The organism is Sagittula salina (assembly GCF_017813235.1).
Taxonomy (GTDB): domain Bacteria; phylum Pseudomonadota; class Alphaproteobacteria; order Rhodobacterales; family Rhodobacteraceae; genus Sagittula; species Sagittula salina.
Window position 1 is genome coordinate 225,052 of sequence record NZ_JAGISH010000006.1, and the last position, 55,792, is coordinate 280,843.

Annotated in this window: 55 protein-coding genes (2 of these 55 running past the window's edge); 32 read left to right on the forward strand and 23 right to left on the reverse strand. The window is 62.7% G+C overall.

All coding sequences use genetic code 11. The annotated features are described in order from the left end of the window. From J5474_RS12390 to hslO, 5 genes are all read right to left on the reverse strand, one after another. Nucleotides 1-383, reverse strand: partial view of an ABC transporter ATP-binding protein gene (locus J5474_RS12390; RefSeq protein ID WP_209361224.1) — the start only. 1,465 nt of this gene lie to the left of the window's left edge; 383 of the gene's 1,848 nt are visible here — the first part of the coding sequence; it begins with the start codon at nt 381-383; its stop codon lies beyond the left edge, outside the window. Further along, the gene (locus tag J5474_RS12395; protein ID WP_209361225.1) at nt 380-2,272 is read right to left on the reverse strand and encodes an ABC transporter ATP-binding protein; all 1,893 of its coding nucleotides are present in this window, start codon (nt 2,270-2,272) and stop codon (nt 380-382) included. Before J5474_RS12395 ends, J5474_RS12390 begins: the two co-directional genes overlap by 4 nt. Before the next feature lie 212 nt (nt 2,273-2,484). Beyond that, nucleotides 2,485-3,651: a CCA tRNA nucleotidyltransferase gene (locus J5474_RS12400; protein ID WP_209361226.1), complete on the reverse strand. Its 1,167-nt coding sequence runs from the start codon at nt 3,649-3,651 to the stop codon at nt 2,485-2,487. Next, nucleotides 3,648-4,277 (reverse strand): CoA pyrophosphatase, encoded by a 630-nt coding sequence (locus J5474_RS12405; protein ID WP_209361227.1) that lies wholly within the window; start codon nt 4,275-4,277, stop codon nt 3,648-3,650. Before J5474_RS12405 ends, J5474_RS12400 begins: the two co-directional genes overlap by 4 nt. Then, nucleotides 4,264-5,259 carry an Hsp33 family molecular chaperone HslO gene (gene hslO, locus J5474_RS12410; RefSeq protein WP_209361228.1) on the reverse strand — a complete coding sequence of 332 codons (996 nt, stop codon included), beginning with the start codon at nt 5,257-5,259 and terminating at the stop codon, nt 4,264-4,266. The genes J5474_RS12405 and hslO overlap by 14 nt, the downstream gene beginning before the upstream one ends. Nucleotides 5,260-5,371: 112 nt before the next feature. Between hslO and J5474_RS12415 the strand changes: the two genes are divergently transcribed. Then, nucleotides 5,372-5,806 carry an NUDIX domain-containing protein gene (locus J5474_RS12415; RefSeq protein ID WP_209361229.1) on the forward strand — a complete coding sequence of 145 codons (435 nt, stop codon included), beginning with the start codon at nt 5,372-5,374 and terminating at the stop codon, nt 5,804-5,806. Here the strand turns inward: J5474_RS12415 and J5474_RS12420 are convergent. Then, nucleotides 5,803-7,083 (reverse strand): PP2C family protein-serine/threonine phosphatase, encoded by a 1,281-nt coding sequence (locus J5474_RS12420; RefSeq protein WP_209361230.1) that lies wholly within the window; start codon nt 7,081-7,083, stop codon nt 5,803-5,805. The two genes, J5474_RS12415 and J5474_RS12420, sit on opposite strands and share 4 nt — an antisense overlap. 163 nt (nt 7,084-7,246) lie before the next feature. Here J5474_RS12420 and J5474_RS12425 point away from each other — a divergent pair, with 163 nt between their 5' ends. After that, nucleotides 7,247-7,582 (forward strand): Hpt domain-containing protein, encoded by a 336-nt coding sequence (locus J5474_RS12425; protein WP_209361231.1) that lies wholly within the window; start codon nt 7,247-7,249, stop codon nt 7,580-7,582. Nucleotides 7,583-7,619: 37 nt separating this feature from the next. Here the strand turns inward: J5474_RS12425 and ilvA are convergent, their stop codons facing one another. After that, nucleotides 7,620-8,861 (reverse strand): threonine ammonia-lyase IlvA, encoded by a 1,242-nt coding sequence (gene ilvA, locus J5474_RS12430; RefSeq protein ID WP_209361232.1) that lies wholly within the window; start codon nt 8,859-8,861, stop codon nt 7,620-7,622. Nucleotides 8,862-8,900: 39 nt separating this feature from the next. Next, nucleotides 8,901-9,635, reverse strand: coding sequence for a hypothetical protein (locus tag J5474_RS12435; RefSeq protein WP_209361233.1), 735 nt, complete (start codon nt 9,633-9,635; stop codon nt 8,901-8,903). A gap of 126 nt (nt 9,636-9,761) precedes the next feature. Between J5474_RS12435 and J5474_RS12440 the strand changes: the two genes are divergently transcribed. The 4 genes from J5474_RS12440 (at nt 9,762) to msrA (ending at nt 12,593) form a co-directional block, all read left to right on the forward strand. Next, on the forward strand, nt 9,762-10,988 hold the full coding sequence (locus J5474_RS12440) for an argininosuccinate synthase (protein WP_209361234.1): 1,227 nt from the start codon (nt 9,762-9,764) through the stop codon (nt 10,986-10,988). Between the two features lie 97 nt (nt 10,989-11,085). Further along, nucleotides 11,086-11,367: an SCP2 sterol-binding domain-containing protein gene (locus J5474_RS12445; protein ID WP_209361235.1), complete on the forward strand. Its 282-nt coding sequence runs from the start codon at nt 11,086-11,088 to the stop codon at nt 11,365-11,367. 95 nt (nt 11,368-11,462) lie between these two features. Continuing rightward, nucleotides 11,463-11,879, forward strand: a complete 417-nt coding sequence (locus tag J5474_RS12450) for a DUF1810 domain-containing protein (RefSeq protein ID WP_209361236.1) — start codon at nt 11,463-11,465, stop codon at nt 11,877-11,879. 90 nt (nt 11,880-11,969) lie between these two features. Beyond that, the gene (msrA, locus tag J5474_RS12455) at nt 11,970-12,593 is read left to right on the forward strand and encodes a peptide-methionine (S)-S-oxide reductase MsrA (RefSeq protein ID WP_245216416.1); all 624 of its coding nucleotides are present in this window, start codon (nt 11,970-11,972) and stop codon (nt 12,591-12,593) included. On the opposite strand, the gene J5474_RS12460 is transcribed toward msrA, so the two are convergent. Then, complete coding sequence (locus J5474_RS12460; RefSeq protein WP_209361237.1) at nt 12,590-13,459, reverse strand: ribokinase; 870 nt, start codon at nt 13,457-13,459, stop codon at nt 12,590-12,592. The genes msrA and J5474_RS12460 overlap by 4 nt on opposite strands. A gap of 78 nt (nt 13,460-13,537) precedes the next feature. Between J5474_RS12460 and J5474_RS12465 the strand changes: the two genes are divergently transcribed. Further along, a complete protein-coding gene (locus tag J5474_RS12465; protein ID WP_209361238.1) occupies nt 13,538-14,425 on the forward strand; it encodes a hypothetical protein in 888 nt (295 codons plus the stop codon). Between the two features lie 122 nt (nt 14,426-14,547). Further along, on the forward strand, nt 14,548-14,778 hold the full coding sequence (locus J5474_RS12470) for a hypothetical protein (RefSeq protein ID WP_209361239.1): 231 nt from the start codon (nt 14,548-14,550) through the stop codon (nt 14,776-14,778). A gap of 73 nt (nt 14,779-14,851) precedes the next feature. Here J5474_RS12470 and J5474_RS12475 read toward each other — a convergent pair whose 3' ends face one another. Beyond that, nucleotides 14,852-17,107, reverse strand: coding sequence for an NADP-dependent malic enzyme (locus J5474_RS12475; RefSeq protein ID WP_209361240.1), 2,256 nt, complete (start codon nt 17,105-17,107; stop codon nt 14,852-14,854). Nucleotides 17,108-17,229: 122 nt separating this feature from the next. Between J5474_RS12475 and mutS the strand changes: the two genes are divergently transcribed. Next, nucleotides 17,230-19,851, forward strand: a complete 2,622-nt coding sequence (gene mutS / locus J5474_RS12480; protein ID WP_209361324.1) for a DNA mismatch repair protein MutS — start codon at nt 17,230-17,232, stop codon at nt 19,849-19,851. A 123-nt stretch (nt 19,852-19,974) separates the two neighbouring features. Here the strand turns inward: mutS and J5474_RS12485 are convergent, their stop codons facing one another. Both J5474_RS12485 and hrcA read right to left on the reverse strand, forming a co-directional pair. After that, nucleotides 19,975-20,532 (reverse strand): nucleotide exchange factor GrpE, encoded by a 558-nt coding sequence (locus J5474_RS12485; protein ID WP_209361241.1) that lies wholly within the window; start codon nt 20,530-20,532, stop codon nt 19,975-19,977. A gap of 3 nt (nt 20,533-20,535) precedes the next feature. After that, a complete protein-coding gene (gene hrcA, locus J5474_RS12490) occupies nt 20,536-21,603 on the reverse strand; it encodes a heat-inducible transcriptional repressor HrcA (RefSeq protein WP_209361242.1) in 1,068 nt (355 codons plus the stop codon). Between the two features lie 109 nt (nt 21,604-21,712). On the opposite strand from hrcA, the gene rph reads away from it, so the two are divergent. The 3 genes from rph to hemW are packed head-to-tail and all read left to right on the forward strand — an operon-like array spanning nt 21,713 to nt 24,199. Continuing rightward, entirely contained in the window at nt 21,713-22,429 is a 717-nt protein-coding gene (rph, locus tag J5474_RS12495) for a ribonuclease PH (RefSeq protein ID WP_209361243.1), read from the forward strand. Nucleotides 22,430-22,431: 2 nt separating this feature from the next. Further along, nucleotides 22,432-23,052 (forward strand): RdgB/HAM1 family non-canonical purine NTP pyrophosphatase, encoded by a 621-nt coding sequence (gene rdgB / locus J5474_RS12500; RefSeq protein ID WP_209361326.1) that lies wholly within the window; start codon nt 22,432-22,434, stop codon nt 23,050-23,052. Continuing rightward, nucleotides 23,039-24,199, forward strand: a complete 1,161-nt coding sequence (hemW, locus tag J5474_RS12505; protein WP_209361325.1) for a radical SAM family heme chaperone HemW — start codon at nt 23,039-23,041, stop codon at nt 24,197-24,199. The genes rdgB and hemW overlap by 14 nt, the downstream gene beginning before the upstream one ends. Nucleotides 24,200-24,202: 3 nt before the next feature. Here the strand turns inward: hemW and J5474_RS12510 are convergent, their stop codons facing one another. Genes J5474_RS12510 through rho form a run of 6 tightly spaced genes read right to left on the reverse strand, consistent with a single transcriptional unit; the run spans nt 24,203 to nt 31,024 of the window. Further along, a complete protein-coding gene (locus tag J5474_RS12510) occupies nt 24,203-25,114 on the reverse strand; it encodes a ParB/RepB/Spo0J family partition protein (RefSeq protein WP_209361244.1) in 912 nt (303 codons plus the stop codon). Between the two features lie 41 nt (nt 25,115-25,155). Further along, entirely contained in the window at nt 25,156-25,965 is an 810-nt protein-coding gene (locus J5474_RS12515; protein ID WP_209361245.1) for a ParA family protein, read from the reverse strand. Then, nucleotides 25,958-26,578: a 16S rRNA (guanine(527)-N(7))-methyltransferase RsmG gene (gene rsmG, locus J5474_RS12520; RefSeq protein WP_209361246.1), complete on the reverse strand. Its 621-nt coding sequence runs from the start codon at nt 26,576-26,578 to the stop codon at nt 25,958-25,960. The genes J5474_RS12515 and rsmG overlap by 8 nt, the downstream gene beginning before the upstream one ends. After that, on the reverse strand, nt 26,575-28,461 hold the full coding sequence (mnmG, locus tag J5474_RS12525; protein ID WP_209361247.1) for a tRNA uridine-5-carboxymethylaminomethyl(34) synthesis enzyme MnmG: 1,887 nt from the start codon (nt 28,459-28,461) through the stop codon (nt 26,575-26,577). Before mnmG ends, rsmG begins: the two co-directional genes overlap by 4 nt. 3 nt (nt 28,462-28,464) lie before the next feature. After that, a complete protein-coding gene (gene mnmE / locus J5474_RS12530; protein ID WP_209361248.1) occupies nt 28,465-29,745 on the reverse strand; it encodes a tRNA uridine-5-carboxymethylaminomethyl(34) synthesis GTPase MnmE in 1,281 nt (426 codons plus the stop codon). A 7-nt stretch (nt 29,746-29,752) separates the two neighbouring features. Further along, the gene (gene rho / locus J5474_RS12535; protein WP_209361249.1) at nt 29,753-31,024 is read right to left on the reverse strand and encodes a transcription termination factor Rho; all 1,272 of its coding nucleotides are present in this window, start codon (nt 31,022-31,024) and stop codon (nt 29,753-29,755) included. 541 nt (nt 31,025-31,565) lie between these two features. On the opposite strand from rho, the gene J5474_RS12540 reads away from it, so the two are divergent. Genes J5474_RS12540 through dnaQ form a run of 4 tightly spaced genes read left to right on the forward strand, consistent with a single transcriptional unit; the run spans nt 31,566 to nt 34,306 of the window. Further along, the gene (locus tag J5474_RS12540; RefSeq protein WP_209361250.1) at nt 31,566-32,165 is read left to right on the forward strand and encodes a Maf family protein; all 600 of its coding nucleotides are present in this window, start codon (nt 31,566-31,568) and stop codon (nt 32,163-32,165) included. Continuing rightward, nucleotides 32,162-32,992 carry a shikimate dehydrogenase gene (locus J5474_RS12545; RefSeq protein ID WP_209361251.1) on the forward strand — a complete coding sequence of 277 codons (831 nt, stop codon included), beginning with the start codon at nt 32,162-32,164 and terminating at the stop codon, nt 32,990-32,992. The genes J5474_RS12540 and J5474_RS12545 overlap by 4 nt, the downstream gene beginning before the upstream one ends. Beyond that, nucleotides 32,989-33,582 carry a dephospho-CoA kinase gene (gene coaE / locus J5474_RS12550; protein WP_209361252.1) on the forward strand — a complete coding sequence of 198 codons (594 nt, stop codon included), beginning with the start codon at nt 32,989-32,991 and terminating at the stop codon, nt 33,580-33,582. The genes J5474_RS12545 and coaE overlap by 4 nt, the downstream gene beginning before the upstream one ends. Beyond that, nucleotides 33,575-34,306: a DNA polymerase III subunit epsilon gene (gene dnaQ / locus J5474_RS12555; RefSeq protein WP_209361253.1), complete on the forward strand. Its 732-nt coding sequence runs from the start codon at nt 33,575-33,577 to the stop codon at nt 34,304-34,306. Before coaE ends, dnaQ begins: the two co-directional genes overlap by 8 nt. Before the next feature lie 10 nt (nt 34,307-34,316). Here the strand turns inward: dnaQ and secB are convergent, their stop codons facing one another. After that, nucleotides 34,317-34,805 (reverse strand): protein-export chaperone SecB, encoded by a 489-nt coding sequence (secB, locus tag J5474_RS12560; RefSeq protein WP_209361254.1) that lies wholly within the window; start codon nt 34,803-34,805, stop codon nt 34,317-34,319. A gap of 58 nt (nt 34,806-34,863) precedes the next feature. Beyond that, entirely contained in the window at nt 34,864-35,391 is a 528-nt protein-coding gene (locus tag J5474_RS12565) for an FxsA family protein (protein WP_209361255.1), read from the reverse strand. Between the two features lie 133 nt (nt 35,392-35,524). Here J5474_RS12565 and J5474_RS12570 point away from each other — a divergent pair, with 133 nt between their 5' ends. The 3 genes from J5474_RS12570 to J5474_RS12580 are packed head-to-tail and all read left to right on the forward strand — an operon-like array spanning nt 35,525 to nt 37,814. Then, nucleotides 35,525-36,184 (forward strand): Tim44/TimA family putative adaptor protein, encoded by a 660-nt coding sequence (locus J5474_RS12570; RefSeq protein WP_209361256.1) that lies wholly within the window; start codon nt 35,525-35,527, stop codon nt 36,182-36,184. Beyond that, a complete protein-coding gene (gene mltA, locus J5474_RS12575; RefSeq protein ID WP_209361257.1) occupies nt 36,181-37,224 on the forward strand; it encodes a murein transglycosylase A in 1,044 nt (347 codons plus the stop codon). The genes J5474_RS12570 and mltA overlap by 4 nt, the downstream gene beginning before the upstream one ends. Further along, nucleotides 37,221-37,814, forward strand: coding sequence for a Smr/MutS family protein (locus J5474_RS12580; RefSeq protein WP_209361258.1), 594 nt, complete (start codon nt 37,221-37,223; stop codon nt 37,812-37,814). Before mltA ends, J5474_RS12580 begins: the two co-directional genes overlap by 4 nt. Here the strand turns inward: J5474_RS12580 and J5474_RS12585 are convergent. Next, nucleotides 37,811-39,022, reverse strand: a complete 1,212-nt coding sequence (locus J5474_RS12585) for an MFS transporter (RefSeq protein ID WP_209361259.1) — start codon at nt 39,020-39,022, stop codon at nt 37,811-37,813. The genes J5474_RS12580 and J5474_RS12585 overlap by 4 nt on opposite strands. 290 nt (nt 39,023-39,312) lie before the next feature. Between J5474_RS12585 and J5474_RS12590 the strand changes: the two genes are divergently transcribed. The 13 genes from J5474_RS12590 (at nt 39,313) to J5474_RS12650 (ending at nt 54,481) form a co-directional block, all read left to right on the forward strand. Further along, on the forward strand, nt 39,313-40,014 hold the full coding sequence (locus J5474_RS12590; RefSeq protein WP_209361260.1) for an NAD-dependent epimerase/dehydratase family protein: 702 nt from the start codon (nt 39,313-39,315) through the stop codon (nt 40,012-40,014). Beyond that, entirely contained in the window at nt 40,011-40,646 is a 636-nt protein-coding gene (locus J5474_RS12595; protein WP_209361261.1) for a sugar transferase, read from the forward strand. The genes J5474_RS12590 and J5474_RS12595 overlap by 4 nt, the downstream gene beginning before the upstream one ends. Nucleotides 40,647-40,756: 110 nt before the next feature. Next, on the forward strand, nt 40,757-41,596 hold the full coding sequence (locus J5474_RS12600; protein WP_209361262.1) for a flagellar motor protein MotB: 840 nt from the start codon (nt 40,757-40,759) through the stop codon (nt 41,594-41,596). A gap of 114 nt (nt 41,597-41,710) precedes the next feature. Beyond that, nucleotides 41,711-43,018, forward strand: coding sequence for a flagellar hook protein FlgE (locus tag J5474_RS12605; protein WP_209361263.1), 1,308 nt, complete (start codon nt 41,711-41,713; stop codon nt 43,016-43,018). A gap of 34 nt (nt 43,019-43,052) precedes the next feature. Further along, a complete protein-coding gene (gene flgK, locus J5474_RS12610) occupies nt 43,053-44,504 on the forward strand; it encodes a flagellar hook-associated protein FlgK (protein WP_209361264.1) in 1,452 nt (483 codons plus the stop codon). 12 nt (nt 44,505-44,516) lie between these two features. Then, complete coding sequence (locus J5474_RS12615) at nt 44,517-45,515, forward strand: flagellin (protein ID WP_209361265.1); 999 nt, start codon at nt 44,517-44,519, stop codon at nt 45,513-45,515. After that, nucleotides 45,515-46,618, forward strand: a complete 1,104-nt coding sequence (locus J5474_RS12620; RefSeq protein WP_209361266.1) for a flagellar basal body P-ring protein FlgI — start codon at nt 45,515-45,517, stop codon at nt 46,616-46,618. Before J5474_RS12615 ends, J5474_RS12620 begins: the two co-directional genes overlap by 1 nt. Nucleotides 46,619-46,687: 69 nt before the next feature. Then, entirely contained in the window at nt 46,688-47,557 is an 870-nt protein-coding gene (gene motA / locus J5474_RS12625) for a flagellar motor stator protein MotA (RefSeq protein WP_209361267.1), read from the forward strand. Continuing rightward, the gene (locus J5474_RS12630) at nt 47,554-49,866 is read left to right on the forward strand and encodes a hypothetical protein (protein WP_209361268.1); all 2,313 of its coding nucleotides are present in this window, start codon (nt 47,554-47,556) and stop codon (nt 49,864-49,866) included. The genes motA and J5474_RS12630 overlap by 4 nt, the downstream gene beginning before the upstream one ends. Before the next feature lie 248 nt (nt 49,867-50,114). Further along, a complete protein-coding gene (gene flhA, locus J5474_RS12635; RefSeq protein ID WP_209361269.1) occupies nt 50,115-52,196 on the forward strand; it encodes a flagellar biosynthesis protein FlhA in 2,082 nt (693 codons plus the stop codon). Then, nucleotides 52,193-52,960 (forward strand): flagellar biosynthetic protein FliR, encoded by a 768-nt coding sequence (locus J5474_RS12640; RefSeq protein ID WP_209361270.1) that lies wholly within the window; start codon nt 52,193-52,195, stop codon nt 52,958-52,960. The genes flhA and J5474_RS12640 overlap by 4 nt, the downstream gene beginning before the upstream one ends. Nucleotides 52,961-52,964: 4 nt before the next feature. Next, a complete protein-coding gene (gene flhB, locus J5474_RS12645; protein ID WP_209361271.1) occupies nt 52,965-54,056 on the forward strand; it encodes a flagellar type III secretion system protein FlhB in 1,092 nt (363 codons plus the stop codon). Next, on the forward strand, nt 54,053-54,481 hold the full coding sequence (locus tag J5474_RS12650; RefSeq protein WP_209361272.1) for a hypothetical protein: 429 nt from the start codon (nt 54,053-54,055) through the stop codon (nt 54,479-54,481). The genes flhB and J5474_RS12650 overlap by 4 nt, the downstream gene beginning before the upstream one ends. A 63-nt stretch (nt 54,482-54,544) precedes the next feature. On the opposite strand, the gene J5474_RS12655 is transcribed toward J5474_RS12650, so the two are convergent. Together J5474_RS12655 and flgH are read right to left on the reverse strand one after the other, a co-directional pair. Then, the gene (locus J5474_RS12655; RefSeq protein ID WP_209361273.1) at nt 54,545-55,063 is read right to left on the reverse strand and encodes a flagellar basal body-associated FliL family protein; all 519 of its coding nucleotides are present in this window, start codon (nt 55,061-55,063) and stop codon (nt 54,545-54,547) included. 9 nt (nt 55,064-55,072) lie between these two features. Continuing rightward, a protein-coding gene (gene flgH / locus J5474_RS12660; RefSeq protein ID WP_245216417.1) for a flagellar basal body L-ring protein FlgH crosses the window boundary here: on the reverse strand, nt 55,073-55,792 show its 3' portion. It continues 9 nt past the right edge of the window; 720 of the gene's 729 nt are visible here — the last part of the coding sequence; its start codon lies beyond the right edge, outside the window — the gene reads right to left on this strand; its stop codon occupies nt 55,073-55,075.

A 55,792-nucleotide genomic window follows, 5' to 3' on the forward strand; every position in this document is an offset into this window, starting at 1 on the left:
TGGTTGATGGTCCAGCGGTAGAGCCGCGTCATCACGAGGTTGAAGACGTTCGGCCCGATCATCACCGTCTGTGTCAGAGCCAGCCCGCCGAAAAGCGCAGGGCGGATCACCAGCAACAGAATGGCCGCCCCGAGGAACAGCGGCCAATGCGCGAGCAGCGGCCCGGGTTCCCCAGCCGCGTCGACAATCAGCCCGAGCAGGTACATGGCGGCGACCTCCGTCAGGCCCGCAGAGACCGAGACCACCGCGCCCAGCGCGATCACCGGCCCGGCGCCGCGTAACGCCCAGCGGATGAAACGCGCCAGTGTGCGGGGCGGCGGCCCACCGGCCTCGGCCCTGGTGTCGATCAGGCGACCCGCCTTGCTTATGGTCGATGCGATCATTCCGCCGCCTCTCCGCTGTCCGTGTCCGTTGCCGTGTCCGTGTCCGTGTCATCCTCCGGGTGGTCCAGAGCGAGGAACCCGCCCGACTGCCGCGCCCAAAAGGAGGCATATAGCCCGCCCCGCGCCAGAAGCACCTCGTGGGGGCCGTCCTCTGCAATGCGCCCACCGTCCAGCACCAGGATGCGGTCCATGTGCGCGATGGTGGACAGGCGGTGAGCGATGGCGATGACCGTCTTGCCCTCCATCATGCCGTAGAGCGTGTCCTGTATCGCGGCCTCGACCTCTGAATCGAGCGCGGAGGTCGCTTCATCGAGCAGCAGAATGGGCGCATTCTTGAGGATCACCCGCGCGAGGCTGATCCGTTGCCGCTGCCCGCCCGACAGCTTCACGCCGCGTTCGCCCACCTGCGCGTCATAGCCCGCGCGGCCCTCGGCGTCGCGCAACCCGAGTATGAAATCATGCGCGTGCGCCTGCCGTGCGGCGGCGATCATCTCTGCCTCCGTGGCGTCGGGGCGCCCGTAAAGGATGTTGTCCCGTACGGAGCGGTGCAGCAGTGACGAATCCTGCTGCACCATGCCGATGCCTTCGCGCAGGCTGGCCTGCGTCACCCGCGTGACGTCCTGGCCGTCAATCAGGATCTGCCCAGCTTCCGGATCGTAGAACCGCAAGAGCAGCTTCACCAGGGTCGACTTGCCCGCACCGGAGCGGCCAACCAGCCCGACCTTCTGCCCGGCGGGAATGGTCAGCGTCACGTGGTCCAGCCCGCCGGAGGCCTGCCCGTAGTGGTGGCTTAGGACTTTCAACTCGATCCGGCCGTCGGTCAGTCGCAGCGGCTGCGCGTCGGGGGTGTCGCGCAGGGTGATCGGCTGGGCGATGGTCTCCATCCCCTCCTGCACGATGCCCAGCTCGCGAAACAGCGAGGTCGTCGCCCACATGATCCAGCCGGTCATGGCATTCAGCCGCAGCACCAGCGCCGTTGCCGCCGCGACTACCCCTGCGGTGGCATTGCCCTGCATCCAGAGCGTCAGTGCCAACCCCACCACACCGACCACCAGCAGGCCGTTCAACGCGTTCAACGCCAGATCCATGGTGGTATAGAGCCGCATTTCCCGCATGAAAGTCTGACGGGCCTTTTCGATCGCCTCTTTTGCGTAGTCGAGTTCCCGGTCGTCATGGGCGAACATCTTGACCGACTGGACGTTGGTGTAGGCATCGACCACGCGCCCCGTCACGAGGCTGCGGGCATCGGCAGAGGCCTTCGACGCGGGGGAGACGTTGCGCACCGTCCAGCGGATCAGCAGCCCATAGAGGATCATCCAGCCAAGAAGCGGGATCGTCAGGCGCGGATCGGAATCGCCCAGAAGGAGCACTGCGCCCACGATGTAGGCCAGTGAGAATGTCACCGCATCGAAGGTCTGGAAAGCCACTTCGCCAGCCGCCGGGGGCGTCTGCATGATACGATTGGCGATACGCCCGGCAAAGTCATTCTCGAACCAGCCGACAGACTGCCGCAGCACGTGGGCATGGGCCCGGTAGCGGATCAGCGTGCCGAGATTCGGCATGATCGCCTGGTTCAGCAGGGCCACATCCAGCGCATTCAGAAGCGGACGCAGGAACAGCAGAAAGAATCCCAGCGCCATCAGCGTCAGCCCGTGCGCGCCCCAGACCTGCGCCGGGTCGCCTTCGAGGATATCCACCACCCAGCCCATTGCGGCGATCAGGCCGATCTCGATGCTGGCCGTCAGGACAGACGTTACGGTTGCAAGCACGAAAACCCCGCGAAAGGGCCGGGCGTATTGAAACAGGAAGGGCAGCAGGCGACGCGGTGGCGTATCGTTCGGGGAATAGGGCGCGTAGGGGTCGACGAGATTTTCAAAGAAGCGGAACATTCGAAGGTCGCCTTTGGACTGGCGTTAAGCGGGCCATGAATCAGGATGCAAATCCGGGCGTGAATCAGGCATGACGAAAGGGTGCGGCGCGGCGTCTGCCGAAGCCCGCACGTGCAGGGTCAGTCAGACAAAGCTGGGAAGGGACCGTGCAATTTCCATCAAGGGGCCTCCGACAAGGTTCGGGAGCGTTTTGGCACAGATGTGTGCTTCTGTCACGCTTTTCCGGCACGGGACAGGAGGGCTTCGCGCGTGAGGGAAAACCCGGAGGCGATCCAGTCGGCTTCCAGCGCACGCAATGCCTCGCCCAGCGCGGGGCCTTTCAGGGCCGGCTGGAGGTCTTTTGCCTTCACCGGGAACTCTGCATCGGCAGCGGCACGCAGGTGGGGCAGGGCGTTCTTTTCCAGCGGTGCGCCAAAGGTAGCGGCACGCAGGGCGATCACCTCCCGCGCGGCGTCCTCGCCGTGGCGGTAGGCGATTTCGCGGGGCGTGGCGGCGGCCGGGATCAGATCCTGCAACAGCCGCAGCCGCCTTTGTTGCGCCTTCGACAGCCGCAGGGCAGCGCCGTCGACCATGCCGAGAACGGCAAGGCGGCGCAGCGGGTCCGGCGACAGGTCCAGCGCGACCTCGTGCATCAGGAGCGGGCCAAGCGGCGTCTCGTTCGTGCCGGGCAGAACGTGGTTCAGAACGCCACTGCGCGCCATGACGCAAACGGAGGAAAGCGGATCCGGCGCGGCAAAGAGCTTCATCAATTCGTGGCCCACCCGTTCGCGCGACAGCACGTCGAGCCCGTCGAGGTTCCCGGCAATGGCGGAAAGCGCCTCCGCATCCATGCCCCCCTCCGGATTGCCATACCAGGCGAAGAAACGGAAAAAGCGCAGGATGCGAAGGTAGTCCTCGCGAATGCGGGTCTCGGCATCCTCGATAAAACGCAGCCGGCGGGCATTCAGGTCAGGGACTCCGACGCCCAGCGGATCGAGGACCTGCCCGCGCCGGTCGGCATAGAGCGCGTTCATGGTAAAGTCGCGGCGGCGGGCGTCTTCGGTGATGTCGGTGGCAAAGGCCACCACTGCGCGGCGCCCGTCGGTTTCCACGTCGGCACGAAAGGTGGTGACCTCGAACCCGGTGCCGTCCGCGACCACGGTGATGGTGCCGTGGTCGATACCTGTCGGAACCGGCCTCAACCCGGCCTGTTCGGCCAATTCGACAACACGCTCGGGGTGCGCGTCGGTGGCAATGTCGACGTCGGCCACTGGCGCGCCCAGCAGCGCGTTGCGCACGCAGCCGCCCACGGCGTAGGCCTGATGACCACCGTCCTCGAGCATCTTCAGAACCGCCTGGGCGGCGGGGTTGTCCAGCCAGTCGCCGTGCACCGTGGTCATGTCTCGCCTCTCTCGGCGTTCACCCTTTCGGCCAGCCCGCGCAGCATCCGCGCGGTGGCGCCCCAGATGTAGTAGGGGCCATAGGGAACAGCATAATACAGCCTGCGCTGCCCGCGCCAGCGACGGCCTTGAACGGTATAGTACGCCCGGTCCATGACATGGGAGAAGGGCGTGGTGAATACCTCCTCCACCTCGCCCGGTTCCGGTACCGGGGTGAAGGGGACGCGGATCAGCGCCAGCACGGGAGTGATCGAGAAACCCGTGACGGTTTCGTGCGCGGGCAGGGTGCCCAGCACCTCGACAGTGTCGGGGTCAAGGCCCACCTCCTCATGCGCCTCGCGCAGGGCGGCGGCGGTTTCATCCGCGTCTCCCCGATCGACCTTGCCGCCGGGAAAGGCGATCTGACCGGGGTGGTGCTTGAGGTGGCTCGACCGCTTTGTGAGCAGGAGATCCAGCCCGTCACGCCCGGGCTGGAAGGCGACCAGAACCCCGGCCGGACGCAGCTTGCGCCCTTCGGGCAGGGCCACGACAGGGTTCAGGTCAAAATCCGAGGACGGTCCCGCCGCGACGCCCAGCGCGCGGCGCAACCGTTCGGTCTGGTCGGCTATGACTTCAAGCGTCGTCATCCGGGGCTTTCTCCGCCTCGAAGCCCACAGTCTTGGGGTCGAGCACGTAATGCGCGCCGCAGAACTGGCAGTCGGCGGTGACGGTGCCCTCGTCCGTGGTCATGCGCGAGATATCCTTGGCCGAATAGATCGACAGGGACTGGCGCACGCGGTCCTCCGAACAGGTGCAGCCAAAACGCACCGGCTGGGCGTCGTAGACACGCGGCGTTTCCTCGTGGAACAGGCGCACCAGCAGGTCGGTCGGCGGCACGGAGGGGCCGATCAGTTCCAGTTCCTCCACCGTGGCGAGATGCGCATTGACGCGGTTCCAGTTTTCCCGCGTGTCACCATCGACAAGGTCATCCGCGCGCAGCACGCCGTCCTCTTCGGACGGAGCGTCCTTGGCGAAGGGCGATGCCTTGGGCATGTGCTGCAGCATGATGCCCCCCGCGCGCCAGTGCTCCTCGCCGCCGTGTTCGGTCGATTTGCCGTAGGTCAGGGCAAAGGTCGTGGGCAGCTGCTCGGACTGGGCAAAGTAGGCGGCGGCGCAGTCGGACAGCGAATTCCCCGCGATCGGCACGATGCCCTGATAGGGTTGCATGCCCTCGCCCTGATCGATCAGAATCGCGAAATAGCCGTTGCCGAGCTGGGCAAACGGCGCGTCGTCGGTGATCCGGTCGGTGTCGAAACTGGCGTAGGCCCGGATCCGTGCCGGCTGTCCCTCTTCGTGGGGTCCGTAATAGTCGGTGGCTATCATCCGCACCGGGCCGTTGGTCTGCACCTGCAGGGACAGCTTCCACCGCAGCTTGATCGTCTGGCCGATCAGGGCGGTCAGCAGGGCCATCTCGGCCACCAGCGCCTCTACCGGATCGGGGTAGTCGTGCTGTTTCAGGACGCCCGACAGCACCCCGTCGAGGCGCGCCACGCGACCCCGCATGTCGGAGCGGTCAAGCTGGAAGGGCAGGACGGTATCGTCCCAGGCGATCTTGTCACCGAAGCTCATGAGGAGATCCTTGGGGTCTTCCGGAGGTCATCCGGGGTTTTCCTTGGTGCCGTGGTCTGGCAGTCAAGGTGCGCATATAAGGCCATATGCCGCGAACGCAAAGGGGTGAGACATGCGCAGGTACGGAGAGGGGCCCCTCGCGGGGCAGCAATACAGGTTCCGCCCCGGCGTCTACGTGGTGCTGCCACGCGGCGGGGACCTGCTGCTGACGCACCAGTCCGCACCCTATCCGGAGGTCCAGCTGCCCGGCGGCGGCATCGATCCGGGCGAAAGCCCGCTACAGGCGCTGCATCGCGAGGTCTGGGAGGAAACCGGCTGGAAGATCGCCAACCCGCGGCGGCTGGGTGCCTTCCGACGGTTCACCTGGATGCCCGACTACGAAATCTGGGCGGAAAAGCTTTGTATCCTTTACCGCGCCGATCCGGTCTATCCGCTGAGCGCGCCCGTCGAACCCGCGCACAGCGCGCTGTGGATGGCAGCGGAGCGCGCGGCAAGGGAACTGGGAAACCCGGGCGAACGCGCCTTTGTCCGGGCGATGCTGCGCTAGTCCTGCGACAGCACGTCGAATTCCAGCAGTGCGGCGGAGACGTCGTCGCTCAGGCTGTTCTTGTCGGCCATTTGCATGGTGAGGCGCCAGAACATGTCCTCCATCAGGTCGGGGCCGCTGCCGCCCTCCGCGCTTTCGCGGAAGATACGGGCAAGGCCCTCCTCCCCCAGCATCTTGCCGTTGTCCATGACAGCCTCGGTGAAACCATCGGAATACAACAATAGCATGTCGCCGCTTTTCATGCGGAATGCGTGGGTGTCGTAACTGACCTCGTCGACCAGACCGACGGGCAGGCCGCCGTCGCCGATCAGTTCGATCTCGCCGTTGGCGCGCAGCAGCATGGCAGGGGAATGCCCCGCCTGCACCAGCCGCATCCGCCCCGTGGTCAGGTCGGCGGCGACATAGGCCATGGTCAGATACTCTTCCACCCCTGGATCCGCAGCGAGCCGCTGGTTCAGCAGCAAGGCCGTCTCTGCCGGGTCGCGCATGGCATAAAATCCGGTGTAGCGGCGTTGCAGTGCGATATTCTGCTCCGGGAAGGTGGAGGAGAGATAGCCCGCCACCCGCGCCGTCACCATGGCGGAGGTGATGCCGTGGCCCGAAACGTCGATACTGTAGAGCCCGAGCCGGTCAAAGCCGGGACGGAACATGCCGACGAGGTCGCCGCCCACATGGCCACAGGGTTGCAGAAGCAAGGAGACGCGCGAGGTCCCGACCTCGCAGACGCGTTCGGGCACCAGCGACTGCTGGATGGTACGGGCTTGCCGCAGATCGTTGTCGATCGCCTCATGTGCGGCGCGCAACTCCTCCAGCGCGTGGGACAGGTCGCGGTTCTTCTCCGACAATTGCCGCTGCATGGACAGGATGCGTTCGCCGGCTGTGATACGGGCACGCAATTCGTCGTTGGATACGGGTTTCGTCAGAAAGTCGTCGGCCCCGGCATCGAGCCCCTCCGCCACCTCGCCCTTCTCCGACTTCGACGTGACGAGTATGAAGTAGCCGTAACTTCCGAGGTCCAGTTCGCGGAAACGGCGGCAGAGTTCCAGCCCGCTCATGCCCGGCATCATCCAGTCGGAGAGGACAAGATCCGGCGGATCGGTGGCGCAGATCGCCAGCGCTTCCGGACCGGACTCGGCGGTCGTGACCTCGAACCCCCAGCGGGTCAGAGTGCCGCCCACCAGTTTCAACTGGAGGCGGCTGTCGTCGACGACCAGCACACGCCTGACTGCACCGGTCAGCCGCGGTGTATTCGTCAGCTGATCCGGCTGCACCGCCATGGTCCGTTATCGCCTGCTCTTGTCCGATTGCTCTTGAGGCATGTGGTAACGGGGCGGTCTTAATGGCACCTGAAAGATCGAAATCGACATAATTTCCGGCTGCCCTCTAAGGTTCCGTTCACCGCGCGCGCGTAGGAAAAACAGGAGCAGGAGGTTGGGAAAGATGATCGATTGGGCACGCGTAGGCGAACTGGTTGATGAGATCGGCGCCGAGGATTTCGAGGAAGTGGTGGAGCTCTTCCTGCTGGAAGTCGATGGCGCCATTTCCGCGCTGGAAGCGGCGGCGGGCAACGCGGTGATCGTCGAGGAACAGATGCATTTTCTGAAGGGCGCGGCGCTGAACCTCGGGTTCGAGGCGCTGGCGCAGCTGTGCCTCAAGGGCGAAAAGGCCGCCGCCAGCGGGCGGGCGGACGTGGTCGGTCTGGACGAGGTGCGCCAGATTTACCGCAGTTCGCGCCTACAATTCGAACGCGACCTGCCGGACCGGCTGGCGGCCTGAGGCGCGCCGCCGGGCTGGGGGTACGGTCGAAACAGCGCTAGATAAGGAACTGCGCGAGAATCTCGTCATCGGTGATGTCCTGATAGCTGAACCCATGCGCATCGAGCGCGGCAAACAACCGTTCGAAGCTTTCGGGTGCGCTGGTTTCGATCCCGATGAGGACGGAGCCGAAGTTGCGTGCAGACTTCTTCAGATACTCGAACCGCGCGATGTCATCGTCCGGGCCGAGCAACGTCAGGAAATCCTTCAGCGCGCCGGGGCGCTGGGGCAGGCGCAGGATGAAATACTTCTTCACCCCCGAATAGCGCTGCGCGCGCTCCTTCACCTCCGGCAGGCGTTCGAAATCGAAGTTCCCGCCCGAAGTGATGCAGACCACCGTGCGGCCAAGGATGCTTTGCCCGAGGTCCTTCAACGCGTCGACAGACAGCGCGCCCGCCGGTTCCAGAACGATACCTTCGACGTTCAGCATCTCCAGCATGGTGGTACAAAGCCGATCCTCCGGAATGGCCAGGGTGTTGGCCAGTCCGACGCCCTTGAGCCGGGCAAAGGTCTGCTCCCCGATGCGGGCCACCGCCGCCCCGTCAGCAAAGGTATTCACCTTCTCGAGCGCCACGGGCCGCCCCGCCGCCAGCGCCGCCCGCAGGCATGCACCACCAGCCGGTTCGACAAACGTATACTGCGTCTGCGTACCGAAGTACGACAGCACCCCTGCCCCCAGGCCGCCGCCCCCCACGGGGATCACTACATGGTCGGGGATGCGGCCCAGCTGGCGTTCGATCTCCACCGCGACGGAGGCCTGGCCCTCGATCACGTCCTCATCGTCGAAGGGCGACAGGAAATGCCCGCCTTCGGTGGCGCAGAACTCCTTGGCCGCATGCAGGCAGTCGTCGAAGTAGTCACCGATCAGGCGGATTTCGATCTGTTCGCCGCCGAACATGCGGGTTTTCTGAATCTTCTGCTGCGGCGTCGTCACCGGCATGAAAATCACGCCACGCACGCCCAGGTGCCGACACATGAAGGCGACGCCCTGCGCATGGTTCCCCGCCGAGGCCGCGACATAGAGATCCACGTCTGGCCGCTTGCGCATGGCGTTGAAGGCACCGCGCAGCTTGTAGGACCGCACCGGCGAGAGATCCTCGCGCTTGAGCCAGATATCCGCTCCGAAGCGCGCCGACAGATGATCGTTGCGCAAAAGCGGCGTGGTCGGGAAGACATCGCGCATGGCCTCTTCGGCGGCGCGGGCCAGTTCCTGAAAGTCGGGGGTCTGGAAATCGGTCATGGGCCTTGGTTTCACGGGAAACCGGCGGCTGGCAAGGGCCTATTCGCCGCAGGGGTGGGGGGCCATCACCGTCGCGTGGTACACGACCGACACGGAGGTGGTGAAGACCAGCACCTGCACCCAGAAGGACACGGTGATATAGAGCGGCTCCAAAGGTGTGATATCCGCGCCCTCCGGAGTCATGGGGATCTGTAGAAGCGTCGTCAGCAGGAAAGTCCCGAAAGTGATGCCGAGGCACGCGAAATCGGTGCCGCGCGTGGCGCGCCATGCCTCGATGCGGGTCAGCGGCTGGGCCAGAGGCACGCCGGCCAGCGCCGGGCTGAGGCGGTAGAACACCCAACCGGAAGCCATGTAGACCATGAAATAACGCAGCCATTGGGCGGGCAGGCCCATCTCTCCTCCGGGGTCCGTAATCACCGCGATGAGAAAGCTCGCCACGAGGATGGCCGCCACCAGCGCAAAAAGCCTGAGCGTGTAGCGTCTGAGCGTCCTCGGTGGGAAGCTGCCGCCAAGCGCGCTTTGCGTTTCTTTCCGCAGCAGGAAGCGGTGCCAGCGGATGGCGAACCAAGCGTAGCATAGGCACAGCGCAAACAGCACGGCGAGCAGGTACGCCATCATGTGCAAGGCGCTGCCGCCGATCAGTGGCGCATAGCTGCGCGCCGCCACCCAGACACCAACCGCCGCCAGCACCGGCAGCACCGAAAGACGCAGCGCGGCAAAAACGTTGCGGTTCAGAACGGCCAGAGTGGGCCAGAGGAAGGCGAGGAAGCGCAAGATGGCATCCTTTGCGGGGTGATCCCTGTTAAAGGCGGAAGCGCCGGGGCGCTGTCAAGGGAGCGCACCTTGCCCACAGGCCAAAAAACCGCTATCGCGCGTGCGTCTCACACGAAGGGAACCCCCATGTCCGCGCCCAAGAAAGTCGTCCTGGCCTATTCCGGCGGCCTCGATACCTCGATCATTCTCAAGTGGCTCCAGACGGAGTACGGCTGCGAGGTGGTGACCTTTACCGCCGATCTCGGCCAGGGCGAGGAACTGGAGCCGGCGCGCAAGAAGGCGGAGCTTCTGGGCATCAAGCCGGAGAACATCTACATCGAGGACGTGCGCGAGGAATTCGTGCGCGATTTCGTGTTCCCGATGTTCCGGGCGAACGCGGTCTACGAGGGGCTCTACCTGCTGGGAACCTCCATTGCGCGGCCGCTGATTTCCAAGCGGCTGGTGGAGATCGCCGAGGAAGTTGGCGCCGATGCCATCGCGCATGGCGCCACCGGCAAGGGCAACGATCAGGTGCGCTTTGAACTGTCGGCCGCCGCGCTGAACCCGGACGTGAAATGCATCGCGCCCTGGCGGGAATGGGACCTGTCCTCGCGCACGAGGCTGCTGGAATTCGCCGAGGCCAACCAGATCCCGATCGCCAAGGACAAGCGCGGCGAGGCCCCGTTCAGCGTGGACGCGAACCTGCTGCACACCTCCTCTGAAGGCAAGGTTCTGGAGAACCCCGCGGAACAGGCGCCCGAATACGTCTACCAGCGCACCGTGGCGCCCGAGGATGCCCCGAACGAGGCGGAGTTCGTGGAGATCACCTTTGAAAAGGGCGACGCCGTGGCGATCAACGGCGCGGCGATGTCGCCCGCCACGATCCTGACGAAGCTGAACGAACTGGGCGGAAAGCACGGCATCGGCCGTCTCGATTTTGTCGAGAACCGGTTCGTGGGCATGAAGTCGCGCGGCATCTACGAGACCCCCGGCGGCACCGTCCTGCTGGAAGCCCACCGCGGCATCGAGCAGATCACGCTGGACAGCGGGGCAGGCCATCTGAAGGACTCGATCATGCCGCGCTACGCGGAACTGATCTACAACGGCTTCTGGTTCTCGCCGGAGCGCGAAATGCTTCAGGCTCTGATCGACAAGAGCCAGGAATTGGTGTCGGGCACCGTGCGCCTGAAGCTTTACAAGGGCGCGGCGACCTGCGTCGGCCGCTGGTCGGAAACCTCGCTCTACTCGGAGGCGCATGTGACCTTCGAAGAGGACGCCGGCGCTTACGACCAGAAGGACGCGGCAGGCTTTATCCAGTTGAACGCCCTGCGCCTGCGGCTCCTGGCGGCCCGCAAGCGGCGGCTTGCAGAATAAGCAACGCGAGCGGCGCCCGAGGCAAGGCCGTAGCGTCACTGTTGAAGGGTTTCACGGGGCAGGCGAAAGCTTGCCCCGAAGCATTTGGGAGGCAGGTATGCTGGCGGAGATCGCAGAGAAAATGCAGCGCGGGCTGGACAAGCGCCCCCTGGCGGAGGTCATCAAGTTCGACTGCGGCGCCGACGGCGCGATCACGCTGGAGGGCGGGCAGGCGCTGCTGGAGGATCGGCCGGCGCAATGCACAATTCACATGACCGCAGAGAACCTGAAGAAGCTGATCGCCGGGCAGCTGAACCCGATGACGGCCTTTGCGATGGGGCGGCTGAAGGTTTCCGGCGACATGGCCCTGGCTCTCAAACTGGGCCAGTTGCTGGGCTGAGCCCGACTGCGCAGACACCCGCTTGGACGGGCATCGAGAGTGAGGGTATCCGGGCCGCTCCGCACCTGCTAGCCTTCCCGCACAGGGAGGCCGCCATGGCAGAGCTTGCGGAATTCGTAGAGGCGCAGGAGGCCGTCTGGCCGCAGGTCGTGGCGGAATTGCACGCCGGACGCAAGGACTCGCACTGGATCTGGTGGGTCTTTCCGCAATTGCAGAGCCTCGGCCGGTCGCACCGCGCGCGGCATTTCGGCCTCTCGGGGCTGGTGGAGGCAGCGGCCTACCTGTCCCACCCCGTGCTTGGGCCGCGACTTGAGCAATCGGCGGAACTGTTGCTGAAACACGCCGACCGGACACCCGAAGAGATTCTCGGGCCCGTGGACGCGCTGAAGGTTCGTTCCTCCATGACGCTTTTCGAGGCGGTGCCGGGCGCGCCGGAGGTCTTCGGCGCCGTGCTGAACAGGCTCTATTCCGGCAAAAGATGCCCTGTTACACGTGAAGCGCTGGCGCTGTAACGCGGCTCTCACCTTCGGGTGAGGGGCTTTGAAACGAATTGCCAGCCGCGCGGCGCGCGGGGCAGGCTGGGTCCGAAGAGGAGACCCGAAATGTTCCGACACGCCCTGATGGCCACCACCTGCCTGTTATTTGCCCAAGCCGCACAAGCCGATGAAATCGTCGTCGCGGGCGGCTGTTTCTGGTGTGTGGAGGCGGATTTCGAACGCGTTCCCGGAGTATCGGAGGTGGTGTCGGGCTACACCGGCGGGACGGTGAAGGACCCCGGCTACAAGCAGGTCACCAAAGGCGGCACGGGCCACTATGAAGCCGTGCGGATCGACTACGACAGCGCGAAAGTTTCGGCCAAGCAGCTTTTCGACCTGTTCTTCCGTTCAGTCGATCCGCTGGATGAGGGCGGGCAGTTCTGCGACCGGGGCGACAGCTACCGCACGGCGATATTCGTCTCTGATCCCGCCCAAAGGCAGGCGGCCGAGGCCGCGAAGGCCGCGGCGGAAAAGGTGTTGGGCAAGCCGGTCGTGACGCCGATCCTGGACCGGGTGACCTTTTGGGAGGCCGAGGATTATCACCAGGATTATTACAAGGGCGACAACCGCGTGCTGACCCGCTTTGGCGCGATCCGGCAGCGTGACGCCTACAAGAAGTACCGCGACGCCTGCGGTCGCGACCAGCGGGTGAAACAGCTTTGGGGAAAGGCGGCGGCCTTTGCCAATTAAGGCGTGAAGGCCTGAACCTCCTTGAGGTCGGGGATCACGTCCGCCGTGCCGTGCCGCGTGACCATGAGCGCGCCCGCCTTCTGCGCCAGCCCGATGGCCTGCGCCATCGGCATCCCGCGATCCAACCCCGCCAGAAGATAGCCGGTAAAGGTGTCGCCCGCGCCGGTGGTATCGACGGGCGTGACCTTTGGCGCGGCAAAGTCCTGCGTTGCACCGGTGTCGGTGTTATGCCAGCGGCACCCCTTTGCCCCCAGTGTGATCACCACGTCACGGACGGGCAGGGTATCCGCCGCCCGGCCCGTGGCCGCCTCAAGTTGCCGGGCCTCGACCTCGTTCAGAACGAGCAGGTCCAGCAGCGGCAGAACAGCGCGCACCGCCTCTGCGTCAAAGGGGGCCGCTGCATAGGCCACCCGCATCCCGAGGGCGGAGGCACGCTCCGCCCCTTCCAGCTGAAGGTTTGTTTCATTCTGGCAGAGGAAGATGTCGGCGGCGGTGGCCTCAGACAGCGCCAGGGCCAGATCCATCTCGGACAAGGCGCGATTGGCGCCGGGGAACAGAACGATGGCGTTCTCGCCCGCCGCATCCACAAGGATCAGCGCGTGGCCTGTCGCCTCTTCCGACGTACGGATCAGCCGGGTGTCGACGCCGTATTCCATCAGCCGCTGCACCGCCCAGGCGCCGTCCGCCCCCACGGCACCGATGTGGGCACAGCGCGCGCCCGCCCGTGCCGCCGCCACCGACATGTTCGCCCCCTTGCCGCCCAGCCCGCGAGAGAAGCTTTGAGAGGCCAGGGTTTCCCCAGGCTGGGGCAAGTGCGGCAGTGCGTAAAACAGGTCGGCATTGATCGAACCGAGGTTGTATATCATGGAAGTCCTTACTTTCGGCACCGGCACCGCTGTGTCACGCTTGCCCCATATTAGGCGAATTTCATAAGGGGGCACGACTTGAAAAAGGTTTTTCCACGCTTCGACGCGTTTCTCGATCTCCCCAAGGGGAAGGTCGACAACATGGAGCTGACGCTGGTCCTGCGAATGGGCATGCGGCAGATCAACCCGGCGGCCGATGCCGCCGACGGAACCTATCACGATTACGGGCCGCACAGCACGAAGGGCCGCGACCGCAAGATCATCAAATGGACCGACGGGGCGTGGTCTGCCTACAAGCGCAAGTTCGAGCGCGAGGTGCAGAACTTCTGGAGCAACACGTTCTTTCTGCTGAACCCGTCGGACTACTTCGCCTTCGAGAACAAGGGGAAGCTTTACGCCCCGCACACGGTTTGCCGGCTCGATCTGCAGATCAACGACGGGCAGGCAGCGTCCAACCACCACAATATCGAGGTCGTCCGGCTGCATTCGTCAGAGAGCTTCTTTGGTTCGCACAGCAAGCTTTATGACAGCAACGACATCAAATCGACGACGAAGGCGTGGGATTCCAACAGCGACCCCGTGAAGCAGAAGGCCCATGTCCACGAGGTCGGGCACCTTCTGGGGCTGGGTCACGTGAACGAAGGCACCGCCGCCTGCCCCGACGGTCCGGGTGACGACACCAACGCGACGGCCTGCTACGGCGTCACCGATACAGAGCTGAACTCCGTCATGGGGTCGGGGATGAAGCCGCGGCTGTCCAATGCCTCGCCCTGGCAGTCCGCGATCCGGAGCTTTTGCAGCGCGGCGAAGTACAAGTCGCTGCGCACGGCTGCGTCTTTGGTGGCACCGGCGATGGGGCCGGGCGCGACCTTTGTGACGGATGTGGTCACGCCGTCGCTGTTCCTTGCGACTTCGCCGACGTGGGAGGCGCGCTTTGCCGAACCCAAGCCGCAGGCGCTGAATTGAGCCGGGCCGCCAAATTCGGGACCGCACGCGGCAGGCTGCGACTGATGGCGGGCTGCGCGCTGGCTGCGGTGGTGACGATGCAGGGAGAAGTGGCCCTTGCGATGAATGATGGGAGATGTGGCATGACGCCTCTGGAAACTTCGCTGTGCGCGATGCGCGCGATACTCGACAACGTGGAACAGGACTACGGGATGCCGGGGGGCGACGGCGTGTCCGAAATCCGTCGCACGGGGCCGGATACCTGGGTGGTCGAAATGCTGCAGGAAGAGCGCGCCGATATCTGGACCTACACGCTATCCATCGAGGATGGTGCCGCCCGGATCACCGACGTGAAGAAGGCCACCGGGCGCTGAGACGCCAGCGCTGATCGGGCACCGCAGCCGCGACGGACGCGGCTGCGGTGGGTTGTCCTGGTGGCAGTGCGGGTCAGCCGACCTTGCAGGCGGCCAGAACCGCCATGTTCAGGATGTCGTTCGCCGTCATCGCCGTCGAACAGATCTGGATGGAATGATCCACCCCCGCCAGGATCGGACCAATCACTGTGGCGCCCGCCATTTCCTGCATCAGCTTAACCGAGATCGACGCCGAATGCCGGGCCGGCACCACGAGGATGTTCGCCGGGCCGCTCAGGCGCTGGAAGGGGTAAGCCTCGCGTGCCTTCTCGTTCAGCGCCACGTCGACGGTCATCTCGCCCTCGTATTCGAAGGTCACGCCGCGCCGGTCCAGAACGCAGGGTGCGATGTGCATCTTCTCCGCCCGTTCGGAGACCGGGTAGCCAAAAGTGGAGAACGAAACAAATGCCACGCGCGGGTCGAGCCCGAGGTGCCGCGCCACGTCGGCGGCACGTTCCGCGATGGTGGCCAGGTCTTCTTCGTCCGGCCATTCATGCACCAGAGTGTCTGAAATCAGAACCACCTTGCCCTTGTGCAGGATCGCTGTGACCCCTGCCGCGCCGTGTTTTGCGTCGGCGTCAAAGACGTGGTTGATCAGTTGCAGCACATGCGCCGACTTGCGGGTGGCGCCGGTTACCAGCCCGTCGCCGTGGCCATGCGCCAGCATCAGCGCACCAAAGACGTGACGATCGCGCGCGGCGAGGCGGTGTACATCCTGCCGATCCATGCCGCGCCGCTGCAGCCGCTCGTAAAGGAAATCCTTGTACTGCGGCAGGTGGCGGGTGTTGGCGGCGTTCACGACCTCAAGTTCGCGTACCGCGTCCGCGAGGCCGGCTTCTTCCAGCTTCTGCTTCACGTCCGCCTCGCGGCCCACCACCAGCGCCTTGCCAAAGCCGGACCGCTGGTACATCACCGCGGCGCGCAGCACGCGCGGGTCGTCGCCCTCGGCAAAGATCATGCGGGCCTGCGCCGCGCGCGCCCGATTGTTGATCGACCGCAGGATCGGCGTCGTCGGGTCCATCCGGCCCTTCAGCCGTTCGGTATAGCCATCCATGTCGACGATGGGCCGCCGTGCCGCCCCGGTCGCCATGCCAGCCCGGGCGACGGCGGGCGGAATGCGCCAGATCAGGCGCGGGTCGAAGGGCGTCGGGATGATGTAGTCACGCCCGAAAGCAAGCGTCTTGCCATAGGCCAGACCAACCTCGTCGGGCACATCCTCGCGCGCCAGATCGGCCAGCGCCTCGGCACAGGCGATCTTCATCTCGTCGTTGATGGCGCGGGCGTGGATATCCAGCGCACCGCGAAAGAGGTAGGGAAACCCCAGGACGTTGTTCACCTGGTTTGGGTAGTCGGAACGCCCGGTGGCCACGATCGCGTCGGGGCGAACCTCATGGGCTTCCTCCGGGGTGATCTCGGGATCGGGGTTGGCCATGGCAAAGATCACCGGGTCTTCGGCCATGTCGGAAACCATCTGCTGCGTCACGGCCCCCTTGGCAGATACGCCAAGGAACACGTCGGCGCCTTTCATGGCCTCCTCCAGCGTCCGCAGGTCCGTGGCGACGGCATGGGCGGATTTCCATTGGTTCATGCCCTCGGTACGGCCCTGAAAGATGATGCCCTTGGTATCGCAGACGATGCAGTTGTCATGCCGCGCGCCCATGGATTTCAGCAGCTCGATGCAAGCAATGCCCGCGGCACCCGCGCCATTGAGCACGATTTTGACATCCTCGATCTTCTTGCCCGACAGATGCAGCGCGTTGATCAGACCGGCGGCGCAGATCACGGCGGTGCCGTGCTGGTCGTCGTGGAAGACGGGAATATCCATCTCTTCCTTGAGGCGCTGCTCGATGATGAAACACTCCGGCGCCTTGATGTCTTCGAGGTTGATGCCGCCAAAGGTTGGCCCCATGAGCTTTACCGCCTCGCAAAAGGCGTCCGGATCCTCGGTGTCCAGTTCGATGTCGATGGAGTTCACGTCGGCGAAGCGCTTGAACAGCACGGCCTTGCCCTCCATCACCGGCTTGCTCCCGAGCGCGCCGAGATTGCCAAGGCCCAGCACGGCGGTACCGTTGGAGATCACGGCGACGAGATTGCCCTTGTTGGTATAGTCATAGGCCAGTTCGGGGTTTTCGGCTATATCCTCGCAGGGCACGGCGACACCCGGAGAATAGGCCAGCGACAGGTCCCGCTGGGTCGTCATGGGGACGGTAGCCTGAACCTCCCATTTGCCGGGCATCGGTTCGAGATGGAAGGCAAGCGCCTCCTCGCGGGTGAATTTCAGTTTGGACATCGTGTTTCCCTGCGCCGGAAATCGGGTTTTACCCTCTGGTCGGTAGCCTTATTGTCACGTCGAACCGTTAGGGGAAAGACACTGTGAGCGCTAACACGGCTAACAAAAGTACCGTCACACCGATGATGGCGCAATATTTAGAAATAAAAGCCAAGTATCCAGACGCTTTGTTGTTCTATCGCATGGGCGATTTTTACGAATTGTTCTTCGACGATGCGGTGGCGGCCTCGGAGGCCCTGGATATCGCGCTGACAAAGCGGGGCAAGCACGAAGGCGAGGATATCGCCATGTGCGGCGTGCCGGTGCACGCGGCAGAGGGCTACCTGCTGACGCTGATCCGCAAAGGATTCCGCGTCGCGGTGGGCGAACAGCTCGAGACTCCGGAGGAAGCCAAGAAACGCGGCTATAAGTCGGTGGTGAAGCGGGACGTGGTAAGACTGGTCACGCCCGGCACGCTGACAGAGGAGTCCCTGCTCGAAGCGCGGCGGCACAACTATCTGGGCGCTTTGGGCAATGTCCGGGACGAATGGGCGCTGGCCTGGACCGACATTTCCACCGGAGCGTTCCACGTGATGCCGCTGGGACAGGCCCGCATCGGGGCGGAACTGGCGCGGCTCGCGCCGTCCGAGGTACTGGTTTCCGACAAGGTGGACGAGATGCTGCGCGATGTCCTGCGGGACCTCGGGATTGAACCAACCGTATTGGGTGCTGCATCGTTTGACAGCGGCGCGTCGGAGGCTCGGCTGTGTTCCACGTTCAACGTGCAGACACTCGCCGGGTTCGGATCATTCGGGCGCGCGGAGCTTTCGGCCATGGGCGCGTTGGTCGACTACCTCGATATCACGCAAAAGGGACGGCTGCCGCTGCTCATGCCGCCGAAACAGGAGGTCAGCGCGCGGCTGATGCAGATCGACGCGGCGACGCGCCGGAACCTCGAACTGACGCAGGCCATGTCCGGCGGCCGCGTCGGGTCCCTGCTGGCAACGATCGACCGGACGGTGACGGCGGGTGGCGCCCGCCTGCTGGAACGGCGGGTTTCATCGCCCTCGCAGGATCTGGGCGTAATCCACGAGCGGCTGGAGGCCGTGCGTTTTGGGGTGGAGGGGGCGTTCTCTGACAGCCTGCGCGACGTGTTGCGGCGGGTGCCCGACGTGGAACGCGCGCTGTCGCGGCTCTCGCTCGACCGGGGCGGGCCGCGCGATCTGGCGGCGGTACGGAACGCGCTGGCGCAGGCCGAAGGGCTGGCGGAGCGGCTCTCCGATGCCGACCTCCCCGCGCTTTTGGGGCGCAGTAAAGACTGTTTGACGGGGCATGACGTTCTGCTGCACGGGTTGGAGACCGCGTTGGTGGCGGAGCCGCCCCTGCGCTTGCAGGACGGCGGCTTCATCGCGCCGGGTTACGATGAGGGGCTCGATCAGGCGCGGACCCTGCGCGACGAAGGGCGCGGCGTGATTGCCCGGATGCAGGGTGAATACGCGCAGGAAACCGGGATCGGGGCACTGAAAATCAAGCACAACAACGTGCTGGGCTACTTCATCGAGGTGACTGCGACCCACGCGGAGAAGATGCACGCGCGCAGCGATCGGTTCATTCACCGGCAGACCACCGCAAACCAGGTCCGTTTCACCACCACCGAATTATCGGAGCTGGAGACGCGCATCCTCAACGCCGGGGCTGAAGCGGCGGAGATTGAAAAGCGGCTCTATGACGCCCTGAGACGCGCGATTCTGGACAATGCAGGTGTGCTGGGCGAGCTGGCCGCGTCGCTGGCGGAGTTCGACCTCGCGCTCGGTCTGGCGGAACTGGCGCGCCAACGTGACTGGTGCCTGCCGCTGGTCGATGACAGCCGCGCCTTTGCCATCGAGGGCGGACGGCACCCGGTGGTTGAGGCGGCGCTGCAAAAGGCGGGCGAGCCCTTCATCGCCAACGACTGCGACCTCAGCGCCGAGGGGCAGGCGGCCTCTGTCCGTTTGCTGACGGGCCCGAACATGGCCGGTAAATCGACGTACCTGCGGCAGAACGCGCTGATCGCGTTGCTCGCGCAGATCGGATCCTACGTGCCCGCCCGGCAGGCGCATCTGGGGGTGGTAAGCCAGATCTTCAGCCGGGTGGGGGCATCGGATGACCTCGCGCGCGGCCGATCGACCTTCATGGTCGAAATGGTGGAGACCGCTGCGATCCTCAATCAGGCGGACGAACGCGCGCTCGTGATCCTCGACGAGATCGGGCGCGGTACGGCGACCTACGACGGTCTCAGTATTGCGTGGGCCACGCTGGAACACCTGCACGAGGTCAATCGGGTCCGAGGCCTCTTTGCCACGCATTACCACGAACTGACCGTATTGGCGGGCAAGCTGAAGGGCGTCAGCAATGCAACCGTGGCGGTGAAGGAGTGGGAGGGGGACGTGATCTTCCTGCACGAGGTGCGGGAAGGGGCAGCGGATCGGTCCTACGGCGTGCAGGTGGCGCAGCTGGCGGGCCTGCCGAAGGCGGTGATCACCCGGGCCCGGTCGGTACTGGAAGCGCTGGAAAAAGGCGAGCGTGAGCGGGCCTCCCCCAAGGCATTGATCGACGACCTGCCGCTATTTTCCATGGCCGCACAGGAGCAGGCGAAGCCTGTTTCACGAGAAACATCGTCCGAGGCCGAAGACCGCCTGAGGGCGATCAACCCGGACGACCTGTCGCCGCGCGAAGCCTTGCAGGCGCTTTACGAATTACGCGATCTGGTGGGGAAGGCGGGCTAAACCGCTATGTCAGGCGGAAGGGGGGAACCGACCCATGCAGCGTCCGGACCGACCCTGCCGCTCTGACAAACGTGAAACGAAAAAGCCGGGCGCGATGGCCCGGCTTTTCGACGTCTGGGGGACTTACTTCGCCGCAGGGGTGGAAGAGACGCCAACCTGCGCCGGGCGCAGCAGGCGGTCGTGCAGCATGAAGCCCTCTGCCGAAACCTGAATGATCTCGCCTGCGGTGGTGCCGGGCACGGGGGCCTCGAACATTGCCTCATGTTGTTTCGGGTCGAACTTGTCACCGATCTCGGGCGTGAGACGGGACACACCGTGACGGTCGAAGACGTTGAGGAGTTCCTTCAACGTCAGTTCCACGCCTTCGACCAGCGCTGTGGAGGCTGCGGAATCATCCTCTTTCGCAGCGAGCAGCGCGCGGTTGAGGTTGTCGTAGACCGGCAGCAGATCGCGGGCGATGCGGGTGCCTCCGTACGCCTGGGCCTCCTGCCGATCCTTCGCCGCGCGCTTGCGGGCGTTATCGGCCTCTGCAAGGGCGCGCATGTATTTGTCGCGGAACTCGTCGCGTTCGGCGCGCAGGCTATCCACCTCCATTGCACCGTCGTCGATTTCGACATCGGCATAATCCGCCTCGGCGGATTCCACGTCGTCGAGGAACTGTTCTTCTTTCGGATCTGCCATTCTTCACCTCTGGCTCCGGTCGGTGATCAGCTTGCCGACCAGTTGCGCTGTATAATCCACGATCGGAACGATGCGCCCATAGTTCAGGCGCGTGGGGCCGATGACGCCGACCGCTCCGATGATCTTACGGTCAGCGTTCATATATGGAGAGACCACCAGAGAGGAACCCGAAAGTGAGAAAAGTTTGTTCTCCGAGCCGATAAAAATGCGGACTCCGTCGCCATCTTCGGTCAATTCGAGGAACTCGGCGATATCACGCTTACGCTCGAGGTCGTCAAAGAGGCTGCGGATTCGGTCCAGTTCCTCCTCTGCCGCCTCATCAAGCAGATTCGCCCTCCCACGCACGATGAGACGTTCATGCCGGGTATCCGGTTTGTCCCAGACCGCAATCCCGGCAGCGATCAGGTCGGCGGCAAGGCTGTCGATCTCGCGACGGCGGCGGGCGACTTCCTGTTCCATCACGCGTCGCAGTTCGGACAGGGTGCGGCCCTCAGTCAGGGCGTTGATGAAGTTCGCCGCCTCCCGCATGGCCGAGGGCGTCATCCCCGGCGGCGGCGTGAACACGCGATTTTCCACATGCCCGTCCGCGAAGACGATAACCACCAGCGCGCGATCCGGTGCGAGAGAAACAAAGTCGATGTGCTTGAGCGGTGCCTCGTGTTTTGGCGTCAGTACCAGCGATGCTCCGCGGGTCACTCCGGAAAGCGCGGAACCGATTTCGTCCAACAGGCCACCGACGTCAGAGGCGCTGCGACCGGCCGTGGCGTCGAGTTTCTCGCGGTCGTCACTGTCGAGTTCGCGGACCTCCAGAAGCCCGTCGACGAACATGCGAAGGCCAAGTTGCGTGGGGATGCGCCCGGCAGATACGTGCGGGCTGTCGAGCAGGCCGAGAAATTCAAGATCCTGCATCACGTTGCGGATCGTCGCGGCCGATACCTTTTCGGTCAGAGCGCGGGTCAGCGTGCGGGAACCGACCGGTTCGCCGGTATCCAGATAGCCTTCGACCACCCGGCGGAACACTTCGCGGGATCGGGCATTCATCTGCGAAAGAAGTTTGCTGGGTTCTGACATCGTTCTCCCTTTGCGCGCCATTAAAGTGGACGGTGCAGCGGCGTCAATCGGGGTTGCGCTGAAGGAGGCGGCCTGTCATCCCGAAAGCGATATCAGGAAGGACAAGACCATGCGACCGTCAGGACGAGATTTAAGCGAAATGCGCGCGGTTTCAATCGAGACCGGGGTGACGAAGCACGCCGAAGGGTCATGCCTGATCCGAATGGGGGACACCCATGTGCTGTGCACCGCCTCTCTGGAAGAGCGGGTGCCGCCGTTTATCAAGGGATCGGGGCAGGGTTGGGTGACAGCGGAATATGGTATGCTGCCGCGCTCGACCTCCTCGCGGATGCGGCGTGAGGCGACGCAGGGCAAACAAGGCGGCCGGACGGTGGAAATCCAGCGCCTGATCGGCCGCGCATTGCGTGCGGGCGTCGACCGCAACGCGCTGGGAGAACGCCAGATAACCGTCGATTGCGACGTGATCCAGGCGGATGGCGGGACGCGCTGCGCCTCCATCACCGGGGGCTGGGTCGCGCTGCGACTGGCGGTGAACAAACTGCTGAAGGCCGGTGACATCGTGACCGATCCGCTGATTTCGCCCGTGGCGGCCGTATCCTGCGGCGTTTACGCCGGGCAGGCGGTTCTGGACCTCGACTATCCGGAAGATTCCGAGGCCGGCGTGGACGGGAACTTCATCCTCCGGGGCGACGGAGCACTGATCGAGGTGCAGATGAGTGCAGAAGGTTCTGTGTTCTCCCGCACCCAGATGGACAGCCTGATGGGTCTGGCCGAAAAGGGCGTGAACGAGTTGGTCACGGCACAATTGGCGGCAGTGCAAAGATGACCATGCGCGACCGGATCGGCGACCGGCTGCTGGTCGCCACCCACAACCAGGGCAAGCTGGAGGAAATCGCGGCGCTGCTGGAGCCTTTCGGGGTGACTGTGGTGGGCGCAAATGAGATGGGCCTGCCGGAGCCGGTCGAGGACGGCACGACCTTTGTCGAAAACGCCCGGATCAAGGCTCATGCCGCGGCCAAGGCCACCGGCCTGCCCGCACTCTCGGACGATAGTGGCATCGAAGTGGACGCGCTGGACAAGGCACCGGGTGTCTACACTGCCGACTGGTCCGAGACGCCGTCAGGCCGCGATTTTGTCATGGCCATGACAAAAACCCACGATCTGTTGGTGGAAAAAGGTGCGCCGGAACCCTGGACCGCGCGGTTCTGCTGTACATTGGTCCTTGCCTTTCCGGACGGGGAGGATCTGGTGTTCCCCGGCGTGATGGAGGGGCGCGTTACTTGGCCGATGCGAGGCGATCAGGGGCATGGATATGACCCGATCTTCGTACCGGCAGGGTATGACAAAACCTTTGGCGAGATGGATCGCTGGAAAAAGAACGAGATCAGCCACCGAGCGGACGCCTTCCGCAAGTTGGTGGAAGGTTGTTTTGGGCATGACGCAGCCTGAAAACTGGCAGACGGGGGGCTTTGGGCTCTATGTGCACTGGCCGTTTTGCGAGGCAAAGTGCCCCTACTGCGACTTCAACAGTCACGTAGTGGCCTCGGTCGATCAGCGCCCCTGGGCAGAGGCGCTGGCCGCCGAGATCCGGCGCTACGCCGAGGCCGTGCCGGGACGGGTGCTAACCTCGATCTTTTTCGGAGGCGGTACGCCGTCACTGATGGCCCCCGAAACGGTGGCGACGGTGATCGGGGCGGCGCGCGGCTCCTGGACTTTTGCCAACGACATAGAAATCACGCTTGAGGCCAATCCGCGGTCAGTGGAGGCGGCGCGTTTCGAGGGCTACGCGCGGGCCGGTGTGAACCGGGTGTCACTCGGCGTCCAGTCCCTGCGCGAGGACGATCTGCGCAAACTCGGGCGATTGCACGATGTGAAGGAAGCGCAAGCGGCCTTTGGCATCGCACGTGAGGTGTTCGACCGCGTCAGTTTCGACCTGATCTATGCACGCCAGGGTCAGAACCTCCGGGATTGGGAGGAGGAACTGGGTGAGGCACTGGAAATGGCGGTTGATCACCTATCCCTCTACCAGTTGACCGTAGAACCGGGAACGGCGTTCTGGGACCGCGCGCAGAAGGGGCGGCTAAAGGGGTTGCCGACAGAAGATCTGGGCGCGGATATGTATGAATTGACTCAGGAGCTTTGTGCCGGCGCCGGCATGCCAGCTTACGAGGTGTCCAATCACGCGCCGGCCGGTTCTGAATCTCGGCATAACCTCGTTTACTGGCGGTATGGCGACTGGATCGGCGTAGGACCCGGGGCGCACGGTCGGTTTTCGGTGCACAATACCCGATACGAAACGATCGCCCATCGGATGCCTGGCGTGTGGCTTCCGGCAGCACAAGCTGGCAATGGGGACCTGTCGCGAGACGTGGTACCTATGGAAGATCAAGCTATAGAATACCTCATTATGGGGCTCAGGCTATCTGAAGGGGTTGATCTGGAACGGCTACACAATATGTCGCGAAGCGTTGCACCTGATGCCGTGATTGAGGAACTGACACGGATGGGATTGCTTCGGATCTCGTCCCACCAGCTGAAGGCGACGCTGGAAGGACGCATGGTGCTGAATTCGGTCATAGAAAAGCTGGTGCCGTAGAACCTACCGATATGTGCTAAGCAGGCTGCACAGGGCGTCGAGATGCTCAAGCGTGTCGTAAGCAATTGTTACGCGCCCCTTTTCCGACCCCGGCTTGTGATCGATACTCACCTTCATCCCAAGAGCGGCTGAAAGATCGCCCTCAAGCGCCTTCGTGTCGGCGTCTTTATCCATGCTGAAGGCCGCAACGTCTGATGGTTTACGCGGCGGTTTGTCGAGGCTTGGGCCAGATTTCACCAGCTTCTCCGTGTCGCGAACGGACAGGCCCTTGTCTACAATGGTCTTTGCCATCTGCTCGGGATTGGGGGCCGTGATCAGAGCCCGTGCGTGTCCGGCACTGAGAGCGCCAGAGGTAACCATCTCCTGAACAGGCTCGGGCAAATTGAGCAGACGCATAAGGTTGGCGATATGCGATCGGGATTTGCCTAGAGCTTCGGCGAGTTTTTCCTGTGTATGGCCGAATTTGAACATGAGCTGGCGATAACCGGCGGCTTCTTCGATCGGGTTCAGATCCGCCCGCTGGATGTTCTCGATAATGGCAACTTCAAGCACTTCTGTATCGTTGAAATCGCGAATGATCACCGGGACTTCATGCAGTTGGGCCATCTGCGCCGCTCGCCACCGGCGCTCGCCGGCGACGATTTCGAACATACCGTCCGCCTGGGGATCCGGCCGCACGATCAACGGCTGGATCACGCCTTTGGTGCGGATCGAATTCGCCAGATCATCGAGGTGAACTTGCGTAAAGGTACGGCGCGGCTGGTCGGGATTCGGGCGTAACTGCTCGATGGGGATTTGCCGGTCGGGACGGCGGGGGGCTTCGGCGCTGGGAGTTTCCGGCGCAGGCGCCACGTCCGCCATCAGCGCGGACAAACCACGGCCCAGTCCCCGGCGAGGTTCTTTCTTGTCTGCCATGAGTGCTCCTCTGCGGGTTGGTCAATGCAGGAGTGACTGCGTCACGCCGCCCGCTTTTCGTTTTTCCGGATGATTTCGGCGGCCAGATCGCGGTACGCTTTTGCGCCCTTTGAGGCGGTATCGTATGCGAGGACTGGAAGTGCATAGGAAGGGGCTTCGCTGACTCGCACGTTTCGCGGAATGACCGTATCGAAGACCAGGTCTCCAAGGTTGGCGCGGGCGTCCGCCTCGACCAGTTGAGAGAGGTTGTTGCGCGCATCGTACATGGTGAGGACGATACCTTCGATCCGGAGATCCGGATTCGCGGACTGTCGCACCTCCCGGATCGTCAGCATGAGTTGCGAAAGCCCTTCAAGGGCAAAGAATTCGCTTTGCAGAGGGACCAGGACGGAATGCGACGCGATCAGGGCATTGACTGTCAAGAGGTTCAAGGAGGGCGGGCAGTCGATCAGGACTACATCGAAGCCCAGCGGCGCCATGGCCGGCTGCCGCAGAGCGTCATGCAGCAGGAAGCTCCGCTTTTCGTTTGCAATCAGTTCAATATCGGCAGAACTCAGATCGACAGTCGCCGGGACCAGAAAGAGATTTTCCGTGCTTGTGCGCAGCGCGACTGCCTCGAGTTCCGCTTCGTCCAGGAGAAGTTCGTAGGTGGTGAGTTCACGGTCTTCGGGTTCGATCCCTAGGCCCGTCGACGCGTTGCCCTGAGGATCCAGATCGATGACGAGCACCTTATGACCAACCTCACAGAGCGCGGCAGCAAGGTTGATGGTTGTCGTGGTCTTGCCCACGCCTCCCTTTTGGTTGGCTACAGCGATGATTTTCGGCCCCGAAGGTAGCACGGAGTCAGTCATAGGTCAGGTCTCTCAGATCGAGGATGACGGAGCTGTCGTCTGTCACGCTTGTATGCCTTGTGCAGGAGAAACGCCATTCCGTGCGTGCGGCTTCGACTTCTTTTCCCCAGCTTTTTCCTTTCAGGAACAAGGCCTGACCGTCAGACTTCAGGTGCCTATGGGCAAAGACACAAAGTGAAGACAGCGGGGCGAGGGCGCGGGCGGTCACCACATCTGCATTTATGGGATCGATCTGCTCAATTCGTTTCGAAAGTACCGAGGCTGACGTTCCCGTTTCACGAAGAACCGTACGAAGAAAGCTCGCCTTGCGTTGGTCCGATTCAATTAGAGTGACTGCCAGATCCGGGCGACTATCCGAGGCCACGATCGCGATAACCAAGCCTGGAAAGCCCCCGCCAGACCCCATGTCGACCAGAGTCTTTGCTTCACCCTCAATAAGTGACATCACCTGTACTGAATCTCGAAAATGTCGTTCTTTTGCGTCCGGTAGGGTACTCGCTGATACCAGATTGATCTTAGGATTCCACTTTTTCAGGAGGGCATGGTATTGGTCCAACCGATCCAGTGTTTCACGTGAAACATCCAGTGCGCCGTTCAGATCATTGAGAATCATGCCACGGTTTTCCTGATACCGTCACTGCTTTGCCGAATTCTTGCCAGTAGAACCAACAGAGCCGCAGGGGTCATACCCTCGATCTTTGATGCCTTAGCAATGGTCTCAGGCCGAAGCTTGGAAAGCTTGGTCACGAGCTCGTTAGACAGTCCGGGGAGACAACAATAATCAAAGTTGGCCGGAATTTCGATAGCCTCATCTCGCTTCAACAGCTCAACGTCTCGCGATTGCCTGTCGAGATAGTTTGCATAGAGAGCTTCTTTCGCCAGTTGATTGCCAATGTCGGTGGAGACCTGCGCGAAGGCTGGCGCGTTCTGCGAAAGCCGGTCGAAGGTCATTTCAGGCAATGACAAGACCTGATAAGCAGTCCGTCGAGTTCCATCCTTGCTTACCTCCACGCCCATGGACCGAAGTTCCTCCGGCGTAAAGGATATCGAATTTAAAATATCCTTTCCTTTCGACAGGTGTTCCATCTTTTCACTGAACTTGACGCGACGGTCTTCAGATACGGTTCCCAGCGCCAGTGCCATCGGGGTAAGACGTTGATCGGCATTGTCAGCGCGCAAGGACAGCCGGAATTCCGCGCGGCTCGTGAACATACGGTAAGGTTCCGAAACGGATCGCGTGGTGAGATCATCAATCATGACACCAATATAGCTATCCGTGCGATTGAAGCGGATGGACTCGCGATCAGTCGCGCGTGCGGCTGCATTCAAACCGGCAACGAGTCCCTGCGCAGCAGCTTCCTCGTAGCCCGTCGTGCCGTTGATTTGACCGGCTAGGAAAAGACCGGGGAGCGTGCGTACCTCAAGTGTGCTGTGTAGCTCGCGAGGATCCACAAAGTCGTATTCGATAGCGTATCCTGGCTGCAGAATGCGGACATTCTCAAGTCCCTTTATGCTTCGCACATAGGACCGCTGAACATCCTCCGGAAGGGAAGTCGATATGCCGTTTGGGTAAACCGTGTGCGAGTTCAGGCCCTCTGGCTCCAGAAAAATCTGGTGCGAGGTTTTTTCGGCGAACCGGACAATCTTGTCTTCGATTGAAGGGCAATACCGGGGACCCACTCCTTCTATGTGGCCACCATACATCGCAGACCGTCCAAGGTTGGCCCGTATGATTTCATGCGTTTGTTCATTGGTGTGGGTGATCCCACAGGACACCTGTCGCGCGATGGTTTTTTTTGACAGAAAAGAGAACATAACCGGGTCTTCATCGCCCGGTTGGTCTGCGAGAATTTCCCAATTGATGGTATTTCCGTCGAGGCGGGGCGGTGTCCCGGTTTTCAAGCGTCCGAGCGGAAAACCCAGGTCACGAATGCGGTCTGCAAGGCGATTCGACGGGTTATCTCCCATCCGCCCGCCAGGGAAGGACCGATCTCCAATGTGTATCAACCCCCGCAGGAAGGTCCCGCTAGTCAAAACCACAGAGCGAGCGAAAATTATCCCTCCTGCGCCGGTCAGCACACCCACTACCCGGCCTTTTTCGACCACCAGATCAACAATTTCGTCTTGTATAATGTCAAGATTATCCGTGCCGCATAGTTCACGCTGCATAGCTTCGGCGTATCTGGCTCGGTCTGCCTGAGCACGCGGTCCTTGAACTGCCGGTCCTTTTCTTCGGTTGAGGAGGCGAAACTGGATCCCCGCGTAATCGGCGATGCGACCCATGACGCCATCCATAGCGTCGATCTCGCGCACGAGGTGTCCTTTTCCCAGTCCGCCAATTGCAGGATTGCATGACATTACGCCAATATCGGACAGTTTCAGCGTAACGAGTGCAGTCTTTGCGCCCATGCGGGCTGCAGCCGCAGCAGCTTCTGCACCAGCGTGACCGGCACCAACAATTATGACGTCAAACCGGGTTTGTTTCACGTGAAACACTCCTCACTTTCCGATGCAGAAAGACGAAAATATCTCGTCCAGCAGGTGTTCAACATCAACCTTCCCAACCAGGGTTTCAAGGTACCTGAAAGAGATGCGTATGTCTTCGCTCACCAAGTCTTGGTTTTCGAATCCCTTGTCCATCGCCAGCCGAGCGCGCCGAATATTTTCAAGACTACCGATCAGATTCACCCTGTGACGTTCATGTGAAGCCAAGCCGGCGTTGGCAACTTGATCGGAAAACGTTGCCGCGATTCGGGAAAATAATTCGGGAATCCCGGCGCCGGTCTTCCCGGATATCCCGCCCAGTCCTCCGTTATCAGATTTTGGGCGCAGGACGAGATCACAGTCCCCAATATTCATAAGCGGATCCGACCCTGGCTCGAGGAGTTGAATGCGAAGGTCTGCTGCGCGGGCCCGCTGGCGAGCCCGATCTACACCCAGCTGCTCAACTGGGTCATCTGTCTCTCGCAGACCCGCGGTATCTAGGAAAGTGACGGGAATCCCGCCTATGTCCATTCGAACCTCGATGATATCACGCGTGGTCCCGGCCACGTTGGACGTGATGGCGGCCTCGCGACCAGCCAGTGCATTCAGAAGCGTCGACTTTCCGGCATTTGGGGGACCGACGATGGCGACCTCGAAGCCAGAGCGAACCCGCTCCGCCGCATCCAATCCTTGCAGCTCATGCACAACATCCTGCTCAACGCGATCTAGCAATGCGCAAACTTCACCACTCACATCGACGGGAACATCTTCGTCCACAAAATCGATAGTCGCCTCGATCAACGCTGCGGCACGAATCAGATCCTGACGCCAGGATTCTACTTTCTTCGAAAGCGCGCCTTCCAAAACTTTCAAGGCATGTTGGCGCTGCGCCTCGGTCTCGGATTCTATCAGGTCGGAAAGCGCTTCAACCTGCGTTAAATCGAGGCAGCCATTTTCCAGAGCTCTGCGGGTGAATTCTCCGGCGCCTGCCAGGCGAAATCCGTCCAATTTGCCCAAAGCACCGAGAACAGCCTTCACAACGGCCACGCTCCCATGCAGATGAAACTCGACTGATTCTTCGCCGGTGAAACTCTTCCCCGCCTCAAAGCATAAAACGATTGCCTGATCGAGAAATGCCCCCTGTGAATCCTTCAGTGTGCAAAGGCTGGCGTATCGTGGGGCAGGGACGCGTCCGGCCAAAGTCTCAGCGGCACGCCAAGCATGCGGACCGGAAACCCGGAGGACCGCCACCCCGGCTTTCCCGGGAGCGGAAGCCAGGGCAAAGATCGTGTCCATGGGTTCCTCAGCTGTTCATAGAATCGAAGAATTCGGCGTTCGTCTTCGTCTGCTTCAATTTCGAAATCAGGAATTCCACCGCATCCGTGGTTCCCATCGGGTTCAGGATTCGGCGCAGAACAAAGGTCTTCTGGAGGTCGATCTTGTCGACAAGCAAGTCTTCTTTTCGGGTGCCGGACTTCAGAATATCCAGCGCCGGGAAGACGCGCTTATCCGCGACTTTTCGGTCAAGAACGATTTCGGAGTTACCCGTACCCTTGAATTCCTCAAAGATAACCTCGTCCATCCGCGATCCGGTATCGATCAGAGCCGTGGCAATGATCGTCAGGGACCCACCTTCTTCGATGTTCCGTGCCGCACCGAAGAAACGCTTCGGCCTCTGAAGTGCGTTTGCGTCAACACCACCCGTAAGTACCTTGCCTGACGATGGTACCACAGTATTGAAAGCCCGTCCAAGTCTTGTGATAGAATCAAGCAGGATAACAACATCTCGCTTGTGTTCGACAAGTCGCTTCGCCTTCTCGATGACCATCTCGGAAACGGCAACGTGACGTGCCGCAGGCTCGTCGAATGTCGAGGACACGACCTCACCCTTCACGGAACGCTGCATGTCGGTGACTTCCTCGGGGCGTTCATCGATCAGGAGGACGATCAGGTAGCACTCCGGGTGGTTCTGTTCAATCGAATGCGCGATGTTCTGCAGCAGAACCGTCTTACCCGTACGCGGCGGGGCGACGATCAGTGACCGCTGGCCTTTACCGATGGGCGCGACGAGATCGATGATGCGCGCCGAGCGATCCCTGATCGTTGGATCCTCGATTTCCATTTTGAGCCGCTCGTCGGGATATAGCGGCGTCAGGTTGTCGAAGGCAATCTTGTGGCGGGCCTTCTCAGGCTCTTCGAAGTTAATGAGCGAGACGGACACAAGGGCGAAGTATCGCTCTTCTCCGTCCGGCGCCCGGATTTCGCCGTCGATGGAGTCACCCGTCCGCAGAGAATATTTTCGGATCATCTCCGGAGATACGTAGATATCATCGGGGCCGGGGAGGTAGTTGGCCTCAGGCGAGCGCAGGAAACCGAAGCCATCCTGGAGCACCTCCAGCACACCATCACCATAGATGAGCCAGCCGTCATCCGCGCGTTCGCGCAGGATCTGGAACATCATCTCGCCCTTGCGCATGGTCGTGGCGTTCTCGATCTCCAGTTCCTCGGCCATCGCCAGGAGATCTTTGGGGCTTTTCGCTTTGAGATCCGCGAGATTGAGTTTTTCTTCGCTCATACGCCATATCATGCCCGACCTGGTCGGCCATGCTTTCTTCTTTAGGTGGGAGAGTGTGCTCCAGAACAGGAACGAGGGAGTGTTAGTCCGACTGACCGTCGCAAGTCAATGGGCCTTCCGAGGAGGAGATCCTGGTCGAGACAATCCTTAGAAAATTAAAATTTAGAAAGGTTTTTGATGATTTAAGGGCACGTCCCGCTTGGGGATTATGCACTGGCTCACAAGGCTTTCCACATGGGACCCCCCTGAGGATAAAGTCGTGGACGGGTCTGAAAACTGAGCAGAGGTCACATTACTTTATAATGTCAAAACAGTAACTTGGATGGTATTCGATTGCCGCGGGGTTCGCGGGACAACCATATGGGTAACGCTGCAGTGCGGCATATTTTCCCGGGTGTCAAACTATCCAGATTCACAAGCGGGCGTTTCGTACCGACTCACCCGGAAACTGTCCAAATGGCCCCCAAGCTTGCATGTCGTGACAATTTTCCGCAGAAACATCACCAGACACGCCAACCGGGTTATGCAAGGATTTACCCACATGTCTGTAGACCTCATCCTTGCCTCGTCGTCGGAAATCCGCCTCCAACTGCTCCGATCCGCACAGGTTCAGGTTGAGTGCATCCCCGCCTCTGTCGATGAAAACGCGATTCGCGACTCACTTCTCATGGAAGAAGCCTCACCGAGAGACGTTGCGGATTCGTTAGCAGAGGCAAAAGCGCGCAAGATCTCGGCGCGGCGACCAGACCTGCCGGTTCTCGGCTGCGACCAGGTTCTCGAAGTCGAGCGCAAGATCCTGGCGAAGCCCGGCAGCGTGGAAGAAGCACGCGAACAGCTGCGAGAATTGCGGGGCCGTCCGCATCGGTTACTCTCTGCGGCCGTCATTTATGAAGCGGGAGAGCCCATCTGGCGTCATGTGGGGACCGCACGGTTGACCATGCGGGGCTTTTCCGACGCGTATCTCGAGGACTACCTCACGCGGAACTGGCCGGACATCGGCTCCTCCGTCGGCGGTTACAAGCTGGAGGCAGAGGGCGTGCGCCTTTTTTCCCGTATCGAAGGCGACCACTTCACCATCCTCGGCCTGCCGCTGCTCGAACTGTTGAACTACTTGTCCGTCAAGGGAACCATCCCCGCATGAGCCTCATTCGCATTCCCCTCGCTGCGGTCATTGGATCGCCGGTCGCGCATTCCCGTTCGCCGCGCCTGTTCAGCCACTGGCTCAGGAAATATGGCATTCCGGGCCATTACGTTCCGCTCGACGTGCCAGAAGATAAGCTTGAAGAGACGATCCGGCTCTTGCCCCAGCTGGGATTTGTCGGCTTGAATGTCACCATTCCCTACAAGGAACGGATGATCGAGCTTGCCGACAAGGTGTCCGACCGGGCGCAGATGATCGGGGCCGCGAACACGCTGGTTTTCAAGGACGGCGCAATCCACGCGGACAACACCGATGGCTACGGGTTCATCGAGAACCTGCACCAGGGCGCGCCGAACTGGCAGCCAGAGGCGGGTCCGGCGGTTGTTTTCGGGGCAGGGGGTGCAGCGCGCGCGGTTCTGGCCGCATTGATCGACGTCGGCGTGCCGGAGATCCGGCTGACCAACCGTTCCCGCGATCGGGCAGAGCAGTTGCAAGCCGAATTCGGCGACGTGGTGCAGGTGCACGACTGGCTGCAGGCCGGCAATATCATCGAGGGCAGCGCGACGGTGGTGAATACGACCTCGCTCGGCATGACCGGAAAGCCCGAATTTCGCGTTCCGCTCGATGCACTGGAGCCGCGTATGGTGGTTACCGATATCGTTTACACGCCCCTGCAGACCCGGCTGCTGTTGGAGGCGGAAGCCGTTGGCTGCACTGTGGTCGACGGCCTGGGCATGCTGCTGCATCAGGCTGTGCCGGGGTTCGAGCGTTGGTTCGGCACCCGGCCGGAGGTAGACGAGGCGACGCGGGCGGCCGTTCTCAGATGAGGTTCCGCCTCGGGCTTACCGGTTCTATCGGCATGGGGAAATCCACCACGGCCAGCCTCTTTGCGGCGGAGGGGTGTCTTGTCTGGGATGCGGATGCTGCAGTGCATCGGCTTTATGCCAAAGGCGGCGATGCGGTCGCAGTCATCCAGAAGCATCTGCCTGAAGCCATAACAGAAGGCACCGTTTGCCGGCCGGCACTGAAGCGCATGATCGCGGAGGACCCCGGCGTGCTCGCGACGCTGGAATCCCTCGTGCACCCACTGGTGCAAGCGGACCGCGAGCGGTTCATCGCCCAGAATCCTCTGGCCATCGGCGTTTTTGACATTCCGCTGCTGTTCGAAACCGGCGGTGACAGGGAAATGGACGGCACGGCTTGCGTTTACGTTTCACGTGAAACGCAACGAATCCGGGTACTTGAACGGGGAACGATGACCGAAGCCGACTTTGAGCGCATCCTTGCCCGGCAAATGCCCAGCGAAGAGAAATGCGCCCGTGCCACTTGGGTGATCGAAACCGATACGATAGATCATACCCGCGCACAGGTGCAGGCCATCGTGCAGGAGATCAGAGAGAAGACGTCCCATGCGTGAGATTGTACTGGATACCGAGACCACCGGCTTCGAGCCGGAGCAGGGCGACCGCATCGTGGAAATCGGCGCGGTTGAGCTGTTCAACCATGTGCCCACGGGACGGACCTATCACCAGTACATCAACCCCGAGCGCGGCATGCCCGACGAGGCCTTCGGCGTGCACGGCATCGGGCCGGATCTGCTGTCCACCCCGCGCCCGGCACAAGCGGGCGAAGTGACGCTGAAGGACAAGCCGGTCTTCGCAAAGATCGCCGACGATTTTCTGGCCTTCGTGGGAACCGGGGCAAAGCTGGTGATCCACAACGCGGCCTTTGACATGAAATTCCTGAACGCTGAACTGCGTTGGCTGAACAAGCAGCAGCTGCCCAGGGATATAGCTATCGACACGCTGACCATGGCGCGGCGTCGCTTTCCCGGTTCGCCCGCCACGCTGGACGCGCTTTGCCGCCGCTTCGCCATCGACAACTCTTCGCGGACTCTGCACGGCGCGTTGCTCGATTCCGAGATTCTCGCCGAGGTCTATCTCGAGTTGATTGGGGGCAAGCAACCCGACTTCGGTCTGTCCGAAGTTCAGGAAGCCGTGACGCCGGGGGCGATCGATACCTCGTGGCGGCCAAGGCCCCGCCCGGTTATACTGCCGCCCCGCGTGACGGAAAAGGAAAAGGCGGCTCACGCCGCCTTTGTCGAGAAGCTCGGGGAAAACGCGCTCTGGTCCCGGACCTGAGCGCGTCGCTTCAGGCGGTGCCGGCTGTCTGCTGCTCGGCGGCGCGGCGCTGCAGTTCGGCGCGGTAAAGCGCGAGGAAGTCGATCGTTTCGAGGTTCAGCGGCGGGAAGCCACCGTCGCGTGTCACGTCCGACACGATGCGGCGTACGAACGGAAACAGCATCCGCGGGCATTCGATCAGAAGGAACGGATGCATCTGGTCTTCGGGCACGTGCTCCACGTGGAAGACGCCGACGTAGTCCAGCTCGAGTAAAAAGAGTACATCCTCGCCGCTTTTGGACTTCGACTCCACCTTCAGCTTCATCATCACTTCGTACTGATGATCAGGCGTGCGCTTCTTGGCGTCGAGGTTGACCTGAACCTGCACGTCGGGCTGGACTTCGCCGGCGACACCCTTCTGCGACAGGATGTTTTCGAACGACATGTCGCGGACGAATTGCGCAAGTACATTCATCTTGGGCGGTTGCGGTGCCTGGGCGCCGTCGTTGGTGTCTGCCATTGGTATTCACTCCCGTTGAAATCTTCGCGTCAGGGAATAGCAGGCCCTTAGCGGGCGCTCAATGCCTCGTCCAGCCGGAACCGGGGTGGGTGGGCGACTTGCCGGACGGCATCTCGGTGAATTCACCGTCGATCACGTCCTTGCTGGCGGGGTGCCGCGGTGGCTGGGCGCCTGGCTGCCCGCCCGGCCGTCCCTCGGAAAACTGGCCGCCCATCTGTCCACCCATCTGGAAGCGCGTCACCGTCACCCGCTTGCGCAGCCAACGGAAAACCGCCACGCGCACCGGCGGTGCCAGCAGGGCAAAGCCGACGGCATCCGTGAAGAACCCCGGCGTCAGCAGCAGCGCGCCGGAGACGAGGATCATCGCGCCATGGGCCAGCGGTTCGCTCGGATCTTCCAGTTGGGAAAAGCTCCGCCGCAGATCGTTCATCGCCCGCGCCCCCTGCGCCTTGACGAGGTATGTGCCCAGCACGGCGGTCAGCACGACGATCAGCAGCGTCGGCCAAAGGCCGATCAGACCGCCGACCTGGATGAACAGGCCGATTTCGATCAGCGGGACTAGCAGGAAGGCCATGAACAGCCACATGAGAATATCCTCCGTTAATTGCGTCGCTTTGACCGCACCGCCTCGGGGTCGCCTTTGGTGGACTTGTCGTGACGCAGCACCTACATAGGAACGCGAACCCGAAGTTTCCATTCGCACCGCGCATGAGGCATTGATGAACAGTCCGCTCCTCCAGCTTCTCGTCCTGGCCGGCATTGCCGTATTTCTCGTGCTGCGTCTGCGCAGCGTGCTGGGCTCTCGAGAAGGGTTCGAGCGACCCAGCTCGCAGGCGAAGGTCCCAGAAACCCGCGGGCGGAAGGAATTCGAGGTCATCGAAGGTGGCCCCGATCACGATATTCTGGATCATGTGCCTGAGGGCAGCGAAGCGGCCCTGGCCCTTGCCGAGATGAAGCGCATTGAGCCGAGTTTTTCGGTGACGGACTTCCTGTCCGGCGCTCGCGGCGCCTACGAAATGATCCTGATGGGCTTTGAACGCGGCAAGATGGAAGAGTTGCAGCCCTTCCTGGCCGACGATGTCTACGAAACCTTTTCCGAGGTTGTCGAACATCGCAAGGCGCAAGGTCTGCGCATCGACGCGGAGTTCGTCGGTGTTCGGGAACTGGGGCTGGCGGATGCGAGCTTCGACCCCGAAACCCGCCTGGCGGAAATCACCGTGCGCTACGTCGGTGAACTGACCTCCGTCGTGAAAAACGCCGAGGGCGAAGTGCTCGAAGGATCGCCCACCGCGGTGAAGCGCCAGAAGGACATCTGGACCTACGCCCGCACCATGGGTGCCTCCGATCCGAACTGGCAGCTGGTCGCCACGGACGAATGATCCGTCTTGCCCTCGCTCTCTGTCTGGCGGCGCTCCCGGTGACCGGCTCGGCGGAAGACGAGGCGGAGGTCACCTACACCGTGATGGATTTCGCGGATCTGGACGGCTGGGCGCAGGACGATCACGCCAGTGCGCTGGCGGCTTTTCGCAATACCTGCGGTGACATGGATGACCCGGATTGGCGCGCCCTGTGCGGTGTGGCTGCGGAGGCGGGCGATGCGCGGGCTTTCTTCGAATTGTTCTTTCGTCCGGTTCTGGTGACCGATGGCCAGGAAGACGCGCTTTTTACCGGCTATTTCGAGCCGGAACTGGACGGCGCACCCTATCGGACAGAACGATTTCGCTACCCGGTCTACGCCATGCCGCCGGAGGCGCGCCTCAGTCAACCATGGTTGACGCGCCGCGACATCCTGACGTCGGGCGTAATGAGGAACCGTGGGTTGGAGATCGCATGGGTCGACGACCCGGTTGAGCTTTTCTTTCTACAAATTCAGGGTTCGGGCCGCATCCGTTTCCCGGACGGACGCATGGCCCGCGTCGGATATGGCGGGTCGAACGGGCACAACTATCGTTCGATCGGGCGGGAAATGGTCCGGCGCGGTATCTATAATGCGCATCAGGTTTCAGCACAGGTCATCAAGGCTTGGGTCCGGCGCAACCCCGTCCCGGGCGAGGATCTTCTCCTGCATAACGATTCTTACGTATTCTTCCGCGAGGTCAGCGAGGTCCCGGCAGAGAAGGGACCGCTGGGCGCGATGAACCGCTCGATCACCGCGATGCGCACTGTTGCGGTCGATCCGCGATACGTGCCGCTGGGCGCACCGGTCTGGATCGAGAAAGGCGGCAAGGCTCCACTCCACCGGCTGATGATCGCGCAGGACACCGGTTCTGCGATCAAGGGTGCGCAGCGGGCCGATATTTTCATCGGAACGGGCGATGCCGCGGGGCGCAAGGCCGGGCGGCTGAAGGATCCGGGCCGGATGCTGGTGCTGATGCCGATTCAGCGCGCCTACGCGCTGCTGTCGGATTGGGTGCAATGACCCGGCGCCGCCGTCTGCGCCCCGAAGAGCTGGATCTCTGGAAACAGGTCGCGCGCAGCACCGAACCGCTCCCTGAGAAGCTGAAAGCGCATGCCGAACCGCCGGTCGAACCCGCCATGTCAACGCCCGGCAAGGATGCGCAGCCTGAAACGCTGACGCGCTTTCGACTGGGGGAAAAGACTGTGCAGACCGAAACGCATGTCTTTCCGCGCAGCACCGCCGACCGGTTGCACACTGCGGCTGTGCGGATGGATTCCAAGGCCTATCAAAGACTGAAACGCGGCAAGCTGAAGCCGGACGCTCGCATCGACCTGCACGGCATGACGCTCGATCAGGCGCACGGCGCGCTGAACCGGTTCATTTTGACCGCGCATGCCAAGCGCCACCGTCTGGTTCTGGTCATCACCGGCAAGGGTGCGCCGCATGATCCCTATACGCCGGCACCCCGTCCGCGAGGGGTTCTGAAACAGCAAGCCCCGCTCTGGATGGCTATGGCCCCGCTGAACGCGGTGATCCTGCAGGTGTCTGAGGCCCATATTCGCCACGGTGGGGCAGGGGCCTACTATGTCTACCTTCGCAGGCCCCGCTAAAGCCTCCGCGCCGCGCGACGCACACCCACCGCCATCATTGCCGTCGTGAACAGGAAGTAGCCTGCCACGCCGAGGTATTGCATCTGGATGCCAAGCCCCGCATCGATCAGTCCACCTGTTATGCCGGGTCCCAGCGCCGAACCCAGCACCATCACCGCCGCTGCCATTGCCTTGATCGCGCCAAGGCTGCGGGTGCCGTAGAACTCCGCCCAGAAGGCGTTGGGCAGGGTAGAATTCGCCCCGGAGGTCATCGCCATGCAGATCAGCCCCAAAAGCGCCGTTCCCAGGCTGTCGCCCAGCGCGAACAGCGTAAAGGCGGCTACCATCGGCACCTGGAACCAGGGGATCAGCCGCGCCGTGCCGACCCTGTCGAGCAGCGCGCCCGAGAGAACCATGGAGGTCACGCCTGCCACTGTGAAAAGCGGGAAGAGCGCCACGAGATGCAGATGTTCCCAGCCCTTCACCGTGGCGAAATGCACCTGATGAAAGAAAAAGGCGGTGTTGAAGGCCGCCGGGCCCAGCAACGCCGGAATCATGAACCAGAAAAGCCAGTGCCGCAGCATCTCCGGTCTGCGCCAGTGGCGACCCTCCATGCCGGTGGCATGGTCGGTTTCGGCGTGGCTTTGCGGGGTGCGTTCCTCGTGCAGCAGCGCCACCAGCGCGGGGATTGCCAGAAGCCCCGCACCAGCGGCCCCGATCCATAGCAGGCGCCAGTCCACCCAGGTCATCAGCGCCACGGCAGCGAGCGGCAGCAGCGCCTCGCCCAGCGCGACACCGAGGCTGGCAATCGACAGCGCCTTGCCCCGCGTGGCGACGAACCAGCGTGACATGGACACGACGGCGATATGCACCGTCATTCCCTGCCCGGTGAACCGCAGGGCAAAAATCACCAGTGGCAGCAGCGCGGACCATCTGTTGAATGCCATGAAAAGGCAGGCGCCTGCCAGCATGGCCAGAGCAAGCGCGCCAAGGCTTCGACTGCGGAAGATATCGGTCAGCCCCCCGGCCCAGATCATCACTGCGGCAGAGGCCCCGGTGCCCAGCGTGTAGGTCAGGCCCCATTCTCCGTGGCTCAGGTCAAAGTCCGCACGAATTTCGCCCGCGAAAACGGAGATAAAGAAGGTCTGCCCAAAGCTGGAAAGAAACGTCAGCAGGCCCCCGGCGGCCAGCCACCGGGCGTTCTGCCCAAGGAAAAGTGGAAGGGTCATGGCAAATAGATGCTGGAATCATGCAACGGCCGCAAGAGGTGATCGCATGGGACTACGCGAAGGGTGGGCTATATTGACGCTGTCTTTACCAGGATGAGTCCAGTCTGAGGTCGAGCTTCAGGAGGGAAATGGCTGTGTCGGAACGGAAGGGCGTCTTGCTCTTGGGAGCGAGCGGCAAGCTCGGCCGGATGATCCGCGCGCGCCCTTGGCCGGGCGCGCGCTTGGTGCCTGTGTTCCGAAGTTCTTCGCAGGACGGAATATCCCAAGGTGCCGTGGTCTGGCGTCCAGGCATGACCATACCGGAGATCGTGCCCGAAGCTGCCCGGATAGACCCGATACAAAGCGTCCTGGCGCTCTGGGGCGCGCCCGGGAGGCCCCAGGAGCATCCGGATCTGGCCATGGCCGCGATGGATCTGGCGCAAGCGGTTGGTGCAGGAAAGGTTGTGCATCTTTCCAGTGCGGCGGTCTACGGCCCGGTCGGTAAACCAGTGGGGGAGGGAGCACCGCTCCGTCCGTCCTCGGACTATGGGCGGGCGAAGGTCGAAATGGAGGAACGTGTCAGGGCCTGGACCAAAGCGCACCCGTCGGGGCCTAAACCCGTTATACTGAGGGTCGGGAACGTGGCAGGGGCGGACAGCCTGTTTACCAATCTCCGCACCGGTGGGCGGATCACGCTGGACCGTTTCGCCGACGGCCAGGGTCCCCGTCGGAGCTACATTGGCCCAGACGACCTGTCGCGGGCACTGGCTGGGATCGTATCCAACCCCGACCTCCACGGCGTCTTCAACCTGGCCGCACCGCGTGCGACCTCCATGGTGGAGATCGCGCTGGCCACGGGGGCAGAGGTCCTCTGGCGGCCTGCCCCGCCCGAGGCGCAGCAGGACGTTGTGCTGGACGTCACCCGTTTGACCGAAGAGTTGCCAGGATTCCACCCGGAGAGCTGCGCGCAGCACCTCGTCGATAGCGCGCGCAGGTCAGGCGTCTGGCCATGAAAGCCGTTATCCGTCTTCTCGATGTGGTTTATGCGCTTGGACTGGGCATCCTCCTGGCGCCGCTGATCCTCTGGGTTGCCTGCCTCGTGCGTCTGCGCGACGGGGCACCGGTGTTCTATCGGTCCGAAAGAATGCGGACCCAAGACCGGCCCTTCACCCTTTTGAAGTTCCGCACGATGTCCGCTGCGGCGCGGGATTACGGCGTTTCGGGCGGGGACAAGGCGGCGCGTGTGACGCCCACAGGGGCCTGGCTGCGCCGGAAGCGACTGGACGAGCTGCCGCAGCTGTGGAACATCCTGCGCGGCGATATTTCCTTTGTCGGCCCGCGCCCGCCGCTCCGGCGCTATGTGGAGATGTACCCCGACCTCTACCGTGCGGTGCTGCGCGACAAGCCCGGGGTGACCGGCCTCGCGAGCCTCGCCTTTCACCGGCATGAGGAGGCGCTGCTTTCGTGCACGCGGACGGCCGAAGAAACCGAGGCGGTCTATTGCCGACGCTGTATCCCGCGCAAGGCGCGGCTCGATCTCGTTTACGCCAGACGGCGCACGCCCTGCGCCGATTTTCGCCTGATGGTGGCGACGGTTTTTCGTTCTGTCACAATGCACAGGCGGGGACGGAGCACCGAGGGATGAACGCCACGCAAGCGCCTGCCCGGCTTTAACGGCACAGTTTTAATTGTTAAGCCGACGGTAAGCCGCCACCTGATAAACCGACCCCCGGTGGGAGAAAAGGTGGGTAAGGGATGGCTGGCGAGGGTGAACTTGCGCCTATCATCATCAAGCGCAAGAAGGTGTCCGGTGGTGAGGGACACCATGGCGGCGCGTGGAAGGTGGCCTATGCGGACTTCGTGACCGCGATGATGGCGTTTTTCCTGCTGATGTGGCTTCTGAACGCGACCACGGAAAAGCAGCGCAAGGGGATCGCGGATTACTTCACGCCGACGATCGCGATCGCGAAGGTGTCCGGCGGCGGCAACGGGGCGCTTGGCGGCAGTTCCGTCTTTGCAGAGAACACGCTGCCCCGGATGGGCTCGGGATCCACGAGCCTGAACCCTGCGAAGGCCAACGGCGAGACCGGCACCTATAGCCAGGGCGACAGCGGCGAGGATTCCGCCTCCGCCGAGGAAGAGTTCAGGGAAGTCGAGGACATGCTCATGGGCCGCGGCGGCGAGAGCATGGTTGCCGACGAGCTTTTGGACCACATCGTCACACGTGTCACTGACGAGGGGTTGGTGATCGAAATCTTCGAGACGCCGAACGCTCCCCTGTTCACTGGCAACGCGATCCCGACCGCCCTTCTGGAAGATCTGGCCCTGGTGCTTGCCCGCGCGTCGGAGGTGGTCTCGAATCCCATGGCGATCGAGGGACACACGGCGGCATTTCCCCGGGTTCTCGCGCGGGATCCCGCATGGGACGTCTCGGGGATGCGCGCCTCTGCCTTTCGGGAACTGCTGACCGCAGACGGTGTGCCGGGCCGTAGGATTGAACGGATCACGGCCCATGCTGACCGGGAGCCGGCCCATGCCAACCCGATGAACGTGCGCAACAACAGGATCGAGGTGATTTTTCTGAGGAACCTCTGACGCGTTCATAGCAATGCCGCGTCTTTGGATCGTATTTTAGCTGTTAGGGGGGCGGTAACCGTAAGGCCTTATCAGTTGTCTCGAAATTTGAGCGAGACAGCAGAAAGGCGTGTCATGACGATCTCATCTTCTCTAAACGCAGGTGTGGCGGGTCTCTCGTCCAACGCCACGCGCCTGGCGACAATTTCCGACAACATCGCGAATTCATCCACACGGGGCTACAAGCGTGTGGAGGCAGAATTTTCAGCGATGGTGACCTCCGGCAGCACAGGGACCTACACGGCGGGCGGCGTGAGAACCACGACGAACCGGCTGATATCCGAACACGGCGCACTGGTCACGACAAACAATGCGACGGATCTTGCCGTACGGGGTACGGGCTTCCTGCCAGTCGCGCAAGCGACCGAAGTGCTGGCGGGGAACGGCAATCCTCAAATGTACATGACCACGACCGCATCTTTCCGGCTTGATGCCGAAGGATACCTCCGGACGGACTCGGGGCTGATGTTGCTCGGCTGGCCCGCGAATGCGGACAGTTCCATCCCGACCTTCGCCCGCGATACCTCTGCCAGCCTCCAGCCGATCCAGATCGCCCTGAACCAGTACCTGAGCGAACCGACCACGGCGATCACGCTGGGTGTAAACCTCCCCGCGACGGAGACGACTGCCGGCGCTTCCGGAGCGGCGCTGGATCTGCCTGTCGAATACTTCGACAACCTCGGTCGGTCCGAGGCGCTAAACGTCTCGTTCACGCCGACTGTTCCCGGCTCCGGGTCCTCCAACGAGTGGACCGTCGAGATCACGGATTCGGCGAGTGGCGGGGCGGTCATTGGCGATTACACGATCATCTTCGACAATACGCCCGGTGCCGGGGGTACCCTGGCCTCTGTCAGTGCACCGATTTCCTCAGGCGGTACCTACGATCCCGTCGCGGGCTCCATCATCGTTACTGCAGCGGGCGGACCGATCGAACTGACGATCGGCCAGTTATTCACGAACGGGGGCCTCACGCAGCGTTCCGACAGCTTTGCGCCGCTCAACATCGCAAAGAACGGCTCGCCGGCGGGCAACATGACGTCGGTAGAGGTGGACGAAAGCGGGCTGGTTTATGCGTTCTTCGACACCGGCATCACCTCCGTGATTTTCCAGATCCCGCTGGTCGACGTCCCGAACCCGAATGGCATGATCGCGCTGAACAACCAGGTGTTCCAGCCCTCGGCCGAAAGCGGCAGCTTCTTCCTGTGGGACGCAGGTGACGGCCCAACGGGAGAAATCGTTCCCTATGCGCGCGAGGAATCGACCACCGACGTGGCGGCGGAACTGACCGACATGATCCAGACTCAGCGCGCCTACTCGTCGAACGCGAAGGTCATCCAGACCGTCGACGAGATGTTGCAGGAAACCACCAACATCAAGCGCTGACGCCTCCGCGTCGGTAAAGCAAGGAGGGTACTGAATGTCCCTGTCAGGTGCTTTGAATACAGCCTTCGGCGGGCTGAAGGTAAACTCACGCGCGGCGAACGTCGTGTCGACGAACATTTCGAACGCCACGAACGAGGCCTATGGCCGCCGGGAGCTGGGGGTCAGTGCCCTGGGCGACAACGGCACCCGTGGCGGGGTGCTCGCGACCGGCGTGATCCGGCACACGGACCCCGTCCTGCTGGCGGACCGCATGGTGTCGGACGCGAGGATGGCGAACAGCAACGACATGCACGCCTTCGCCAAGCGCATCGAAGATCTCGTTGGGGAGTCCGGTACCTCGGGCTCCCTCACGGACCGGGTCACGGCCTTCGAGAACGCGCTGCTTTCGGCCGCGTCCAACCCGGCGGCGACCCAGCGGTTGGAACTGGTCGCCACCACGGCGCAGGATCTGACCACCGCGATAAATAACCTGTCTTCCGAAGTGCAGGAAGCGCGGCAGATCGCGGACGATTCAATCGCCACCCAGGTCGAGCGTCTGAATGCGGGCATCGACCGTCTGCACAGCATCAATGACGTCATGATCAAGGCGGGCGTGTCGGGCGTCGAGACCGCGAGCATTCTGGACGAGCGGCAGGCCATCCTGAACGAGATTTCTTCGATCGTACCCCTCCGCGTGGTCGAACGCGCGCGGGGCGATATCGCGTTGTTTACCCGCGGTGGTGGGGTGCTTCTGGACGGCCCCGGTTTCGAGGTCGGCTTCACCCCGACCGGTTCGATCGACGCCAGTACCACGCTTTCGGGTGGGCAGCTCTCCGGGCTGACTTTGAATGGCAAACCAGTGTCGAGCGGGTCGGGTGGCCTGTTTGCCGGGGGTAGCCTCGCGGCGCAGTTCCAGATCCGCGATACGGAGGCCGTGGCGCGGCAGGCGGAACTGGACGGCATCGCACGGGATCTGATCGAGCGGCTTGGCCCCGGCGGGCCGGACTCGACCCTGGGTCCGACCGACGCGGGGCTTTTCACCGATAATGGCGTCGCTTTCGTTGCCACCAATGAAACCGGGTTGGCCGTGCGTATCGCCATCAATCCGCTCGTCGCACCCGCATCGGGGGGGAGCTGGAGGCTGCGCGACGGCCTCGGTGCCGCGACGCCCGGCGAGGTCGGCGACTCGGCTCTGATCCAGGGCATCGCGGATGCTCTCGGCACTGCGGCCTTGCCCAGCTCAGGCGCCCTGCCAGGCATCGCGCGCAGTTTCGTCCATCATGCTTCGCAGTTCGCTTCGGCGGCGGTTGGAGAAAGGGTGCGAACGGAGAACGCGCTGTCGTTCCAGACGGCACAGAACACGACCCTGAAGGAGCTGGAGCTCTCGAAGGGTGTCGATACCGATCATGAACTGCAGCAGCTGATGCTGGTCGAACAGCACTACACGGCCAACGCCAAGGTCATCTCGACCGTGGACGGTCTGTTTGAACGGCTGCTGTCAATCTAAGGAGGCAATGCCATGGAAGTTGTGGGGGATATGTCCCGCGCGCTGGTCCTGAGGAACAATCAGGTTCGCCTGCGCGAGGAAATGGACTTGCTCGCCATCGAGATCTCGACCGGATTCAAGAAAGATCCCGGACAGCACCTCGACGGCGATCTGACGGGGCTTCTGGCCATCGACCGGACGCTGGAACGGCTCGATTCCTTCCGGGTAAACGTGACGGAGGCGACGTTTCTGACCAGCTCGATGCAGACGACGCTGGACGAGATACAGACGCGGTCGGAAACCGTGTCGCAGACGCTGATCTCTGCCGAGCTGACGCCGAACGGCCCGCTTCTGGCGACGATGTCGGAAGACGCGGAAAACGCACTGGGCCAGATCATCAATGGCATGAACCGCAGCGTGGCCGGGCGTTTCCTGTTCTCCGGCACGGCCACCGACAGGCGCCCTGTGCAGGTGATGTCGGACATCCTCAATGATGCCCGCACCGCGCTGGCCGGATCGGTGACGCTGGCGGATGTGGATACCGCGCTGGACACGTTCTTTGGCGCCGGGGGGCAATTCGAGACGGTGAACTACGAAGGCTCCAACACCGGGCTGGCCCCCATGCGTCTGAGCGAGACAGAGACAGCCAACGTCGATATACGCGCCACCGATCCGGTTTTTCGCGAGGTGCTGAAGCCGCTGATCATGGCGACGCTGGCGACCGACAGTTCTCTCGGCTTCTCGCAAAATGTGCAGGTCGAGATGCTGGCGAAGTCCGGGCGCGACCTGCTTGGAGCGCAGCAAAACGTGGTGGAACTGCGGGCGGGCCTAGGCGCGCTGCAGGCCCGGATCGAGGAGTCCGAGACGCGCAACGCGGCGGAACGCATGGCCACGGCCAAGGCGCGCGTCGATCTGGTCGGGGCGGACCAATACGAAAGCGCCTCGCGCTACGAAAGCATCCGGGCGCAACTCGAAAGCCTCTACGCCATCACGGTACGATCACAACGGCTATCCCTTGCGGAGTTCCTCTGATGTCGAGATTTCTCGCGGTCGTCTTCATGGTTTTCGCAATGGCCCTGCCAGCCTCTGCCCAGTCTGTCCGGGTGAAGGATCTCGTGGAGGTGGATGGCGTCCGATACAACGATCTGGTGGGTTACGGTCTTGTCGTGGGTCTGAACGGCACGGGCGACGGGCTGCGAAATTCGCCGTTCACCGAAGAGATCATGCAGAACATTCTCGAGCGGCTGGGCGTCAACGTGACGGGCGAACAGTTCCGCCCGCGCAACGTCGCGGCGGTGCTTGTGACCAGCAAGCTGCCGCCCTTTGCCCGGACCGGGGGGCAGATCGACGTCACGGTCTCGGCGATTGGCGACGCCAAGAGCCTGCTGGGCGGGACGCTGATCATGACGCCACTCAACGCGGCCGACGGCCAGATCTACGCGGTGGCGCAGGGGACGGTGATCGCGGGCGGGGTCGAGGCGGGCGGCGATGCCGCGCGCGTCGTCCAGGGCGTTCCGACCGCAGGCGTGATCCCCTCGGGCGCCCGGGTTGAACGCGAGGTGCCGTTCGATTTTTCGAGTCTGTCGAACCTGCGGCTTGCGCTGCGGGAACCGGATTTCACCACCGCCGCACGCATCGAAGAGGTCATCAACCGTTCGCTCGGACGCCGTGCCGCCACGATGATGGACGCCGGGACCGTAACGGTCGACCTTGCCCGTGCCGGCGCGGTATCGCCCGCGCGGGCCATTGTCTCAATCGAGAACCTTGCCGTCGAACCGCAAAGGCGGGCGCGTGTGGTGGTGGATCAACGCTCGGGGACGATCGTGATGGGAGCCGACGTGCGAATCTCCCGCGTGGCGGTGTCGCAGGGGGGGCTCACCCTTCGGATCGACGAGGCTCCGCTGGTCATTCAGCCGAATCCCTTTGCCGAAGGCGAGACGGTGGTGGTTCCTCGTACCGGGGCCGCAATCGAAGAGCAGCCGGGTATCGGCCTCGCCGAGGTTCCGACCGGCACCAATCTGTCTGAGGTCATCGCCGGCCTGAATGCGCTGGGCGTGAGCCCGCGTGACATGATCGACATTCTCAAGAGCATCAAGGCCGCAGGCGCATTGCATGCGGATTTCGTCGTGATGTGAGGACGCTGAACAGGCTTTCTTAAGGGGCTGGTGTCAGTCTGAGACCGGATAAGGATCGGGAGAGCGGGAATGCTCGGAATCATCGGGATCGTCGTACTTTTTGCCATGGTGTTCGGCGGCTATCTCGCCGCGGGCGGGAAGATGGCGATCATCATCAAGTCGCTGCCATTCGAGTTCATGATGATCGGCGGGGCCGCCGCTGGGGCCTTCATGATCAGCAATGACGGAGCGACGGTAAAACACTCGCTGAAGGACATCGGCAAGGTCTTCAAGGGGGCCAAGTGGAAGCACGAGGACTACCGCGACCTGCTTTGCCTGCTGTTCGAGCTGATTCGCCTGGCCCGGCAGAACCCGGTGGCGATCGAGGAACATATCGAGTCGCCGTCGGAATCGACGATCTTCGGCAAGTACCCGAAGATCCTAGCGGACAAGTATTCACTGGAACTGATTTGCGACACCATGCGCTCGGTTTCAATGAATTACGACGACCCTCACCAGGTCGAGGAGGTGCTGGACAAACGGCTGGACACCATGGCGCATCATGCGCAGCACTCCAGCCATGCGCTGCAGTCCATGGCCGACGCACTTCCGGCACTGGGTATCGTCGCCGCCGTTCTGGGCGTGATCAAGACGATGGCCTCCATCGACCAGCCGCCGGAGGTTCTGGGCAAACTGATCGGTGGCGCACTGGTCGGCACCTTCCTCGGGGTCTTTCTGGCCTACGGCCTCGTCGGCCCCTTCGCGGCCAAGGTGAAATCCGTAGCGGAAGAAGACATGCATTTTTACCACCTCATCCGCGAGGTACTGATCGCCAACCTGCACAACCATGCCACCAACATCTGCATCGAGGTTGGTCGCCAGAACACGCCCGGGCATTTCCGCCCAAGTTTCGAGGATCTCGAGGAGGCGCTCAAGTCGGTCAAGCAGGAGGCGGCATGATACGCTGGATCCTCGCTTGGTTGTTGTTCCTGCCCGGAGTGGCGTGGTCGCAAACGGTAGTCGTGCGCAGCGGGGAACACGGGGACTTCACTCGGCTGGTCTTTCGTCTGCCGGAAGACGCGGATTGGACGGTGACACCGGGGGAGGGCCGAAACGTCAATCTCTCGTTATCCGGCAACGACGTGCAGTTCGACACATCGCAGGCGTTTCGCAGGATCAACCGCGAGCGGGTCGATGACCTTGTTGTACAATCAGACGGGTCTCTGGAGATAAGCTTGGCCTGTGTCTGCAAGGTAGATCCCTTTACCGACGGGAACAACTTACTGGTTCTCGACATTGCCCCAGGGGAGGCCACGACCCTGACTGCCGCCGAATCTGGCGGTGACGGATCAGAGGCGCAGGCTGGCCCGGCCCCGCAGGCGGGACCGCCGGATGAGGTGATGCAATCTGCCACCGATAGCCAGAACCCTCTGCTCCAGAACCTAGCCCGGGTACGCCTCGGAGGAACGCCGGGCGTTGGCCCCCGTCGTGTTCCCGATCCGCTTTTGCCGCGCTTGCCCGCCCGCGCAGTGGCCGATCGGTCGCAGAACGAGACGGAGGGAACCGCCCCACAAGGCGCCGCGCAGCTTGGCGACGATATCGCCGCAGACCTCGCGGCAGCGGCGACGGCGGGCCTGCTTGATCCCGCGATCCGGTCCGTTCCCACGCGGGAGTTCGGCGGTCTGGCGCCAGAACCGGAGCCGGTAGAACCGAGCCACGCCGCAGTCACTGCGGATCTTGCGCAGGAATTGGTGGCCGGTCTGACATCGGGCGAGCATCAGAGGATGCAGGGCGGGCACGTCCTGATCGGTGGCCATGGTTGTGAGCGTGACAAGAACATCGACCTCGCAGGCTGGGTGGCCGAAGACGCGGATATCAACGCCGTACTTTCCCAGAGGCGCACCGCGCTGTTCGGCGAGTTCGACAGAATCGATGAGGCGGCGATGGTCCGTTACGCCAAGGCCCTGCTACACTACGGCTTTGGTGCGGAGGCGCGGTCGTTGTTGAAGCTCGGGGACTCGCGTCCGGACCCCGCGCTGATGGCGCTCAGTTACCTCGTGGACGGGGCGCCCGATCCGACGCGCTACTTCGAGGGGCAGGAAGCCTGCGAAGGGTACGTCTCTCTATGGGCCAGCCTGTCAGAGCCGGAAATCGATACCGCCAACCAGGTCGATCACAAGGCCGTCTTGCGCAGTTTCGAGGCTCTGCCGCTGCATATGAAGCCCTTTCTCGGCCCCATTCTGGCAGAGCGTCTGACCAAGGCCGGGTATACCAATTCGGCCCGCGACCTGTACCGGCGCGTGGAGCGGACTGAGGGCACGGTTTCGGACAGCGTGGTTCTGGGCCGGGCGCAGATGGACCTCGCGGAGGGGGATTACGCAGCGGCGGCTGAACGGCTGAAACCGCTGTCGGAAAAGGGCACGCCGGAGACAGCCGATGCCATCGTTGCGCGGGTCAGACTGGCAGAGGCCACGGATGGCCAGTTGCCGCAGCGCATCGTCGATCTTGCGGAGGCTTACACAAACGAAATGCGTAACACCGACCAGGGCGTGGTCCTCTGGGAGGCGCATCTGAACGCGTTGCTGCTGAACGGCGCCTTCGAACAGGTCTTCAAGTCACTCGACGACCCTGACGGCATACCGGAGGAGGTCGTTGCCCGTACGAAGCAGGCCGCCCTGACCCGGCTGACAGAAAAGGCCGGGGATCTGACCTTTTTGAAGCTGGTCATTCCGGTGCGGCCGCTCGGGTCCGATGACGCAGCGGCGGAGAAGACAAGCCTGGATATTGCCGCCCGCCTCGCCAACATCGGCATGCCGGAGGCAGCGCTGGGCTATATAAACCAGATCGACCGGATCAAGGATGAGAGGCGCGCGCGCCTCATCAAGGCGGAAGCCTTCCTCGATCTGGGTAAACCCGAAGAATCCGAGATCAACCTGATCGGCCTGAGAGGGAAGGATGTGGACCGCCTGCGCGCGGAGGCCCGGCGCCAGATGGGGGACCACGCGCTGGCGGGAAGTCTCTTGCACGATGTCGGCCGAAACGATGCCGCCGTGACCTCCGGCTGGCTTTCTGGCGACTGGGCTGAAGTGGCGGATGAATCCGGCAGCATCTTTTCGCAAGCGGCGCAACTCGTGCAGGAAGAGCAGGTCGCCTTTGACCCGGACGATCCGTCGCTTCAGGACGCGGAGCGCCTGACGCAGCAAAGTTCGGAATCGCTGCAAACCCTGCGCGCTTTGCTCGATGCGACCCGCATCATCGAGGGCGACTGACCCAAACTCATAAAATTTCAACTAGATTCGCATAGTTCTGGGCGGAATGGTTCAGGTACGGGAGGCCAAGAAATGGCACAAAATTGGCGCGCGGTCCCGGTTTGCCGACCGCACTATGTCCAAGACCTTTCCGGCCGGGCTTTCCAAGGTCTGAAAGGGTGCAAAGGGTTTATGAACCCGGCGGATAAGCCGTGTCGCCTCGCGGCGTACGTCCTTTGCGGGTACGCCGAAATGATCGCGGGGGCACGATGAAACTGCAATCCGCGCAATTCTTTAGACCAACGATCCTGCTGGCACTGGCACTGATGGCGATCATCGTGATGATGATCCTGCCGATGCCGTCCTGGGTTCTCGATATCGGTCTCGCCGTGTCTTTCGGGCTGGCCATCCTGATCTTCACGGTGACCCTCTTCATCGAGCGTCCGCTGGATTTCTCAGCCTTTCCGACGATTCTCTTGACCTCTCTCATGCTCCGGCTGTCGCTCAACGTCAGCTCGACGAAGCTGATCATTGGGGACGGTCATACGGGCACGCATGCCGCCGGCGAGGTCATTCAGGGTTTTGCCAATTTCGTCATGGGCGGGAGCGTTTTCCTCGGCCTCGTGGTTTTCGGGGTGCTGATGATCGTGAATTTCGCGGTCATTACCAAGGGCTCCGCCCGCATGGCGGAAGTTTCGGCCCGCTTTGCCCTCGACGGGATGCCGGGCAAACAGCTGGCGATCGATGCCGATATGTCCGCCGGCGCCATCGACCACGCCGAGGCAAAGCGTCGCCGCGAGATCGAACAACAGGAGACCACCTTCTTCGGCTCGCTCGACGGTGCGTCGAAATTTGTGAAGGGCGATGCCGTCGCGGGCCTACTGATTACGCTGCTGAACCTCGTGATGGGCGTGATCATGGGCGCGGCTGTGCATGGCATGCCCCTGGGCGAGGCGTTGGAGACTTACGCGATCCTGACTGTCGGTGATGGTCTGGTTTCCCAGATCCCGGCCGTGATCATATCGATTGCGGCGGGTCTTCTGCTGGCGCGCGGCGGGGCGACCGGGTCGACGGACATGGCAATGCTCACACAGCTGGGCAAGCACCCGGCGGCGCTGGCCACCGTGGGCGTCCTGATGGGGCTATTTGCGCTGGTGCCGGGCCTACCCTTCCTTCCCTTCATGGCGGGGGCCGCGGCGCTTGGCTACATGGCGTGGTGGCGGTCGAAGCAGGTTCCGGAGGAAGAGGTATCGACAACGGAGGATGAAACACCGCAGGAACCCGCAACCCGCCGAATGGGCGACGTGCTCGACCTTGACGACATCCACGTGGAATTCTCGCCGGATCTGGTGAACATGGTGCTTGATCCCGGGACGGGGCTCGACGTGCGGATTTCCAACATGCGCACGCATATCGCCTCCAGTTTCGGGCTGATCCTGCCCGAAATCCGCCTCACCGACGCGCCGTCTCTGCCGACCGGTACCTACGTGGTACGCATCCATGGGGTAGAGATGGCGCGCGGCGCGCTTAACCCCGACCTCGTGCTGGCGCTCCTGCCGGACAACAACGAAGCGTTGCCCAACGGTGAAGATGTGACGGAGCCGGTCTACGGCGCGCCCGCCCGTTGGATCAAACCGGAGTATCAGGAACAGGCGGCCATCACCGGGGCCACCATCGTTACCCCGACCGAAGTGCTCGCCACGCATCTGCTCGAGGTCATCCGGCGCAACTTCGGCCGCCTTCTGTCGCTGAAGACGCTGCGTCGCCTTCTGGACGAAATGGTTACCCTGACCAATACCGCCCGAGCGGAAGCGAACCGTCGACTGCTGGACGAGTTGATCCCGGACAAGGTGCAGATCGACACGTTGCTGCAGGTGCTGCGTCTTCTGCTCGATGAACAGGTATCGATCCGCAACCTGCCGCTTATTCTGGAAACCATCGCGGAGATGCGCGGCCAACAGACTCAGCCGGAAGCGATCTGCGAACATGTCCGCCAACGACTTGGCTTTCAGTTGGTCGCCAACATGCGCCGCGATGATGGCACCATCCCGCTGGTCCAACTGGCCCCGGAATGGGAGGAAACCTTCCTCTCCTACCAGGTGGAAAGCAACCATGGCGCGTTGGACGTGGCCCTGCCGCCGGACCGCTTCGAAGTCCTGACCAACGGCCTAGCCACCACGATCGGAGATATTGGCACGCGGGGCATTTTCCCGGCGGTGGTCACCTCGGCGCGGCGCAGGCGGTTCTTGCGGACCGTAATGGTGGCCAAAGGGCTGACCAACCCGGTGCTGTCGTTCGAAGAAATCGGCCTTGAAGCGCGTCCGGCGCTTGTCGGGGTGGTCGCGGCATGACGCACCTTGCGCTCATACAGGAGCTGATGGGGGGCACGCTCTGGGCGGGGCTCGCCATTTTCCTGCGCGTGGCTGCGGCCTGCGCCGTGCTGCCGGTTTTTGGCGAACAGGTCGTTTCGGTGAGGCTGAAACTGGTGGTCGCGATCATGCTTACGCTGGTGGTGATGCCCGCGGTACTGCCTGTCGTCACGCTACCGTCGCCGGACCTCGTCGCCTTTGTCCGCCTGCTGGTGACCGAGACGCTGACGGGACTCTTCTTCGGCCTGATGCTCAGGACGTTCATATTTGCCATCCAGACCGCTGGCGCCATCGCGGCGCAGTCGACTTCGCTGTCGCAATTGCTGGGCCAGACGGGCATGGACCCGCTGCCGGCCGTCGGGCACATCCTGACCATGGCCGCGCTCGCGCTGTTGATGGCGACGGGCTACCACGTGAAGGCGGCGGCCTTTCTTGCCTTGTCTTACGAGATCGTGCCGATCATGGAGTTCCCGAGTCCCGCTGCCATCGCGGAGGCTGGGCGCCATCGCGTGGGGCAGAGCTTTGGGCTGGCTTTCACGCTGGCGGCCCCGTTCGTCATCCTGTCGGTGATCTATAACCTGACACTTGGCGCGATCAACAAGGCGATGCCGCAGTTGATGGTTGCCTTTGTCGGTGCGCCGGTCATTACCTTCGGGGCAATCGCCACCCTGCTCGTCGCGTCTCCGGTCATCCTGACCGTCTGGATAACCGCGGTCGAAGCGTTCCTCGCCGCTCCCTTCCGGTGACCTGATGGCGCAGGACGACGACAGCAGCGAAAAGAGCCACGAACCATCGCAGCGAAAGCTGGATCAGGCGCGGCAGAAGGGCGAAATCGCCCGTGCCGGGGATATGAACACTGCCATGGCGTACCTCGGGCTGCTCGTTTGTGGCGTGTCGGCGGGTGGCTACAGCCTGATGAAGCTTGGTGACAGCCTCCTGCCCCTGCTGGAGCAACCCGATCGCCTTCTCGAAATGTTCTTTGGTAACGGGCCTGTCGCACCCGCCGGCCCCCTGATCCTTGCGGCGCTGGTCCCCGTCCTGCCGCTGCTTCTGGTCCCGGGAGCATTCGTGATGCTCACGCTTTTCGCTTTCCGCGGCTTCACCTTCACCGCCTCCAAGCTGCAGCCGAAGATATCGCGCATCAATCCCATCGAGAACGCCAAGAACAAGTTCGGCCGGCGCGGCCTCTTCGAGTTCTTCAAGAGCTTCGTCAAGCTCACGGTCTATTCGACCCTGCTCGGCTTCTTCCTGCGCAGGCAGCTCGATGCAATCACCGGCACGATTCACGGCTCCCCGGGCGAGGCTATCCTGCTGATGACCGACCTCATGCTGCGTTTCCTTTTCGTGGTCGTACTGATCGCCATGGTGATCGGTGGCCTCGACGCGTTCTGGCAGCGGGCAGAGCACATTCGCAAAAACCGCATGTCGCAAAAGGAAACACGAGATGAGATGAAGGAATCCGAAGGCGATCCGCACATGAAGGGCCATCGCCGGATGCGGGCGCAGGAACTTGCGTTGAGCCACATGATGAAGGACGTGCCCGATGCCGACGTGGTGATCGTCAACCCGACGCATTATGCCGTTGCGTTGAAATGGAGCCGCATGCCAGGGAGCGCGCCAATCTGTGTCGCGAAGGGCACAGACCACGTGGCCTTGCGCATCCGCGAAGTCGCGTCCGACGCAAACGTACCGATCCACTCCGATCCGCCCACCGCGCGGGCGCTCTTTGCCACCACAGAGATCGGCGACGAGATCGCCACCGACCACTACCGCGCCGTCGCGGCGGCGATCCGGTTCGCCGACAGCATGCGGGCGAAGGCCCGCAGGAGCATCCTGCGTTGACCCGATATTCCGAACTCGCCTCCGTCACGAAAATCCTGCTCGAACGCGAGCTTGACGCGCATCGTCAGAGCCTCGACCACAGCCGTCGCATCGCGGGTGAGCTTGCGCAGATGGACGCCATGCGGGAAGCGGCTCAGGCCGATGCCGGTGCGATCACGGCGCGGCAAATACTGGGGGCGGACACACTCTGGCAGGGTTGGATGGTGCGCAAGAGGGCCGAGATCCTACGCCGCGCCGCGCTGGCTCGCGCCCACGAACAGGAAACGCTGGCCCGGGCCCGGCTGGCTTTTTCCCGGAGCCAGGCCACTGAGGAGCTTGTCGAGAAGGAGCGCAAGGCACGCATTCGGAAGCTGGCGTTGGCCGACGCGGACCGGATCGACGAACTGGGTCAACTGCGCCGGGCGCTGGAGCGGGACGATTGTTAGTCACGTGAAAGGCCCGCGATGCCCTCGGGTACCGCGGTCCGATGACGTTTCGGGATGATGGGGTCAGGTGTCCTGGCGGGCGATTTCGGTGATCAGAACATCGATCACGTCGCCTCCCAGCACGGAGCGGGCGGCCTCAAGCAGGGAACGACGCAGCGGGCCCATGCGGTCGGCATTGGTGAAGGAGCCTTCGAAGCCACCGATATTGGCGTGGTCGAACATCACCTGTAGCAGGACATCGCGCAGTTTGGGTTCGCGCGCATAGACGACTTCCGTCACGCCGATCCTGACCTCGAGGCTGAGCGACGCGACCACCAGCGCCTTTACCCGCTCCTCGGACATGACCGGGATGATGAACTGGTTGCTCATCTTCACGTATTCCTGCTGGGCGGGTGCCGGTTCGCCGTCGCCCCCGGTGTCGGCATCGGCCACGGTGTGTTCGACCTCTCCGGTCGGAGCGGCGCAGTCGATCGCGGCGTGTTCCTCCGCCGGGGGCGGGGCCGGTTTCATCATGATCCCGGCCCCGATCCCGGCGCCTGTGCCGACCACGGCCAGCAGGATGGGAAGAATTTTCTTGATCATGCGACCCCCTCAGAATGGCAGGACGACGTCAAGGATCTGCTGCCCGATGCGCGGCTGCTGAACGTCGCTGATATGGCCGCGTCCGCCGTATGAAATCCGGGCCGAGGCGATCTTGTCATAAGTGATCTCGTTCTGGCGCGAGATGTCCTCCGGCCGGACGTAGCCAGAGACCAGGAGCTCGCGCAGTTCGAAGTTCACGCGCACTTCCTGGCTACCCTCGATAGCGAGTACCCCGTTCGGAAGCACGTCGACCACCGTCGCGGCAACGCGCAGGGTCAGTTTCTCGCTGCGTTTGACAGAGCCGTCCCCGTTCGAAGAGGCGGCGCTGTTCAAATCCACGGCACTGTCGAGGCTGGCGCCGTCCGTCAGACCCTGATTGACACGCTCGGGAATGCCGAAGAGGTCCGGAATGGCCAGCGATTCACTCCCTCCGCGAGAGCGCGAACTGGTGGCTTTCATCTCGGCGCTGTCGCTTATTTCGATCACGACGGTAAGGATGTCGCCGCGTTTCATCGCCCGCCGGTCCCCCAGAAGGGAGGTCTGGCCAGCGGCCCAGAGCGACGCGCGATCACTCGCGCGGGCGACGGGCTGCACGGTGGCGATGCCGGAGGCTACCATGGCCACGCGTTCCTCGCTTTCGGTCTGCGGGGTAAAGTCCGGCTCCTTCCCGATATGGTTGAGCCGCCCACAGGCTGTCAGGCTGGCAAAGGCGCCGATCAGAAGAAGGGA

Bases quoted from the DNA above. Each gene is read 5' to 3' on its own strand.
- J5474_RS12395 (WP_209361225.1), bottom strand. From the start codon at position 2,272: ATGTTCCGCTTCTTTGAAAATCTCGTCGACCCCTACGCGCCCTATTCC.
- J5474_RS12400 (WP_209361226.1), bottom strand. From the start codon at position 3,651: ATGACCACGGTGCACGGCGACTGGCTGGACAACCCCGCCGCCCAGGCG.
- J5474_RS12405 (WP_209361227.1), bottom strand. From the start codon at position 4,277: ATGACGACGCTTGAAGTCATAGCCGACCAGACCGAACGGTTGCGCCGC.
- hslO (WP_209361228.1), bottom strand. From the start codon at position 5,259: ATGAGCTTCGGTGACAAGATCGCCTGGGACGATACCGTCCTGCCCTTC.
- J5474_RS12415 (WP_209361229.1), top strand. From the start codon at position 5,372: ATGCGCAGGTACGGAGAGGGGCCCCTCGCGGGGCAGCAATACAGGTTC.
- J5474_RS12420 (WP_209361230.1), bottom strand. From the start codon at position 7,083: ATGGCGGTGCAGCCGGATCAGCTGACGAATACACCGCGGCTGACCGGT.
- J5474_RS12425 (WP_209361231.1), top strand. From the start codon at position 7,247: ATGATCGATTGGGCACGCGTAGGCGAACTGGTTGATGAGATCGGCGCC.
- ilvA (WP_209361232.1), bottom strand. From the start codon at position 8,861: ATGACCGATTTCCAGACCCCCGACTTTCAGGAACTGGCCCGCGCCGCC.
- J5474_RS12440 (WP_209361234.1), top strand. From the start codon at position 9,762: ATGTCCGCGCCCAAGAAAGTCGTCCTGGCCTATTCCGGCGGCCTCGAT.
- J5474_RS12445 (WP_209361235.1), top strand. From the start codon at position 11,086: ATGCTGGCGGAGATCGCAGAGAAAATGCAGCGCGGGCTGGACAAGCGC.
- J5474_RS12450 (WP_209361236.1), top strand. From the start codon at position 11,463: ATGGCAGAGCTTGCGGAATTCGTAGAGGCGCAGGAGGCCGTCTGGCCG.
- msrA (WP_245216416.1), top strand. From the start codon at position 11,970: ATGTTCCGACACGCCCTGATGGCCACCACCTGCCTGTTATTTGCCCAA.
- J5474_RS12460 (WP_209361237.1), bottom strand. From the start codon at position 13,459: ATGATATACAACCTCGGTTCGATCAATGCCGACCTGTTTTACGCACTG.
- J5474_RS12470 (WP_209361239.1), top strand. From the start codon at position 14,548: ATGACGCCTCTGGAAACTTCGCTGTGCGCGATGCGCGCGATACTCGAC.
- J5474_RS12475 (WP_209361240.1), bottom strand. From the start codon at position 17,107: ATGTCCAAACTGAAATTCACCCGCGAGGAGGCGCTTGCCTTCCATCTC.
- mutS (WP_209361324.1), top strand. From the start codon at position 17,230: ATGATGGCGCAATATTTAGAAATAAAAGCCAAGTATCCAGACGCTTTG.
- J5474_RS12485 (WP_209361241.1), bottom strand. From the start codon at position 20,532: ATGGCAGATCCGAAAGAAGAACAGTTCCTCGACGACGTGGAATCCGCC.
- hrcA (WP_209361242.1), bottom strand. From the start codon at position 21,603: ATGTCAGAACCCAGCAAACTTCTTTCGCAGATGAATGCCCGATCCCGC.
- rph (WP_209361243.1), top strand. From the start codon at position 21,713: ATGCGACCGTCAGGACGAGATTTAAGCGAAATGCGCGCGGTTTCAATC.
- rdgB (WP_209361326.1), top strand. From the start codon at position 22,432: ATGCGCGACCGGATCGGCGACCGGCTGCTGGTCGCCACCCACAACCAG.
- hemW (WP_209361325.1), top strand. From the start codon at position 23,039: ATGACGCAGCCTGAAAACTGGCAGACGGGGGGCTTTGGGCTCTATGTG.
- J5474_RS12510 (WP_209361244.1), bottom strand. From the start codon at position 25,114: ATGGCAGACAAGAAAGAACCTCGCCGGGGACTGGGCCGTGGTTTGTCC.
- J5474_RS12515 (WP_209361245.1), bottom strand. From the start codon at position 25,965: ATGACTGACTCCGTGCTACCTTCGGGGCCGAAAATCATCGCTGTAGCC.
- rsmG (WP_209361246.1), bottom strand. From the start codon at position 26,578: ATGATTCTCAATGATCTGAACGGCGCACTGGATGTTTCACGTGAAACA.
- mnmE (WP_209361248.1), bottom strand. From the start codon at position 29,745: ATGGACACGATCTTTGCCCTGGCTTCCGCTCCCGGGAAAGCCGGGGTG.
- rho (WP_209361249.1), bottom strand. From the start codon at position 31,024: ATGAGCGAAGAAAAACTCAATCTCGCGGATCTCAAAGCGAAAAGCCCC.
- J5474_RS12540 (WP_209361250.1), top strand. From the start codon at position 31,566: ATGTCTGTAGACCTCATCCTTGCCTCGTCGTCGGAAATCCGCCTCCAA.
- J5474_RS12545 (WP_209361251.1), top strand. From the start codon at position 32,162: ATGAGCCTCATTCGCATTCCCCTCGCTGCGGTCATTGGATCGCCGGTC.
- coaE (WP_209361252.1), top strand. From the start codon at position 32,989: ATGAGGTTCCGCCTCGGGCTTACCGGTTCTATCGGCATGGGGAAATCC.
- dnaQ (WP_209361253.1), top strand. From the start codon at position 33,575: ATGCGTGAGATTGTACTGGATACCGAGACCACCGGCTTCGAGCCGGAG.
- secB (WP_209361254.1), bottom strand. From the start codon at position 34,805: ATGGCAGACACCAACGACGGCGCCCAGGCACCGCAACCGCCCAAGATG.
- J5474_RS12565 (WP_209361255.1), bottom strand. From the start codon at position 35,391: ATGTGGCTGTTCATGGCCTTCCTGCTAGTCCCGCTGATCGAAATCGGC.
- J5474_RS12570 (WP_209361256.1), top strand. From the start codon at position 35,525: ATGAACAGTCCGCTCCTCCAGCTTCTCGTCCTGGCCGGCATTGCCGTA.
- mltA (WP_209361257.1), top strand. From the start codon at position 36,181: ATGATCCGTCTTGCCCTCGCTCTCTGTCTGGCGGCGCTCCCGGTGACC.
- J5474_RS12580 (WP_209361258.1), top strand. From the start codon at position 37,221: ATGACCCGGCGCCGCCGTCTGCGCCCCGAAGAGCTGGATCTCTGGAAA.
- J5474_RS12585 (WP_209361259.1), bottom strand. From the start codon at position 39,022: ATGACCCTTCCACTTTTCCTTGGGCAGAACGCCCGGTGGCTGGCCGCC.
- J5474_RS12590 (WP_209361260.1), top strand. From the start codon at position 39,313: ATGACCATACCGGAGATCGTGCCCGAAGCTGCCCGGATAGACCCGATA.
- J5474_RS12595 (WP_209361261.1), top strand. From the start codon at position 40,011: ATGAAAGCCGTTATCCGTCTTCTCGATGTGGTTTATGCGCTTGGACTG.
- J5474_RS12600 (WP_209361262.1), top strand. From the start codon at position 40,757: ATGGCTGGCGAGGGTGAACTTGCGCCTATCATCATCAAGCGCAAGAAG.
- J5474_RS12605 (WP_209361263.1), top strand. From the start codon at position 41,711: ATGACGATCTCATCTTCTCTAAACGCAGGTGTGGCGGGTCTCTCGTCC.
- flgK (WP_209361264.1), top strand. From the start codon at position 43,053: ATGTCCCTGTCAGGTGCTTTGAATACAGCCTTCGGCGGGCTGAAGGTA.
- J5474_RS12615 (WP_209361265.1), top strand. From the start codon at position 44,517: ATGGAAGTTGTGGGGGATATGTCCCGCGCGCTGGTCCTGAGGAACAAT.
- J5474_RS12620 (WP_209361266.1), top strand. From the start codon at position 45,515: ATGTCGAGATTTCTCGCGGTCGTCTTCATGGTTTTCGCAATGGCCCTG.
- motA (WP_209361267.1), top strand. From the start codon at position 46,688: ATGCTCGGAATCATCGGGATCGTCGTACTTTTTGCCATGGTGTTCGGC.
- J5474_RS12630 (WP_209361268.1), top strand. From the start codon at position 47,554: ATGATACGCTGGATCCTCGCTTGGTTGTTGTTCCTGCCCGGAGTGGCG.
- flhA (WP_209361269.1), top strand. From the start codon at position 50,115: ATGAAACTGCAATCCGCGCAATTCTTTAGACCAACGATCCTGCTGGCA.
- J5474_RS12640 (WP_209361270.1), top strand. From the start codon at position 52,193: ATGACGCACCTTGCGCTCATACAGGAGCTGATGGGGGGCACGCTCTGG.
- flhB (WP_209361271.1), top strand. From the start codon at position 52,965: ATGGCGCAGGACGACGACAGCAGCGAAAAGAGCCACGAACCATCGCAG.
- J5474_RS12655 (WP_209361273.1), bottom strand. From the start codon at position 55,063: ATGATCAAGAAAATTCTTCCCATCCTGCTGGCCGTGGTCGGCACAGGC.